We start from the raw sequence: 55,960 nt of genomic DNA, 5'->3' as shown, positions 1-55,960 counted from the left end.
GCGCTCGACCCGGAGCTGGTCAAGGGCGTCCTCGGCGTGATGGCCGACCTGTCGGCCGGCGGGATGACCATGGTGGTGGTCACCCACGAGATGGGCTTCGCCCGTTCCGTCGCCGACACCGTCGCCTTCATGGACCAGGGCATGGTCCTCGAAGCCGGCGAACGGCCGCGATCTTCGAGGCCCCCGAACATCCCCGGCTGCGCCGCTTCCTCTCCCAGGTGCTCTGACCCGGCCGTCAGGTCATGTCGTCGAAGCGGCGGTCGATCGGCGCGGGCCTGGCGACCGGCTCCGGGGCGGACACCGGCACCGGGATCTCCAACTCCGGGGTGGCCGTGACCGGCTCGTCGTCCAAGCGCAGCGGGGAGACCTCGTCGTCGGCGAGGCCGGCGTAGATCTCCTTGCCCCGCCCGCGACGCTTGTCGTTGACGAACGCGATCCCGACCGCGCCGAAGTAGAGCGCGGACAGGCAGACCGCCAGGGCGGTCATGCCGAACGGGTCCGGGGTCGGGGTGACCACCGCCGAGAAGGCGAAGAACAGGAAGACAGCCACCCGCCACCAGCCCAACAGCTTCCGCGCGCTGGCCAGCCCCACGAAGTTGAGCATCAACACGATCAACGGGAACTCGAAGGCCACCCCGAACAGGAGGATCAGGTTGGTGACGAACGAGATGTACCGAGTGATGTCCAGCGTGGTGGTGATGTCGCCGCCGCCGGAGACGTTGAGCAGGAACTCCAGCCCCTTGGCGGTGACGAAGTACGCCAGCACCGCGCCGGCGGCGAACAGCGGTGCCGCCAGGCCGGTGAAGAAGTACGCGTACCGCCGCTCGTGCCGGTGCAGACCGGGGGCGATGAACGCCCAGAGCTGGTAGAGCCAGACCGGGGCGGCGATGATCAGACCGACCCAGAGGCCGACCTTCAACTGGAGCAGGAACAGATCGGCGGGACCGAGCTGGACGAAGTTGCACTCCCCGTTGACCAGTCGCGCCTTCGGCAGGTCGCAGTACGGCTTCTGCAGCAGGTGCAGCACCGGACCGGAGAGCCAGATGCCGAAGCCGAAACCGACCACGACGGCCAGCGAGGCACGGAACAGACGGTTACGCAGCTCACGGATGTGCTCGATGAGCGTCATGGACCCGTCGGCGGCCCGGTCGAAGTTGCTCGGGCCGCGCTTGCGGAGCGCGAAGGCCACGGTGCTCCGGCCCTTCGGTCAGTTGTCGCGCACGCGCTGCACCGGGTCGACCGGCGGGGCGAGCGGCTGCTGCGGGGCCTGCGGGGCGAGCGGCTGCTGCGGGGCCTGCGGGGCGTACGGCTGCTGCGGCTGCGCGTACTGCTGCTGGACGTAGGGCTGCTGGGCGGCCTGCGGCGGCAGCGGCTGGTAGCCGGCCTGCGCGTCGGCCTTCTCGGCCAGGTCGCGGTCGTCGTCGTGCAGGCTCTTGGTCTCCGCCTTGATGATCCGCAGCGAGCGGCCCAGCGAGCGGGCCGCGTCGGGAAGCCGCTTCGCGCCGAAGAGCAGGATCAGCACGACCACGAGTACGGCGATGTGCCACGGCTTGAGGGCACCCATGGGAAGCTCCAGTCGCTCTGTGTCGAAGGGTGGGTCGGTGCCCATCGTACGTGCGTCACGGCCCGTTGCCACCCGCCGGGCCACTGGTGACGCGGCCGGCCGGTGAAGTCTCGACCACCTGGAAGTGTCCCGTCAACCATCCGCGGGCGTTCCTCGGTGCGCGAAACGGAGCACGAACGCGCAGCTCGCGCCCGATCTACCGACCGGGGGTCACTTCCCGCGCCTGGCCCTGATCAGCGCTACCCGGTCCTGGGCGATCTCGGCCCGCCGTTGCAGCGCCTCGGCCCGCTCCTGGAGCGCCTCGGCGGTCTCGCGCAGCGCCTCCGCCTCGGTCTGGCGGCGTTGCAGGGCCAGCGCCGCCCGGCGCAGCCGGGGCACCCGCGCCACGACCGGCCGCACCGCCAGGGCCAGCACGACGAGCGCGAACAGCACCACCGCGAGCACGATCCACTTCACCACGCGGGTCAGCCTACCGGGGACCGCCCTGCCCCGCCGGGTCGACCGACGGCGCCGCGCCCACCGGTGCCGCGTACGCCTCCAACGCGGCGGTGGCCTGGGCGCGGACCTGGTCGGCCAGTTCGGCCGGGGCGACCACGGTGACGTCCGGCCCCAGCCCGAGCACGAACCGGCGTGCCCAGCCCAGATCGGTCACCCGCAGCGACACCAGCCACCGGTCACCGTCGGCCTCCACCCGCTCGCAGGGGTAGTACTCGGTGATCCACCGCTCCCCCCGACCGATCCGCAGGGTGATCAGCGGCAGGTCCGGCGAGGGACGGAACACGCCGTCGGTGAGGTCGTGCGGGCGGGCCTGCGGCGGGACCGCGGCGGGCTCGTCGAGTTCGGTGACCGCGTCGATCCGGTCGGCCCGGAACAGCCGCACTCCCTCCACCCGCCGGCACCACGCCTCCACGTACGCCCGGCCGCCGACCATGAGCATCCGCAGCGGGTCGATGGTCCGCTCGGTGGTCTCGTCCCGGGCCGCCGTGTAGTAGGTGATCCGCAACGCCCTGCCCCGCTCGACGGCCGCGCTGAGCTCGCGTACCCGTTCGGTGTCGCCGGGCAGCCGCACCGCCACCGGCGCGCCGACCAGGTCACCGGCGGCGCTCTCGATCTTGGCGAGGGCCCGCTCGACGGCCTCCCGGTTGGTCACCCCCGGCGTCTCGGCGAGCATCCGCAACGCCACCACCAGGGCGAGCGCCTCGTCCGGGGTGAGCCGCAGCGGCCGGTCGATGCCGGCGTCGTAGGTGATGGTCACCCGGTCGCCGTCGAAGGCCATGTCGATCAGGTCCCCGGGGCCGTACCCGGGCAGCCCGCAGACCCAGAGCAACTCCAGGTCCTCCCGGAGCTGCCGCTCGGTGACGCCCAGGTCGCGCGCCGCCTCGGCGATCTCGATGCCGGGGCGGGCCAGCAGGTAGGGCACCAGGTTGAGCAGCCGGGCCAGCCGGTCTGCGGAGGTGCGGGGACCGCCCCGGGCGGCCGGGCGGGTCACCGGGCACCTCCGGCCACGACCAGCTCCTCGTGTCGGGCGGCGATCTCCTTGAGCCGTTGGATGACCGCGTCCCGCACCTCCGGCGGATCCAGCACCCGCACGTCCGGGCCGTACCCGACGAGTTGCCCGGCGAGGTAGTCGGCGTCGGCGTACGGCAGGGTCAACAGGTCGCCGTCGGGGCTCGGCTCGGTCCGCACCGCCCAGCGGCGCAGGCCGGCGGCGCGGCCCGGGGTGGCCAGCACGGCGGCCCGGCCGGTCCGCTCCACCGGCCCCGACCAGCGGGCGACGTGGCTGATCAGATCCAGGCCGGCGGGCGGTTCGTAGCCGCCCGGCTGCCCGGTCACCCGGACCGGACCCACGACCCGGGACAGCCGGAAGCAGCGGGCGGCATCCCGGTCCAGGTCGTGGCCGACGACGTACCAGCGGCCCCGCCAGCAGACCACACCCCAGGGTTGCAGTCGGCGCCGGCTCGGCGCGTCCCGGTCCGGCACCCGGTAGTCGAAGCCGACCTCCCGCCGGTCCCGGGCGGCGGCGGTCAGCGGCGCGAACGCCGGGTCGACGGTCACCATCGGTTCCAGACCCAGGGTGGCCTGCGGGTCGACGTCCACCCCGGCGGCACGCAGCTTCGCCAGGCCGGAGGAGGCGGCGGCGGCCAGCCCGGCGTGCCGCCAGAGCCGCGCGGCGATGCCCACCGCGGCGGCCTCGTCCGGCTCGAGCGGGATGTCCGGCAACGCGTACTCGCGGTGCGCGATCCGGTAGCCGGGCTCGGCGTCGAAGACGCTGGCCGTCCCGGTCTCCAGTGGCACGCCCAGCTCACGCAGCTCGGCCTTGTCCCGTTCGAACTTGCGCTGGAACGCCTCGTGTTCCTTCGGGTCGTCCGGATCGTGCTCGTAACCGGGCACGGTCGCGGCGATCTGGGCGGCGGTCAGGAACCGTCGCGTGGACAGCAGGCAGATCACAAGGTTGACCAGGCGTTCGGTGCGGTTCCGCGACACGGGTGAACGCTAGCAGCCCGGGCGCTGGACCCGTGCACCCACGCGGGCGCGTCGGCGCAGCGGCCCGCGCCACCGCCACCGGTCAGCCATCCGATTGCCTCGATGAGCGTTTGGTACAGTCAGCGCCCGCCAGGATGATCACGAGCGCGTTCCCGGGGGCACGATGCGCCGACACGGCTTCGGTATGCGGGCTTCTCACCCTGCTGGGCGCGGTGGCGCCGGCGCGGGCAGAGCGCGGACCCGCGGGGTGCGATTGGCTGTTCCGGCCGGTCAGACGCGGGCGACCGTCTGGGCGAACGCGCGGATGAGGGCGGTTTCTCCAGCGGTACGCCAGATCAGCGCCCACTGGCTCGGTTCCGCATCACGGATGGGGACGTAGGTGATGCCGGGCCACGCGTAGTAGCGGCTCGCCTCGGCCTGGATCGGTACGACAGTAGTTCCGGCGGCGGGGATCGTTAACAGGGAGCTTAGCGAAGCTTACGGAAGCGGCCGTTGGTCCGGCCCGTGGCGACGATCATGCTGTCGACCACGGGCATCAGTGTGGAACCGACCCGGACCGTCGCCGCTGGCCGACCGGCTCACCGCCGCAGGAGTACCAGACGAGCAGGTCGTGTCGCCGGCCACCGAGCACTCCTCCGACGGCCTCTACGGTGGGTTCGCGACACAGGTCAGCCGGTTGGCCATCACTCGGTTCCCCGACCCGGCGCCTGACGTGACCGGCGGGCCGGTCGCCCGTCGGTGGGCCCGGCCCGACGGGCAGCCGGGGAACCGGACCGTACGGGCGCGTCGGGTACGGCCACCACGTACCTCCGCCGGCCGGCCGCCGCCCCCGGACCGGCAGGCCCTCTAGGGTGAGGCGCATGACGGCATCCGAGAGTACGACCGAGAGCGTCGGCACGGTGGTGGTGGCGGGGGCGGCGAACCTGGCCATCGCGGTCGCCAAGCTGGTCGCCGGGCTGCTCTCCGGGTCCGCGGCGATGCTCTCCGAAGCCGCCCACTCGGTCGCCGACACCACCACCGAGGTGCTGCTCTACCTGGCGCTGCGCCGGGGCGCGCGCCCCGCCGACGTCCGGCACCCCTTCGGCTACGGCAAGGAGAGTTACCTCTGGGCGTTCATCGCCGCGCTGTTCACCTTCGTCGCCGGGGCGGGGTTCGCCGTCACCCACGGCGTGACGACCATCCTGGTGCACGAACACAGCGGCGAGTACGGGCTCGCCTACGTCGTCCTGGCGGTCTCCTTCGCCATCGAGGCGGTCTCCCTGGGCCGGGCCGTACGCCAGGTCCGCAACGAGTCCCGCCGCTGGCGGACCACCCCCCGTCGGTTCCTGCGGCTGACCGCCGACACCACCGTCAAGGCCGTCTTCCTGGAGGACAGCGCGGCCCTGGTCGGTCTGCTGATCGCCGGCGTCGGGCTCGGTCTGTCCCACGCCACCGGTGACGAACTCTACGACGGCGTCGCCTCCATCCTGATCGGCCTGTTGCTGCTGGTCGTCGCGGTCGTCCTGGCCAGGAACAACGTCTCGCTGCTGGTCGGGCGGGCGGTGCCGGAACGGCTGCACAACGAGATCGAGCGGGAGCTGACCGACCTGCCCACGGTGCACCGGATCGACACTCTGCTGACCATGCAGCTCGGCCCGGACGACGTCCTGGTCGCCGCCAAGGTCGACTTTAGGGACGACGCCACCGGCGCCGACATCGAGGCCGCCGCCGACGAGGCCGAGCGCCGGCTCACCGGACGCTACCCGGAGATCGGGTACGTCTTCCTCGACCCGACCCGGTCCATGCCGGGAACGGACGGGCAGCGGGCCCGGCGGATCCAGGCACGCGGCACCCCGGGCGAGCCCCACCGGAGCTGACCCATGCGAGACGCTCCCGGCGCGGACCGCTACGACATCGGCACGCATGTGCCACATCGCGCCGGGTAACGCTTCCGCATGGCGAAGTACACCAGGCCCGAACTGCGGGAACAGCTCAAGGATGAGATCAGGGCCTCCGACCGGGGCGGGCGGCCGGGACAGTGGTCGGCCCGCAAGTCGCAGCTGCTGACCAAGGAGTACCAGCGGCGCGGCGGAGGCTACCAGGGGCCGAAGGACGAGCGGCAGAAGTCCCTGCAACGGTGGGGCGCCGAGGACTGGCAGACCAGGACCGGCTCCACCCGCGCGCGCAAGAACGGCGAGACGAGGCGTTACCTGCCGAAACGGGCGTGGCAGCAGCTGTCGGAGCAACAGCGGCGCGCGACCGACACCAGGAAGCGACAGGCGTCCCGGTCCGGTCGGCAGTACGTGGCCAACACGGGACCGGCCAGCCGCGCACGCCGGGATGCCACCACGGTCGGACGGCTGTCCGCACTACCGGTCACCGAGGCGGTCGCCCTTCTCCGTGGCCTGGACGCACGCCAGCTCAGGGCCGCACTACGGCAGGAGCGGGCTGGCAAGGGCCGCAAGACGCTCATCCGGCGGTTGGAGTCCGAGCTCCGGCGCCGGTGACCGGGCAGCCGCCGGCGCGACGGTGGGGGCCGAGGGTACGACGCCCGTCGACGAGCCGATAGCGTGCCGGCATGGTGCGATGGCGGTCCGGGACGGTGGCGGCGGTACGGCGACGGTGGGCCGGCGCGGTGGAACTCGACGTCGACCTGGCCGGCGGGGTGACCATGCGTGCGCTGGCGTACCCGGCCCTGGTCGGTGACCCGCGCCCCGGTGACCGGGTGCTGCTCAACGCCGGCGCCCTGCTGATGGGGCTGGGCACCGGCGGGTACGCCCTGGTGGTGGCGCTGCCCGACCGGCTCCCGCCCGACCCGCCGCAGGCCGCCGACACCCGCGACGCCGGCCACCTGGTGAAGGCCCGGTACACCCCGCTACAGGCGATCACGATGGGGGTGGACGAGGAGGCGTCCCCGCACCACGACCTGCTGGCCGGCGTCGACAGCCTGGACGGCATGCCGGTGGTCACCGCCGACCTGCACTCCGCGCTGCCGGCGATCCTCGCCGGGGTCCACGCCGACACGCCCGACGCGCGGGTGGCGTACGTGCTGACCGACGGCGGCGCGCTGCCGGCCTGGTTCTCCCGCACCCTCGACGGACTGCGCGACCGGCTCGTCGGCACGGTCAGCGTCGGGCAGGCCTTCGGCGGTGACCTGGAGGCCACCACCGTGCACACTGGACTGCTCGCCGCCCGGCACGTGCTGCGCGCCGACGTCACGATCGTCGCCCAGGGGCCCGGCAACCTCGGTACCGGCACCCGGTGGGGTTTCTCCGGAGTCGGGGTCGGCGAGGCCGTCAACGCCGTCGCCACGCTGGCCGGTCGGCCGGTCGGCTCGCTGCGGATCTCCGACGCCGACCCCCGCCCCCGGCACCGGGGGGTGTCGCACCACAGCCTCACCGCGTACGGCCGGGTCGCCCTCGCCCCGGCGGACCTGGTCGTGCCCGACGGGTTGGCTGTGGCGCTGGCCGCCGAGGTGGACGCCGCGTTGGCACCCCTCGCGGGGCGGCACCGGGTCGTCCGGGTGCCCGTCGACGGCCTGGACGCGGCGCTACGCGCCCTGCCGGTGCCGTTGTCCACCATGGGCCGCCGGCTCGACGCCGACCCCGCCTACTTCCTGGCGGCGGCCGCGGCCGGCCGGCACGCCGCGCGGCTCGCCCGGACTCCCTACCCCGACGCGTAGCCGTCGCGGACGATGCGCGCCGCGGCCGTCTCGTACCTGACCGGGTCGTCCGGCGCCCAGGTGCCGAGGCCGTCGACGTAACGGTTGAACATGCAGAAGGCCGCGGCGATGAGCACGGCGTCGTGAACCTCGAGATCGGTGGCGCCCGCCTCCCGGGCCGCGTCGACCAACTCGGCGGTCACCTGGCGGCCGTTCTGCTGCACCGCGGCGGCGATCCGTAGCAGGGCCCGCAGCCGGTCGCCGATCGGGGCGGTGTCGGGGTCGGAGCGGACCCGCTCGACCAGTTCCCCGCCGGTGGGCAACTGGGCGGCGGCCAACGCCGAGTGGGAGGCGCAGCAGAACCGGCACTCGTTGAGCCCGGAGACGTACGCCGCGATCAGCTCCCGCTCCCCCGGTGTCAGCGTCGGGTGCGGGGCGCGTAGCAGTACCTCGGCCAGGTCGTTGAGCGGCCGGGCCGTCTCCGGCCGGAACCGCATCGGCCCGGTGATCCCCGGAAAGGTCTTCTCGTCGAGCCCCAGATCGATGTGCGCCACCGCTCACCTCCGGCCCCCGCCGGCCGGTTGCCGGCTCTTCCCCCCGGCAGCCTGACCCGCCGGCTGTCCCGGATCAACTCCTGGCGTGCGCGCCTGCGCCGTCCCGGCGGCCCGTGGGCAACTGCGCACGCAGGAAGAAGGCTCTGCGCGGCGAGCGGTTCCATGCTGATGCCGACCTCATGACGGGCCACCTCCGTACCGTCACGTCCACCGGGAGGAGAGCAGCCGCCATGACCCGATCCCCCGCCTACCCGACCCCGACCGTGAACCCGCCGGTCCGACCGCACACGCCGCCCCGCCGGGCGCGGGTCGTGGCGCTCGCCGTCCTGGCCGGGATCCTGCTGGCCCTGCTCTGGTCGTTCGAACTGGTCGACAAGGTCATCGGCGACACGGTGGCGAACACCCTGCTCGGCCACGACGCCAAGTCCACCGCCATCGCCGGCACCGCCGCCGGGCTCCTGTTCGCCTTCGTCTCCGGCTTCGCCGGCACCTTCACCGCGTGCAACATCGCCATGGCGGCGTCGATCGGGCCGATGAGTCAGGCCGGTGGCGACCACGGCAGCGCCGGTGGCCGGTCCGCGCTGCGGGCGATGCTGCGCCCGGTGGGTTGGCTGACCCTCGGCATGGTCGCCGTCTCGGCGACCTACGGCGCGGTCGGCGTGCTGCTCGGCGACCGCCTGCCGCAGTTGTCCACCGCCACCGTCGACGGCGTGCCGGTGCGTCTCATCCAGTCCTCGGTCGTGTTCGGCCTGATCGGGCTGGCCCTGACCTACCTGGGACTCGCCGCGCTCGGTGTGCTGCCCGACGTGTTCGCCCGCCGGCCGGTGGCCCGGGTGGTCGCCATGGGCGCGCTGGTCGGCGGGTTCCTCATCGGGCGGCCGTACCCGCTGTTCCACAAGCTGTTCCAGTGGGCGGCCGACACCGGCAACCCGCTGTACGGCGCGGCGGCGTTCACCCTCCAGTCGCTGGGCAACGTCGTGCTGGTGACGGTGCTCTTCGCGGCGGTGGTGCTGGCCAGCCGGGGTCGTTTCCTACGCTGGATGGCCGACCCCGCCCGGGCCGCCGTGGTGACCGGTGGGCTGCTGGTCGCCCTCGGCGTCTTCACCGTCGTCTACTGGGACCTGCGGGTGCCCGCGTACTTCGGGGTCGGCTGGTTCCCCTCGATGCCGTACAACTGACCGGGAGGCACGGCCGGCTCAGCCCAGGATGAACACCAACGCCAGCCAGCCTCCGACGATGACGAGCAACGCGACCACCAGCACCCAGGTCGGCACCGTGTGCTCGCCGCGGCGGTTGCGCTCGATCTCGGCGCGGATCTTCTCCCGGCGACGCTCGACGAAGTTCAGCTTCTCAATGCCGCCGCGCTCGCGGTCGGCCGGTTCGGAGGTGTTCATCGCCACGCCAGCGTACCGGGGCACCGGCGGCCGGCGCCCCGGGCACCGGCCGTCGGTGACGGCTCACATGCTGGCGATCAGCCGCTCCACCCGCTCGTCGTACGCCCGGAACGGATCCTTGCAGAGCACGGTGCGCTGCGCCTGGTCGTTGAGCTTCAGGTGCACCCAGTCGACGGTGAAGTCCCGGCGCTTCTCCTGGGCGTGCCGGATGAACTCGCCGCGCAGCCGGGCCCGGGTGGTCTGCGGCGGGGTCTCCTTCGCCTCGAAGATCTCCGGGTCGGTGGCGACCCGGTCGACCTGCCCGCGCCGCTCCAGCAGCCCGTACAGGCCGCGGCCCCGGCGCAGGTCGTGGTAGGCCAGGTCCATCTGCGCGACCCGGGGGTGCGACAGCGGCAGGTCGTGCTTGCGCTGGTAACGCTCGATCAGCCGCAGCTTGCTCACCCAGTCGATCTCCCTGGCCACCGGGTCCAGGTCGCCGGTCTCCACGGCCCGCAGCACCCGGCCCCACAACTCGACCACCCGCTTGGCGGTCTGGTCGCCGCCCCGGCGCTCGACGAACTCGGTCGCCTTGGCGAGGTACTCCTGCTGGATCTCCAGTGCGCTGACCTCCTTGCCGGAGGCCAGCCGGACCTTGCGCCGGCCGGTGATGTCGTGCGAGACCTCCCGGATGGCCCGGATCGGGTTCTCCAGGGTCAGGTCGCGCATCACCACGCCCGCCTCGATCATCCGCAGCACGATGTCGGCGCTGCCCACCTTCAGCAGCGTGGTGACCTCGTTCATGTTGGAGTCACCGACGATCACGTGCAGGCGGCGGTACCGCTCGGCGTCGGCGTGCGGCTCGTCCCGGGTGTTGATGATCGGGCGGCTGCGGGTGGTCGCCGAGGACACCCCCTCCCAGATGTGCTCCGCCCGCTGCGAGAGGCAGTAGACGGCCCCTCGCGGGGTTTGCAGCACCTTGCCCGCGCCGCAGATCAACTGCCGGGTGACCAGGAACGGGATGAGCACGTCGGCGAGCCTGCCGAACTCCCCGTGCCGTGAGACCAGGTAGTTCTCGTGGCAGCCGTACGAGTTGCCGGCCGAGTCGGTGTTGTTCTTGAACAGGTAGATCTCGCCTGCGATGCCCTCGTCGTGCAGCCGTTTCTCGGCGTCGACGAGCAGGCCCTCCAGGATCCGCTCGCCGGCCCGGTCGTGGGCGACCAGGTCGGTGACCGAGTCACACTCCGGAGTGGCGTACTCCGGGTGCGACCCGACGTCCAGGTAGAGCCGGGCGCCGTTGCGCAGGAACACGTTGCTCGACCGGCCCCACGACACGACGCGGCGGAAGAGGTACCGGGCGACCTCGTCAGGGGACAGCCGACGCTGCCCGCGGTAGGTACAGGTGACGCCGTACTCGGTCTCGAGGCCGAAGATTCGCCGCTCCATGATGTGACATTAGCCGCCCGGAGGCCCCGTTCGTCACTGTCACACCGCGACTGGTGCCTCTCGGTCGATCAAATCCCGTCCGGATACGGCAAACCGTCCGCCCGCAGGCTCTCGGTGAACGACCGGCAGGCGTCGTACTCCGGCAGCAGCCCCGACCCGCGGGCCTGCGCCAGGGTCGGCGCGGCGGCGTCCCGGGCCGACAGTTTCGGCTCCTCGACCGGCCACTCGACAGCCAGGTCGGGGTCGAGCGGATGCACCGCGTGCTCCCCGGTGGGGTTGTAGGTGGTGGAGCAGAGATAGCTCAGGGTCGCGTCGTCGGTCAACGCGCAGAAGCCGTGCCCCAGCCCCTCGCTGAGGTACACCGCACGCCGGTCGACGTCGTCCAGCCGGACGCCCTCCCACCGGCCGAACGTCGGCGAGCCGACCCGCAGGTCCACGACCACGTCCAGCACGGCACCACGGACGCAGGTGACGTACTTGGCCTGGCCGGGCGGCACGTCGGCGAAGTGGAAGCCGCGCACCACGCCCCGCGCCGAGACCGACAGGTTGCCCTGCGCCAGGCGCAGCGGGTGGCCGACCGCCTCGGCGAGCCGGTCGAAGCGGTACCACTCCATGAACAGCCCGCGCGGGTCGCCGTGCTGCTGCGGGATGATCTCCCAGGCGCCCTCGATGCTCAACTCGCGCATCTTCACTTCGCCACCTCCGTTCGCGGCCGCGCGGCCCGCAGAGCCGACCCGCCCCGCGTGCTCATCGTCCCGCCACCTCGTTCTTCTCCGCCAGCAGGCCGAGCAGGTAGTCACCGTAACCGCTCTTGGTCAGCGGCTCGGCCAGGGCACGCAGCCGGTCGTCGTCGATCAGGCCGGCCCGCCAGGCCACCTCCTCGACGCAGCCGATCTTCATACCCTGCCGCTCCTCGATCACCCGGACGAACTCGCCGGCCTGCATCATCGAGGCGAAGGTGCCGGTGTCCAGCCAGGCGGTGCCCCGGTCCAGCACGGTCACCGACAGCTCACCGGCCTCCCGGTACGCCTCGTTGACGGCGGTGATCTCCAGCTCGCCCCGGGAGCTGGGCTTCAGGCCCCGGGCGATCTCGACCACCCGGTTGTCGTAGAAGTAGAGCCCCGGCACCGCGTAGCGGGACTTCGGCCGCGCCGGCTTCTCCTCGATCGACAGCACCCTGCCGTCGGCGTCGAAGTCGACCACGCCGTACGCCTCCGGGTTCGCCACCGGGTACGCGAAGACCCGGCCGCCCTCCGGGTCGCCGTCGGCGGCGAGCTGCCGGCCCAGGCCGGCGCCGTGGAAGATGTTGTCACCGAGGATCAGCGCCACCGACTCGTCGCCGATGAAGTCGGCGCCCAGCACGAAGGCCTGCGCGATGCCCTCCGGGCGGGCCTGGGTCACGTACTCCAGCCGCAGACCCCACTGGCCGCCGTCGCCGAGCAGCCGCTGGAACTGGGCCTGGTCCTCCGGAGTGGTGATGACCAGGATCTCGCGCACCCCGGACATCACCAGCGTCGACAGCGGGTAGTAGACCATCGGCTTGTCGAAGATCGGCATCAGCTGCTTGGAGACCGCCCGGGTGATCGGCCAGAGCCGCGAACCGGTGCCACCAGCGAGAAGGATTCCACGCACCCGGGGAGACTACCTGCGCCGGCGTGAACCGGACACCGGGGTCGGCGTCCCCGGTGTCGCCGCGGATTCGCGTACACTTCCGGACCCGTGAGGATTCTCGTCACCGGCGGAGCCGGATTCATCGGGTCGGAGTACGTACGGATGCTGCTGGGCGTGCCCGGCGGCGACGTCACCGGCGTGCCCGCTGTCGCACCCACCGCGGTGACGGTGCTGGACAAACTCACCTACTCCGGCAATCTCGCCAACCTCGCCCCGGTACGCGACGACGCGCGGCTGCGCTTCGTGCGGGGCGACATCTGCGACCCGGCCACCGTCGACGAGGTCGTCGCCGGTCACGACGTGATCGTGCACTTCGCCGCCGAGTCGCACGTCGACCGCTCGATCGCCGGTGCCGCCCCGTTCGTCACCACCAACGTGCTGGGCACCCAGACCCTGCTCGACGCCGCCCTGCGGCACGGCACCGGCCGGTTCGTCCACGTCTCCACCGACGAGGTGTACGGCTCGATCGACGAGGGGTCGTGGACGGAGACCTGGCCGCTGTCGCCGAACTCCCCGTACTCGGCCTCCAAGGCCGGCTCGGACCTGCTCGCCCTGGCGTACCACCGCACCCACGGCATGGACGTGGTGGTCACCCGCTGCTCCAACAACTACGGGCCGTACCAGTTCCCGGAGAAGGTCATCCCGCTGTTCGTGACCAACCTGCTCGACGGCGGCACCGTCCCGCTCTACGGCGACGGCGGCAACGTCCGCGACTGGCTGCACGTGCACGACCACTGCCGTGGCATCGCCCTGGTGCAGCAGAAGGGCCGTGCCGGCGAGGTCTACAACATCGGCGGCGGCACCGAGCTGACCAACAAGGAGCTCACCGGCCGGCTGCTGGAGGCCTGCGGCGCCGGCTGGGACCGGGTGGTGCCGGTGGCCGACCGCAAGGGCCACGACCGCCGCTACTCGCTGGACATCAGCAAGATCAGCGCCGAGTTGGGGTACACCCCCAGCATCGACCTGGACCGGGGGCTGGCCGAGACGGTGCGGTGGTACCGCGACAACCGGGCCTGGTGGGAGCCGCTGAAGGCGGCCAAGGCCGGATGACACGCGCCCTCGTCACCGGCGCCGGGGGCATGCTCGGGCAGGACCTGCTGGCCGTACTGTCCACCCGACCCGACCTGACGGTGACCGCCGCCACCCGCGCCGAGCTGGACATCACCGACCCGGCGGCCGTCCGCGCCGCCGTCACCGGCCACGACGTGGTGTTCAACACCGCCGCCTGGACCGACGTCGACGGCGCGGAGCGCGCCGAGGCCGCCGCCACCGCCGTGAACGGCGACGCCGTGGCGCACCTCGCCCGGGCCTGCGCCGACAGCGGGGCCCGGCTGCTCCACGTCTCCACCGACTACGTCTTCGCCGGCGACGCGGACACCCCGTACGCCGAGGACGCCCCCACCGACCCGATCAACGCGTACGGGCGCAGCAAGCTGGCCGGGGAGCGGGCCGTGGTCCGATTTCTCCCCGAAACCGGTTACCTGGTGCGTACCGCCTGGCTCTACGGCGCGCACGGCCCGAACTTCGTGGCCACCATGCTGCGCCTGGCCGGCCAGCGGGAGCGCCTCGACGTGGTCGACGACCAGCAGGGCCAGCCCACCTGGTCGTACGCGCTGGCCGCCCGGCTGGTCGCGCTCGCCGACGCCGCGCTCGCCGGCCGTGCCCCCGCCGGGGTCTACCACGGCACCTGCTCCGGCCGTACCACCTGGTACGGACTGGCTCGCGCCGCGTTCGCCCTCGCCGGGCTGAACCCGGAGCGGATCCACCCCACGACCAGCGACCGGTTCCCGCGTCCGGCCGCCCGACCGGCGTACAGTGTGCTAGGGCACGACCGCTGGGCGGCGGCAGGTCTACCGCCGCTGCCGGACTGGCACGACACACTGTCCGACGCCTTCGCATCCCCCAATCCACCCGCCCCGTGGAAGGCCGCATGAAGCTCACCCTGGTCACCGGTTTGACCGGTCTGATCCTGCTGGTCACCATCGTCGAGCTGCTGCGCCGCCGGCAGCTCCGCGAGAAGTACGGCATGCTCTGGCTCGCCGTCCTGCTGATCGTCATCCCGCTATCGCTGTTCCCCCGCCTGCTGGACAACGTGGCCGGTTTCTTCGGCGTCGTCTCCGGCGTCAGCCTCGTACTCTTCCTCGGCATCGTCTTCCTGCTGCTGGTGTGTGTGCACCTGAGCTGGGAGGTCAGCGCCCTGGAGGAGGAGACCCGCACCCTGGCCGAAGACTTCGCCCTGCTCCGCGCCGAGGTGGAGGCGCAGCGGGCGGCCCGGACCCAACCCGCCCGAGACGAACTGGTGTCGCACGATGGTTAACGGCAAGCGCGTACTGATCATCATCCCCGCTCTCAACGAGGCCGGGTCGATCGCCGACGTGGTCGGCGAGGTACGCGGCGAACTGCCCGGTGTCGACGTGCTCGTCGTCGACGACGGCTCCACCGACCGCACCGCCGCCGTGGCCGCCGCCGCCGGCGCCCGGGTGGCGAAACTGCCGTACAACCTCGGCGTCGGCGGGGCCATGCGGCTCGGCTACCGGTACGCCCGGGACAACGGCTACGACGTCGCCATCCAGATCGACGCCGACGGCCAGCACGACCCGCGGTACGTGCCGAAGCTGGTCGACCTGCTCGACGACAACATCGATCTGGTGATCGGCGCCCGGTTCGCCGGCGAGGGCGACTACAGCGTCCGCGGCCCCCGCCGGTGGGCCATGGTCATGCTCTCCGCCGTGCTCTCCAAGGTGGCGAAGACCAAGCTCACCGACACCACCTCCGGGTTCCGGGCCGCCAACCGCCGGGTCATCGAGATGTTCGCCGGCTGGTACCCGGCCGAGTACCTCGGCGACACCGTCGAGACCCTGGTGCACACCGCCCGGCGCGGCTACAAGATCCGCCAGGTGCCGGTGGCCATGCGCAAGCGGATGGCCGGCACGCCCAGCCACTCCCCCGCCAAGGCCATGATCTACCTGGGCCGCGCCTTCGCCGTACTGACGCTCGCGCTCATCCGCCGGTGATGCGGCGCCTGCTCGGCCTCGTCCCGCCCGGCACCCTCGCGGTGGGTGCCGGGCTGGCGCTGCTCGGTCTGGCCTCCTACGTCCACCTCGCGGTGGCCGGGCACAGTCTCACCGAGGCCGACTACTCGTCGCTGTCGGTGCTCTGGTCGATCGTCTTCACCCTCGGCATCGGCGTGTTCATGCCGGTCGAGCAGGAGGTCGCCCGGGTCGTCGCCGCCCGCCGTACCCAGGGGCTGCCGCCGGGGCCGGTGCTGGCCCGCGGCGCCGCCCTCGCCACCGGTGTGCTCGCGCTCATGGTGGTGGTCGTCCTCGCCGCCCACGGCCCACTGACCGACCGGCTCTTCGAGGGCGACGGCGCGATGGTGTGGGTGCTCGTCGGGTCGCTCGCCGCCATGGCGGTCGCCTACACCACCCGCGGTGTCCTCTCCGGCCTGCAACTCTTCCCCTGGTACGGCGGCCAGCTCGGGGTGGACGGCGGACTGCGCATCGGCATGGTCGCCGTGCTGGGCCTCACCGGCGTCACCTCCCCGCTCTGGTACGGCCTGGTGCTGGTGATCGCCCCGCTGGCGGGCGTCCTGCTCACCCTCCCGCCGGTGCTGCGCGCCGTCGGAAGCGGCCCACCCGTCGCCTGGCGCGCGCTGCTGCGCGGCCTCGGTCTACTCACCGCCTCCAGCCTGCTCTCCCAGGTCGTGGTCAACGTCGGCGTGATCAACGTACGGCTGCTCGACCCGGACGACGTCACCACCGCCGGCGCCCTGCTCTCCGCCCTGGTGCTGGTCCGCATCCCGCTGTTCGTCTTCGCCTCCCTGCAGGCCTCCCTGCTGCCCGGCCTGGCCACCGCCGCGAGCACCGGCGACCTCACCGCCTTCCACAGCCTGCTGCGCCGGGCGCTGGGCATCGTCACCGCGCTCGGCGTGCTCGGCGCGGTCGGCGCGATCGCGCTCGGCCCGTGGCTGGTCGGCGTGCTCTTCGACGCCGCCGGCGTGCTCGGCCACGGCGACTTCGCCTGGTTGGCCGCGGCCACCCTCGCCTACCTGTGGGCGATGGTGCTCGGCCAGGCGCTGCTCGCCCTCGACCGGCACCGCGCCCAGGCCGTCGCCTGGCTGGTCGGCGTGGCCGCGCTGGTCGCGGTGACCCTCGCCCCGGTGGCCGTGGCGCTGCGCGTCGAACTCGCCTACACCGTCGGTTCCGTGGTGACCGCCGCCACCATGGCGGTGCTGCTGCGCGCCCGGCCCCGTCCCCTTCCCGCCCCGACCCGGCCCCTCGACGCCGTGGCCACTGGAGTATCCGGAGGCATCCGATGACCCGCCCGCAGGTGTCCGCGGTGATGCTGGCCTACGGCGCCGAACCGTACCTGGTCGACGCCGCCCGCGCCGTGCTGGACAGCACCGACGTCGACATCGAGCTGATCGTCGTCGACAACGGCTGCACCGGCGACGGCATCGACATCGTCAAGGGTTTCCCCGGCGTCCGGGTGATCCGCCCCGAGGAGAACACCGGCTACTCGGGCGGCTGCCGGGTAGGGGCCGCCGAGGCGACCGGCGACTGGCTCGCCTTCGTCAACTCCGACGCGATCGTCGCCCCCGACGCGCTGGCCAGGGTGGTCGCGGTGGCCGGCGAACCGGAGGTCGGCGCGGCCATGGCCTCCATCCGCCTCGCCGACAACCCGGAGCTGATCAACACCTCCGGCAACCCGCTGCACTTCACCGGCCTGTCCTGGGCCGGCGGCAACGGGGAGCCGGCCAGCGCCCACGCCGTACGCACCACGGTGCCCTCGCTCAGCGGCTGCTGCTTCGTCATCAACCGGGCGCTGTGGCGCGAGCTGGACGGCTTCGCCGCCGAGTACTTCGCCTACCACGAGGACACCGAGCTCAGCCTGCGCCTCTGGCAGCGCGGCCTGCGGCTGGAGTACGTCCCGGACGCGGTGGTGAAGCACCACTACGAGTTCTCCCGCAACGCCCTCAAGCTCTACCTGGTCGAGCGCAACCGGCTGGTCACGCTGCTCACCGCGTACGAGACGCGTACCCTGCTGGTGCTCGCGCCCGTCCTGTTGCTCACCGAGGCGGCCATGCTCGCCGCCGCGCTCGCCGGCGGCTGGGTGAAGCAGAAGTTCCGCGGCTGGGGTTGGCTCTGGACCAACCGGGCCTGGCTGAAGTCCCGCCGCCGGCAGTTGCAGGACGAGCGGACCGTGCCCGACGGGGTCGTCGCCGAGCTGATGACCGCGCGGGTCGCCCCGTCCAACGTCGACTCGCCCCCCGGCATGGGCGTCTTCAACGCCATCGCCGCCGGTTACTGGGCCCTGGCGAAGCCGCTGCTGCGCAAGCGCTGACACCACCGCGGTCACACGGCCGTCCGGCAGTGCCGGGCGGCCGTCGCCGTATCCGGGCCTGGCTGCCGTCCCGAGCCCTGCTGCCTGGCACCGACCGCGCGCAGCATCGCGAGCACGAGCACGCGGGTCACTGCGACGATCTCGCTCGTCCGAACCTGCTCGCTCGTCCGGCCCAGAGACGTCGAGGGGGCCGGGAGAGACCCGGCCCCCTCGACACCGCGAACCGCTACGCCTCCGGCGTCTGCTCCGGGTGGCCCTCCAGGTCCGCCGAGCCGGCCGAGGTGGTCGGCTTGTTCGCCTCCTCCGTCGGCACCGTCGGCGTCTTCGCCCGGCCACCGGCCGGCGCGGCGTCGCCCGCCGCGTCCCCGTCGAGCAGCGCGGTCAGCGCCGCCCCGGTGACCCGCCGGAAGGTACGCCCCATCCGGCGCCGGTCCAGGACCGCCACCTCCAACTGGTTGGCGGCGATCGTCCGGGACGTTCCGCCCTCACCGCCGACGCTGCCGAGCGCCTGCACGGCCACCCGCACCGCCTCGCTCAGCGACATGTCCGGCCGGTGCTGCGCCTTGAGCACCCCGGTGATCGCCTCGGCCTGACCGCCCATGGCCATCCGGCCCGGCTCGTCGTTGACCGAACCGTCGTAGGTGATCCGGTACAGCTCGTCGTCCTCGGCGGTGCCGCCGACCTGCGCGACGCAGATCTCCACCTCGAACGGCTTGGACTGCTCGGTGAAGATGGCACCCAGGGTCTGCGCGAACGCGTTCGCCAGGCCCCGTCCGGTGACGTCACGCCGGTCGTAGCTGAGGCCGTTCAGGTCGGCCATCCGCACCCCGGCCCGGCGCAGGTTCTCGAACTCGTTGTAACGGCCGACCGCGGCGAAGCCGATCCGGTCGTAGATCTCGCTGACCTTGTGCAGGGCGCTGGAGAGGTTCTCCGCGACGAAGAGCACCCCGCCCTCATAGCTCAGGACCACCGCGCTGCGGCCCCGAGCGACGCCCTTGCGGGCCAGCTCGGAGCGGTCGCGCATGATCTGCTCGGGCGAGGCGTAGAACTGCATGGCCACGGCGGCGGTTCTCCTTCGGGCGCTGTGCTGACGACTGCTGACTGTGGGGTGGGAGCGGGGCCTCAGCCGCCCGGGTTCTCCATCCGCGCGGCCACGACCGCCTCGGCGACCGCCGTCGTCTCGGCGGCGGTGAGCCGGTGGGTGCCCTCGGCCGTCGCCGTCATCACCACCGGGTAGATCCGGCGGGTCAGGTCCGGGCCGCCGGTGGCGGTGTCGTCGTCCGCGGCGTCGTAGAGCGCCTCGACGGCGAGCCGGACGGCGTCGTCGAGGGAGAGCCCGGCGCGGAAGCGCTTCTTCAGGGCGGACTTGGCGAAGAGCGAGCCCGAGCCGATCGCGTCGTAGCCGGTCTCCTCGTAGGGGCCGCCGGTGACGTCGAAGCTGAAGATCCGCCCTGCCGTCGCCGGGTCCTTCGCGGCCAGGTCGAAGCCCGCGAAGAGCGGAACGACCGCGAGCCCCTGCATGGCCGCGCCCAGGTTGCCGCGGATCATCGAGGCGAGCCGGTTGGCCTTGCCGTCGAGCGAGAGCATCGCGCCCTCGATCTTCTCGTAGTGCTCCAGCTCCACCTGGAACAGTCGCATCAGCTCGATGCCGATGCCGGCGGTGCCCGCGATGCCGACCAACGAGTACGCGTCGGCCGGGTGCACCTTCTCGATGTCCCGCTGGGCGATCAGGTTGCCCATGGTGGCCCGCCGGTCGCCGGCCATCACCACACCGCCGGCGGCCGAGATGGCCACGATGGTCGTCGCGTGTGGCGCCAGGTCGGCGGCCATGCCGGGCGGCAGCGGCCGGCGGCCCGGCAGCATCTCGGGGGCCACCCGGCTCAGGAACGTGGTGAAGGAGGACGTCCCCGCGTTGGTGAACACATCTGGTAGACGCCCGGATGGATCAAAACCCGCTGCCACGTGGTTCCTCTCAGGTACGTGATCGCCCTGGCCAGCCTCGTGGGACTGTCACGGAGCTGGCCAAGACCACCGTTGCAGTTGAAGCAGAGTATCCCGCGCACCCAGCCGGTGCGATGATCGTGGTCCAGATGTTGAGGATCCAGGCCGCGCAGATGGCGCGCAGGCCGCTCGGCCAGGAGCGACCGCAACTTCTTCTCGCCCACGCCGTACCGGCGACGTAGGTCGTGCTCGCGCGCGTCGGTGACCTCCGTCGCGGTGCGGTGGCGGGCCTGCGCCCACCCGCCTCGGCGCGCGGGGCCGCACACGTCCGGGAGGAAGGCGAGCCCGTCGGCCGTCCGACGGTTACGGCGCAGGTCGGCGGGCGGGAGGATCCGCCGGCCCCGAGGGCATGGGCCGTCCGACGCCGGGGGCGCATCGGACAGGTGCCTCATTCACCGCCCTTCTGAACATATCCTCTCACGAACTCTTCGGCGTTCTCCTCCAGGACCGAGTCGATCTCGTCGAGCAGGTCGTCGACATCCTCGGTGATCTCGGCGTGCCGCTCGGCGACCTCCGGGTTCGCCTCGGTGGTGACGTCCTCGATCTCCTCGCCCTGGCGCGACTTGCCGGTCTGCGACTGCCCGCCGCTGTCACGAGTGGCCATCTCGGTGCCTCCTCCACGATCGCTTGCGAGAAACTTACCTCGCGCGGGCGACGAACGGCCCGCCCCGCGCCGATCTTCCCGACGCGTGACGGGCGGCGTCCGGCGGCACTCAGCCGGCGGTGAGCGTCTCCAGCAGGTCCTTGGCGCTCTCGCAGCGGTCGAACAGGGCGCCGACATGCTTGCGGGTGCCCCGCTCCGGCTCCATCATCGGCACCCGTACCAGCGACTCCCGGCCGATGTCGAAGATGACCGAGTCCCAACTGGCCGCCACCACCTCCGAGGCGTACTGGGCCAGGCAGCGCCCCCGGAAGTACGCCCGGGTGTCCTCCGGCGGCTCCACCATCGCGCGACGGGTCTGCTCCTCGTCGAGCAGCGTCTTCATCGAGCCACGGGAGACCAGCCGATGGTAGAGACCCTTCTCCGGGCGGACGTCGGAGTACTGCAGATCGACCAACTGGAGCTTGTGCGAACCCCATCCCAGCTTCTCCCGCTCCCGGTAGCCCTCCAGCAGCCGCAGCTTCGCCACCCAGTCGAGCTCGTCGGCACAGAGGAAGACGTCGCGGCCGAGCCGGTCGAGCACGCTCTCCCAACGGTCGAGCACATCGCTGGTCTGCGCGTCGACGTCATCGCCGTACCGGTCGTCCACGAAGGAGCGGACCCGCTCCAGGTAGGCCCACTGGACGTCCAGGGCGGTCAGGCGACGGCCGTCGCGCAGTCGCATGAGGTGCTTCAGCGACGGGTCGTGGCTGACCGCGCGCAGCTCGCTGACCGGATCGGCGATGCCGAGATCGGCGCCGATCGCCTTCTCCTCGATCATGGTGAGGATCAACGCGGTGGTGCCGACCTTGAGATAGGTGGAGATCTCCGACAGGTTGGCGTCGCCGATGATCACGTGCAGGCGGCGGTACTTGTCGGCGTCGGCGTGCGGCTCGTCCCGGGTGTTGATGATGGGACGCTTGAGGGTGGTCTCCAGCCCCACCTCCACCTCGAAGAAGTCGGCCCGCTGGGAGACCTGGAAGCCGCTCTGGCCGCCGTCCTGGCCGATGCCGACCCGGCCGGCGCCGCAGACGATCTGCCGGGTGACGAAGAACGGCGTCAGGTACGCCACGATGTCGGCGAACGGCGTCTGCCGACGCATGAGGTAGTTCTCGTGGGCACCGTAGCTGGCGCCCTTGTTGTCGGTGTTGTTCTTGTAGAGGTGGATCGGCTGGGTGCCCGGGATGGTGGCGGCGCGGCGGGCCGCCTCCGCCATCACCCGCTCCCCCGCCTTGTCCCAGCGGACCAGGTCCAGCGGGTTGGTCACCTCGGGAGTGGAGTACTCCGGGTGGGCATGGTCGACATACAGACGCGCGCCGTTGGTGAGTATCACGTTGGCCAGACCGAGATCCTCGTCGGCGAGCGCCTCGGCCGGGTCGTACGCGGCGCCGGAGTAGGTGAAGCCGCGAGCGTCGCGCAGCGGCGACTCCTCCTCGTAGTCCCAGCGGGCACGAGGACCCCGGTTGAGTTCCGGACGCGCCCCGTAGGCGTTGACCACCTGGGAGGAGGTCACCATGGGGTTGGCCCCGGCCTGGCCGGGCACGGAGATGCCGTACTCGACCTCGGTGCCCATGATTCGTCTGACGCTCATCGACCTACCTGCTCCGCTCGGCCCAACCCGGTCCCCCGTTCCTGTCGAGCGTAGTCGCCCTCAGGGCGCAGGGGGGCACGCCGGCACAGCCGGTGTGGCCTCCGCGGAGCGGTCGGACTCGCTCGGCAGGTCGGGGAGCACGTCGCACGCCGGCACGCTGAGGGGTACCCAGGTGACCCGCTCACGCAGCGCCGGATGGTCGACGAGGATCCAGTGGACCCGCCGCCCCGCGTTGGGGTCGGCGCTGATGAACCGGATCGGCCCGCGGACCCGCTCGGTCATCTGGTGGGTACGCCACGGCTCCTGGAAGACCATGTCGTAGACGCCGGGCGCGGTGCGGGCCGTGGTGCCCTGCAGGGTCGAGAGGCAGAGCGTCTCCACGTAGGGGCGGTAGGAGCCGCGGTCGAGCACGAGCGTGGTGACGCCGGGCTGGTCGGGATAGCGCCGCAGGGCCTCGGCGCAGACCCAGGCCTCTCTGGACGGCAGGTGCAGCTCCTGGTGGACCCAACGCCCGGTCCAGGTCTGCTCGTTGACGACCAGCAGGCTGTGGTGCCATCCGGTGACCCCACACAGGACCACGGTGACGGCCGTGAGGCACGCCGCGCCGAGGAGACCGACGGCGCTCGCGGTCACCGCCCGCCAGGACCGGCCACGGCGTGGTGCGGGCAGCAGCCGGACCACGGCGGCGGCGCCGACGATGAGCAGCGCGGTCGCCAGGTGCGTGGACTTGATGAAGTAGTAGCCCGGTTCCACGCCCGAGGTGTCGTTGTACCGGGCGATGCCGAGTGACAGGGCGACACCGACCGCGCTGACGAGCAGCCAACGCCGCCAGGCGGGGTCGGCACGGCGGACCTGGACGAGCAGCGCGACGCCCACGATCCCGCCGAGCCAGATCAGGGCCCGCCACGCCTCTGTGCGGGCCTCGACGCCGCCACCGATGGCCAGCGCCTCGGTCTGCTTGGCGCGCAGCACGCCGAGCAGCGGGGCGACCAGGGCGAGGGCGCTGCCGGCGACCCCGACGAGCAGGACGGTGACCCGGCGGCGCAGCGCCTCCCGCCAGTGGCCGAGGAGCCAGCAGAGCACGAGCACCGCGGCCGGCGGGAGGAACAGGTAGTAGGTGAAACCGATCGCGACCACCAGGCTGACGAGCAGCACGAACTGCTCGCGGGTGCCCGCCACGGGACGGCCCACGAGGGCGGCGAGGAGCACCGTGAGGGCGAGCCCGAGGACCTCCGTCGGGTAACCGGACAGCAGCAGGCGCGGCAGTTGGGTGCCCAGGACCAGGGCGCAGACCACCGCCGTGAGCGCGCAACGGTGCAGCAGGTGGATCGGCCCGGAGATGCGCTGGGCAGCCCAGAGCAGGGTGAGCACGAGGAAACCGAAGCCGGCCATGATCCAGAAGGCGTAGTGGCCGACGCTCTCGGAGCCCCGGGGGGCGGTGCCGGTGGGCACGAGGAACCCGTCGAGCAGGGCGGCGACGAGGTGCCAACCCTGCGGGTAGTAGAGCATCTGGGGCAGGAGCACGTCCTTGGCGGCGGCGGCGTCGACGAAGGCGTACCCGCCGAGACGGCCGATGACGTCGAAGAGGGCCAGGTGCCGCCAGTTGTCCTCACCCCGGCCGAGGATGGTCAACTGGCCGGCGAGGTCGTGCACGCGCTGCCAGGGCGCGCTGAGGTAGATCATCATCCCGGTGGTCCCGGCCACGGGGAACAGGTCGACCCAGCCGGGGCGGGGCAGCCGGGGTCGGCGGCGCAGCACGGCGGCGGCGAGGACGACCAGGGTGAGAGCGGTCCCGGTCAGCGGCACGGGTCGCATGCCCCAGGGCCAGACGGCGAAGAGGAGACCGCCGGCGGTGGCGGCGCCGAGCAGCATGGCGACTGCCAGCACGAGCCGGTCGAGGAGGGTGCGTCCGCCGCGCAGCACGCTGGCGGTGGCCAGCAGCACCAGCGGGGGCAGCAGCCAGTCGCGGTGCAGGGCGTGGGCGGCGAGGGGCACGAGCCAGGCGGCGACCAGCGCCACCACCACCGGTACCGGGCGGCGCCAACGGCGGCGCGCGGCCGGCAGGGCTGGACGGATGTCTCCGGCCACCGGGGTGGTCGGCGGCTCGGCGACGGTGAGCTCGGGCGGCACGAGGCTCCTCGACGGGGTCGGCGGCGGTGGAAAAAGTCTACCGACGAGCCCGGCATACCACCCGCCCGGGACGGGTCGGACAGGTTAAGGTCCGGTGACGTGCGGGAAGGGCCCGCGGCGGGTGCCGCGGGCCCTTCCGCCGTCGCTGGTCAGAGGTACTGGCCGGTGTTGCTGGCGGTCTCGATGGAGCGGCCGGCCTCGGCGCCCTTGCCGCCGGAGACGAGCGTGCGGATGTAGACGATCCGTTCGCCCTTCTTGCCGGAGATGCGGGCCCAGTCGTCGGGATTGGTAGTGTTGGGGAGATCCTCGTTCTCGCGGAACTCGTCGACGCAGGCGTCGAGGAGGTGCTGCAGGCGCAGCCCCTTCCGACCGGAGGTGAGGAACTCCTTGATGGCCATCTTCTTGCCCCGGTCGACGATGTTCTGGATCATCGCTCCGGAGTTGAAGTCCTTGAAGTAGAGGACTTCCTTGTCGCCGTTGGCGTAGGTGACCTCGAGGAAGCGGTTCTCCTCGGTCTCGGAGTACATCCGCAGCACGACCGCGTCGATCATCGCCGCCACGGTGGCCTGGGGGTCGCCGCCGTGCTCGGCCAGGTCGTCGGGGTGCAGCGGCAGGCCGGAGAGGATGTACTTCGAGAAGATGTCCTTGGCCGCCTCGGCGTCCGGACGTTCGATCTTGATCTTCACGTCGAGCCGGCCGGGACGCAGGATGGCCGGGTCGATCATGTCCTCCCGGTTGGAGGCGCCGATCACGATGACGTTCTCCAGCCCCTCCACACCGTCGATCTCGCTGAGCAGCTGCGGGACGATGGTGTTCTCCACGTCCGAGGAGACGCCGGAGCCACGGGTCCGGAAGATCGAGTCCATCTCGTCGAAGAACACGATGACCGGCGTACCCTCGCTGGCCTTCTCCCGGGCCCGCTGGAAGATCAGCCGGATGTGCCGCTCGGTCTCGCCGACGTACTTGTTGAGCAGCTCCGGGCCCTTGATGTTGAGGAAGAAGCTGGTGTGCTTCTCCTTGCCCTCCCGCTCGGCGATCTTCTTCGCCAGGGAGTTCGCCACCGCCTTGGCGATGAGCGTCTTGCCACAACCCGGCGGCCCGTAGAGCAGGATGCCCTTCGGCGGCCGGAGCTGGTGCTCGCGGAACAGGTCGGCGTGCAGGAACGGCAGCTCCACCGCGTCGCGGATCTGCTCGATCTGCGCCTGGAGGCCACCGATGTCCTCGTAGTTGACATCGGGCACCTCCTCCAGGACCAGTTCCTCGACCTCGCTCTTCGGGATCCGCTCGTACGCGTACGCCGAGCGGGGCTCGATCATGAGCGAGTCGCCGGCCCGGATCGGCGAGCCGATCAGGGTCTCGGCGAGGTGCACGATGCGCTCCTCGTCGGAGTGCGAGACCACCAGCGCCCGGTCACCCGGTGCGCCGTCCGGCCCCGCGAGAATCTCCTTGAGCATCACCACCTCGCCGACCCGCTCGTAACCGAACGCGTCGACGACGTTGAGCGCGTCGTTGAGCAGGACCTCCTGCCCGCGCTGCAACTCCGTCGCGTCGAGCGAGGGCGAGACGGCCACCCGGAGCTTGCGTCCGCCGGTGAAGATGTCCACCGTGCCGTCGTCGTGCCGCGAGAGGAAGACACCGTACCCGCTCGGCGGCTGCGCCAAGCGGTCGATCTCCTCCTTGAGCGTCACGATCTGCGCGCGAGCCTCCTTGAGGGTGCTCACGAGCCGGTCGTTGTTCTCGGTGAGCCGCGCCAACTGTGCCTGGGTGGCCGCCAGCCGCTCTTCGAGCTGCCGGACGTGTCGGGGGCTTTCGGTCAACTTGCGCCGCACCAGAGCGAGTTCCTCTTGAAGGAACGCGACCTGCGTGGAGAGATCGTGGGCTTCCTTCTCCCACCGTGCGGCGCGCGAGTCCGCGTCGTCGCTGCGTGCCACGTCCCACCTCCCCGGGGGGCTTGAACGTTCTGCCCTAACACTAGCCGCTATGAGGCCCATTCGGTCCTACGCAACGCCCTCGTCACCGAACCTTGATCGCGAAGGGACGCCTGAGGGGGCAGGTCCGGGCGTTCGGGTACCGTCGAGCCGTGGGACGGGAGAACATGGGGGGTGCAGCGTGACCGAGGTCGCGACCGACCAGCTTCAGGTCTGGGTGGACCAGGATCTCTGCACCGGCGACGGGCTCTGCGTGCAGTACGCGCCGGAGGTCTTCGAGTTCGACGTCGACGGCCTGGCGTACGTCAAGGGCGCCGACGGCGAGCTGCGACTGGCCCCGGGCAGCCGGGTGGACGTGCCGGAACACCTCCGCCTCGAGGTGATCGACTCGGCGAAGGAGTGCCCCGGCGAGTGCATCCACGTGGTGCGCGGCAGCGACGGTGTCGAGGTGGCCGGCCCGGAGGCCGAGGACGACTGAGCCGCCTGGGTGGTGCTGTGACGGGGGCCGGGGACGACGTCGTCCCCGGCCCCCGTCACAGCACCGGGCGGCCGACCACCGAGGCGACCAGCCGGGCGAACTCCTCCAGCCGGGCGATCTGGCCGGCCCCGCCGTCGTCGAGCGTCTTGCCGAAGCGCAGCGCGTCGTGCCGGGGCACACCGGCGACCTCGTCACCGGGCGGCGCCTCGTCCAGCGAGGTGAGCAGCAGGTAGACGTCGATGCTGTCGACCCGCACCTCGCCGTTGTCGGCCCGGGTCAGCCGGCGCCGGCAGCCGACCTCGGTGACCGTGGAGACCGGCACCACCCGCAGCGACGAGGTCATCGCGCCGGGCGGCCCCTCCCCCGGCGGCACGTCCTCGCCGTGCCACAGCACCAGCCGGCTGCCGTCACAGACGACGACCTCCTGCCAGACCCCGTTGACCTCGTTGACGAAACGTTCCAGCGTGAAGCCGAGCACGGACGCCCCGCGCAGCACCCCACCCAGCGCCTCGAGCGCGATGTCCGGATCGCGCAGGTAGGCCCGCGCCGCCGACTCCAGGTCGGTGTAGGGCGACCAGTCCGGGAACACGGCCGGCAACTCCCCACCGCCGAAACCCGGCCGACTCATGACATCTCCCCCAGGTCGTGCCGCCGACCCGCACCGGCCGGCGGAATCAGCCCGATCACTGCCAGCCGCCCCGCCGCGCCGTCACGGCAGCCGGGGCCCGTCGGCCACGTCCGGCGTCGTGCCGTCCGCCGCCTGGCGGGCCGCCTCGGCCGCGCGCAACGCCTGCCGGCGCTCCGCGTACGCCTCCGCGCCCTTGCTGGGCTTGCGGCGCCGCGGCGGGGCGGTGACGCCCGGAGCGAGCTTACGCGCGGAGACCAGGAAGGCGGTGTGCGCGATCATCCGGTGGTCCGGGCGGACGGCCAGCCCCTCGGCGTGCCAGTCCCGCACCAGCGACTCCCAGGCCCGCGGCTCGGTCCAGCCGCCGCGTTCGCGCAGCGCCTCCACCAGTTCGGACAGCTGCGGAGTGGTCGCCACGTAGCCGATGAACACGCCGCCCGGCAACAGCGCCCGCTCGACCATGTCGAGCGTCTCCCACGGGGTGAGCATGTCCAGGATGATCCGGTCGAACCCGGTCTCGGCGCAGTCGGCGACGTCACCGACGTGCAGCCGCCACGCCGGGTGCGGGGCGCCGAAGAACGCCTCGACGTTGCGCCGGGCGATCTGTGCGAAGTCCTCGCGCACCTCGTACGAGTGCAGCTCGCCGCCGGTGCCGACGGCCCGCAGCAACGAGCAGCTCAACGCGCCCGAGCCGGCGCCGGCCTCCAGGACCTTGGCGCCCGGGAAGACGTCGCCCATGGCGACGATCTGCGCCGAGTCCTTCGGGTAGATCACCTGGGCGCCGCGAGGCATGGACAGCACGTAGTCCGACAGCAGCGGACGCAGCGCCAGGAAGGCCGTCCCACCGCCGGCGGTGGTCACCACGCTGCCGTCGGGCTGACCGATCAGCGCGTCGTGGCGCAGGATGCCGCGGTGGGTGTGGAACTCCTTGCCGGGCTCCAGGACGACCGTGTGCATCCGGCCCTTCGGGTCGGTCAGCTGGACCCGGTCACCGGGGCGGAACGGCCCCCGGTGCACCGGGGGCAGCTCCGGAGCGGCGACGGGTGTGCCCGGGGCGGCCGGGAGGGCGGAGGAGTGTACGGTCACCTGTTCATCTTCCGTGTGGGTTCGAGGACCTGCGCCAGATCCGCGACGTGCAGAACGCCGACCACATCTTCGCCTGCGGTCACCACGTACCGTGCGGCCGGGTGGGCCTGCACGGCCGCCATCACCCGCTCGGCGTCGAGCCCGGCCGGCAGCGCGGGCAGCTGGTCCAGCGAGCGGGCCACCGCGTCCACCGCCAGCCAGGGCCGGCGTGGTGGGGGTACCGCCTCGGCCGCGGCCGGATCGACCAGGGCGACCGGCCGGCCGGCGCCGTCGAGCACGGCCACCGCCGCGCCCGGCGGAGCCTGGGCGGAGTGCCGGCGCTGCGCCTCGGCCAGCGGGGTGCCGGTGGGCACCCCGAAGACGGGGCGGGCGAGCCGGGCCAGGTCGATCAGGGGCACCCTTCGGCTGATCCGGGCGTACCGGATGGACTGTCCGGCCCCGCGCCAGAGGGTGACGGCGACCAGCAGCATCAGCGGCAGCGCCAGCGGCACCAGGACCCGCTCGACGGTGAGCCACACGACCAGCACGGCGGTGCCGACGGCGACGGCCCGGCCGACCCAGCCGGCGACCTCGGTGGCCCGGTGCCGGTCCCGGGTGGCCGCCCAGACCGCGGCGCGCAGCGCGCGGCCACCGTCCAGCGGCAGCCCGGGCAGGATGTTGAAGATCGCCACCACGGCATTGCTCAGCGCCACTTGCAGGGCGAGCTGGTGGGCGAGGGTGCGGTCGGGCAGGGCCAGGGTGAGCCCGACGCCGAGGGCGCCGAGCACGGCCGAGACCGCCGGCCCGGCCAGGGACACCAGCAGGTCGATCCGGGGGCTGGGGGCGTCGGATTCCATCTCGGTGTAACCGCCGAGCAGTTCGAGGGTGATCCCGCGTACGCCGATGCCGTACCGGCGCGCGGTCAGCGCGTGACCCAGCTCGTGCAGCAGGACGGAGCCGAGCAGCGAGCCGACGAAGCCGAGGCCGATCAGGTAGCCGCCCAGCGGGGACAGGTCGAGCCGCTCGCGGGCGAACTGCGCGTACGTCACCGTGATGAGCAGGGCCAGCAGCAGCATCGACACGTTGACGCGCAGCGGGACCCCGAAGACCCGGCCCACGCTCAGGCCCCCGCGCCGGCCGGCGGGGCGTGGGGATCGGGTCGGGGAGTTCACCGGCCCGATGCTACGCGGTGCGGATCATGCCCCGGTGCGGCGACGATCGGCCTGTCACACCGGTGCCCTACCCTTCGGGGCATGACGGCGGAACCGGTGACCGACCAGCAGGGCACTCCCGCACCGGCCGCGCTGCCGGCCACCGTCCGGGCGTCGCTGTCGCCGTCCCGGGCGGCGGACTTCAAGACCTGTCCCCTGCTCTACCGGTTCCGCAGCATCGACCGGCTGCCTGAGCGTCCCAACGTGGAGCAGGCGAGGGGCACCCTGGTGCACGCCGTGCTGGAGCGGCTGTTCGACCTGCCGGCGCCCGGTCGCACCCCGTCCGCCGCCGGTGACCTGGTCGCCCCGCAGTGGGACCGGCTGGTCGCCGAGCAGCCGGAGCTCGCCGCCCTGTTCGACCCCGCCGACGAGGCCGGCACCGCCGAGTTCCTGCGTTCGGCGACGGCGCTGCTGCGGGGCTACTTCGCCGTGGAGGATCCACGCCGGCTGGAGCCGGCCGAGCGGGAGAGCCTGATCTCCGCGGTGGTCGACGACGAGTTGCTCATCCGGGGTTACCTCGACCGGCTCGACGTCGCGCCGGACGGCGCGCTGCGGGTGGTCGACTACAAGACCGGCGGGGCGCCCAGGGAGGCGTTCGAGGCCCGGGCGTTGTTCCAGCTCAAGTTCTACGCGCTGGTGCTGTGGCGCACCCGGGGCGTGGTGCCGCGGGTGCTGCGGCTGCTCTACCTCAAGGACGCCGAGGTCTGCGACTACTCCCCCGACGCCGACGAGCTGCTGCGCTTCGAGCGCACGGTGGTGGCGCTCTGGCAGGCGATCGAGCAGGCCACCGAGCGGCAGGACTTCCGCCCCCGACCGAGCCGGCTCTGCGACTGGTGCAACCACCAGGCGCTCTGCCCGAGCTTCGGCGGCACCCCGCCGCCCTTCCCGGAGCGGGCCGCGGTGCCCGACCCGCTGCGCGACGCCCGCTCCGGCCCCGCCGCCCCCGGCGCCGACGAGTGACCACCCGGCCCCACCAGCCGGCGGGCGGCACGGCCTGACCGATCCGCTCGCGCGCCGCCCCGATGTGCACGGCTGTCTGGGCGGCGCGTTGACCAAGCCGGGGCTGCGTGACCGGGTGCGGGCGGTGGTGCTGGCGTACGGGACCGGGCTCGTCCGCCCCGGGCCCGAGCCGCGCCGGAGGAGTGTCGAGACGGCTGTGGGCGCTTGTCGCCGCCACCTACCGTGACGGACGACGGCATCGCGGGGTTGACCCTGACGTGCGCCAGATCCTCCGGTGGACCACGCCGGAGGAACGCGGGACTCAGGGGCAACCCTGAGCCGAACCCGGGTCGACCCGCAGCGGAAATCCGGCCGCGGATCAACCCACGGGCGGACGGATCCGTGACGGGGCCCGGTAAGGATGGGACCGGCCCCACCGGCCAGCGGGGGCGGTGGGGATGACCGCAACAGACGGAAGAGGTAGATGACGTGACGGCGACGGTAGGCCGCGAGGCGCAGGCCGCGGCCCGGGCCAACGACGTGTGGAAGGTGTACGGCAGCGGCGAGGCGCAGGTGATGGCGCTGCGCGGGGTGAGCGCCGAGTTCGAACGCGGCCGGTTCACCGCGATCATGGGCCCGTCTGGCTCGGGCAAGTCGACGCTGATGCACTGCCTGGCGGGGCTGGACGCGGTCACCCGGGGCACCGTGATGATCGGCGACACCACGGTCACCGGGCTGGGTGACGCCGGCCTGACCCGGCTGCGCCGCGACAAGGTCGGTTTCATCTTCCAGCAGTTCAACCTGCTGCCGACGCTGACCGCCCAGGAGAACATCCTGCTGCCGATGTCGATCGCCGGCCGCAAACCCGACCCGGCCTGGTACGACACCGTGATCGACACGGTCGGCCTGCGGGACCGGTTGGGGCACCGTCCGGCGCAGCTCTCCGGCGGCCAGCAGCAGCGGGTGGCGTGCGCGCGGGCGCTGGTCGCCCGCCCCGAGGTGATCTTCGCCGACGAACCGACCGGCAACCTCGACTCGCGTTCCGGCGCGGAGGTGCTGAACTTCCTGCGCGACTCGGTGCGCGAGCACGGCCAGACCATCGTCATGGTCACCCACGACCCGACCGCCGCCGCGTACGCCGACCGGGTGGTCTTCCTCGCCGACGGGCAGATCGTCTCGGAGCTGATCGAGCCGACCGCCGACACGGTGCTGGACACCATGAAGAAGCTCGACACGCCCGCCGAGGTGGCGCGCTGATGTTCCGCGCGACGTGGAAGAGCCTGCTGGCGCGCAAGGTGCGCCTCATCCTCTCCGGCCTGGCGGTGGTGCTGGGCGTCATGTTCGTCTCCGGTGCGTTCGTGCTCACCGACACCCTGGGCCGCTCCTTCGACCAGGTCTTCGCCGACGCGTACGAGGGCGTCGACGTCAACGTCTCCGCCAAGCCGAAGGTCGCCCTCGGCGAGATGGAGGGCGAGCCGGTGAGCGCCCCCGTCCCGGCCGCCACGCTGGAGCGGGTCCGCGCGGTCGGCGGGGTGGCCGAGGCCACCGGCGTCGTCGCCGCCGACGGTGCCCGCTTGATCGGCGGCAACGGCAAGGTGGTCACCTCGTTCGGGCCGCCGCAACTCGGCGAGAACTGGGTGGGCGAGAGCGACCTGGTGACGTTGCGCGAGGGCCGGGAGCCGCGCGCGGACGACGAGATCGTGGTCAACGCGGCGCTCGCCCAGGCGGCGGGGGTGAAGGTCGGTGACCGGGTCGGCGTGCTGACGCGGGAGCCGAAGAAGGAGTTCACCCTCGTCGGCATCTTCGGCTACAGCGGTGGCCGGGACTCCATCGGCGGAGCCAACGAGGTCGCCTTCACCACACCGGTGGCGCAGCGGCTGATGCTGGGCGAGCCGGACGTGTTCACCAACATCAGCGTCAAGGCCGCCGACGGCGTCGGCGACGAGCGGCTCCGCGACGACATCGCGGCTGCCCTCGGCGACGGCTACGAGGTCAAGACCGGCCAGCAGATGTCCGCCGACGCCGCGGCCGGCCTGAAGGAGGGGCTGTCCTTCTTCAACAAGGTCCTGCTCGGTTTCGCCGCCGTGGCGCTGCTGGTGGGCACATTCCTCATCCTGAACACCTTCTCCATCATCGTCGCCCAGCGCACCCGGGAGCTGGCCCTGATGCGGGCCATCGGAGCCAGCGGCCGGCAGATCATCGGTTCGGTGGTGCTGGAGGCCGTCGCGGTGGGGCTGATCGCCTCGGTGCTGGGGCTGGCCGCCGGTATCGGGGTGGGCGCGCTACTGGCGTACCTGTTCGGCAAGCTGGCCGGCGGACTCAGCCTGGCCGGGCTCGGCGTCCCGGCGGCGGCGGTCATCGGGGCGTTCGGGGTGGGTCTGGTGATCACGGTGATCGCGGCGCTGCTGCCGGCGCTGCGGGCGTCCCGGATCCCGCCGATCGCCGCCATGCAGGACGTGGCCACCCCGGATCGCCCGTTGACGAAGGTGACCGTGGGCGGGACGATCGTCACCGCGATCGGAGCCGGGCTGCTCTTCCTCGGGCTCAGCGGCAACGCCGACGACAACACCCTGTCGACCATCCTCGGTGGCGTGCTGTTCGCCTTCATCGGGGTGGCGCTGCTGACCCCGCTGATCAGCCGGCCGGTCGTCTCCCTGCTCGGGGCGGTCTTCGCCTGGTCGGTGCCGGGCAAGCTGGGCCGGCTCAACTCCGGCCGCAACCCGCGCCGCACGGCGATCACCGCCGCGGCGCTGATGGTCGGCATCGCCCTGGTCACCGGCGTGACGGTGATCCTCGACTCGGCCAAGGGCAGCATCAGCGCCCTGGCCGAGGACCGGATCAAGGCCGAACTGGTGATCTCCGGGGCGCAGAGTGGCCCGCGTCCGCCGAGCTTCGACCCGGCGGTGCTGGAGAAGGCCGCCGCCATCCCGGGCGTCCAGCTGGTCGACGGCGAGTACGGCGACATGGCGGAGGTCAACGGCCAGCGCACCTGGGTGGCGGTGTCGAGCAACGTCGCGGCCCTGGAGCGGATCTTCAGCGCGAAGGCCACCGCCGGTGACATCAGCCGGCTGGGACCGGATCAGATGCTGTTCAGCTCCGACGCCGCGAAGTCCCGCGACGTCTCGGTCGGTTCGCGGGTCACCGTCCAGCTGTCCCGGGGTGAGGCCCGCACCTACACGGTCAGCGGGATCTACGAGAGCTCCGAGCTGACCAACCCGGTGGTGCTGCCGCCGCAGGCGGCGCGCGACTTCGCCATCCCGCAGCCGATCCAGGGCTTCCTGCAACTCGCCCCCGGCGCCAACGTCGACGACGTGCGGCCCCAGGTCGAGACGTTGCTCGCCGACAGCCCCGAGGTGTCGGTGGCCGACCGGGCCGCCTTCATCAAGCAGCAGACCAGCCAACTGGACGGTCTGCTCCAGATGATCCAGATCCTGCTGGCCCTGGCCATCGTCATCGCGGTGCTGGGCATCATCAACACCCTCGCCCTGTCGGTGCTGGAGCGGACCAGGGAGCTGGGCCTGCTGCGGGCGATCGGGCTGCGCCGGGCGCAGACCATGCGGATGATCACCGTTGAGGCGGTGGTGATCTCGGTCTTCGGCGCCCTGCTCGGCGTGGCGGTCGGTACCGGTCTCGGCGCGGCGGTGGTCGAGGCGCTCAAGGACGAGGGGATCACCGACCTGGTCCTGCCCTGGGGTCAGATGGGTCTCTTCCTCGGCCTGGCCGCGATCATCGGGGTCGTCGCTGCGGTGCTGCCGGCGATCCGGGCCGCGCGGATCAACGTGCTCGGCGCGATCGCGCACGACTGACCGGGTGCCCGAGGCCAGGTGGACTGGCCCGCGGCATCGCGGGGTGTTCGGGCGACCGACCACCCCGCGATGCCGCAGACGGCGCGGTCAGGACGGCGGGTCGCCGAGCAGCGCCACGAGCAGGTCCAGGTTCGCGCCGGTCAGGCTCCGCACCTGGTGTACGCCGTCCGTCGGCGGCAGCGGCGCCTCCGCCGGCACCGCCAGCACCGCTGCCCCGGCGGCGAGCGCGCTGGCCACCCCGGTCGGCGAGTCCTCGATCGCCACGCAGCGGGCGATCGGCACGCCCAGCAGCCGCGCGGCGGTGAGGTACGGCTCGGGATGCGGCTTGGCGGCGTCCACCTCGTCGCCGCACACCACCGCGTCGAAACTGTCCCGCCCGAGGGTGTCCAGGGCGATCTCGACCAGGGCGCGACCGCTGGAGGTGACCAGGGCGGTGGGGATGCCGGCGGCGCGTACCGCCCGGAGCAGGGCCAGCGCACCGGGCCGCCAACGCAGCCCGGTGCGGAACAGCTCCAGGATGCGGGCGTCGATCCAGGCGGCGCTGACCTGCGGGTCCCGCTCGGGCTGGCCGAGGTCGTCGTGCAGGATCCGCATCGACTCGGCCATGCTGGTGCCGATGATGGCGCGGCGGGCGTCGGCGGACAGCTCCCCGCCGTACGCGGCGGCCAGCTCACGCAGCGCGACGTCCCACAGCTTCTCGCTGTCGACCAGGGTGCCGTCCATGTCGAAGAGCACGGCGGCGGGGTGTGGGCTGCTCAGCGGATCCTCCTGTGGGGTGCGGCGACCCCACCGATCCTGCCAATCCCCCTGCCGCCGCGCCCGCCCGGACCCGGCACCAGTGACACACCTCAACCCGATCGGCCGGCGTCAGCCGAGGTCGCAGGCGTCCAGGGAGTCCTCGTAGCCACGGAAGAACGAGTCGGTGCGCTGTTCGGCGGTGCCGTGCGCACCCTCCGCGAACCAGGGCTGGTCGGGATCGTCGCCGACGGCGAGCAGCCCGTCGCGGAACTCGTCCAGGTCGCCTTCCTGGAGTTCGAGCTGCCCGTTGCGCACCGAGTCGCCGAGGTACGCGCCGGCCATGCAGTCGGCCTGGAGTTCCTGTTGGATGGTGAAGCTGTAGCGGGTACCCATGCGCACCTGGATGCCGTGGGCGTACTCGTGGCCCAGCAGGTAGAACACGAACGCGTCGCCGACCTGCCGGAACGCGGCCACCGACCAGTTGACGTCGTAGGCGATGTAGTCGCCGGCCGAACAGTAGACCGCGTTGTTGCGCGGCACCGGCTGCCCGGCGCAGGTGACCTCGCCCTCCCGCTGGTAGGGGATGATCCGACGAACCGGGGTGAACCGCTGCCCGGAGGCCCGGAACTGGGCCGCCCAGTAACGCTCGGCGATGCGGACCGCGCCGTCGATGTCCTCTGTGAACTCGGCCACACTGGTGGTGCCGTCGGCCCGAGTGGTCTGCGCGCCGGGTGAGGCGGCGGTGCGGGTCTGCTGCGGGCGGGGCTCGGTCGGCTGCTGGGGGCCGCTCTGCCCCACCCCGCCGGCCGCGCAGCCGACGGCGACCAGGGCCGCCACCAGGCCGGCGAGCGAACCCCGCGACCGCTGTCGCGCGCATGCCGTCACCATCGCCTCCCGAGGATCGTCACACGATACGGCCCGGTACCCGTATCGAATGACGATCATGCCGGGCTTGGGCCCCCCTGACCACAGGCGGACGGCACGCCGTCCCCTGAGCACCGTCGTCGTGCTCGACGTCGCCGGCCTCCGACCGTCGACGTCACGGAGAACGGTCGCTGCGGGTGACCGTGTGGTGCTGGGCCGCGTGCCGCTGCCGCTCGTACCGCTGTTGGTCGGCCATCACTTCTTCCACACGATGCATACGGCGTCGCGGGAGACCCGACAGGCTTGGCTCGAGGGAATCACCTCTGGTGTAGCCCACCGGGATTGGGACATCGAGGGTAAAGGGCTGATCGAAGAACCCGAAGGCATGGAGTAATCCGACTGGCCGGACCTTCTGCACGGACTCGAGATGGCCTATGCGGAGGTGGTCGTAGTGGAGCGAAGGCTGGCGGCATACCTCGTGAAGATCAAGGAAAATCTCCCGGAGCTTGCGGCACCTGAACCATACTCGATGACTCAGATCAGGGCGAAGCAGCGCCCCTGGGGCGAAACGAATGATGCGGGGTCATGGGATTGCTCGCCGATCTCGTGGGCCATCCTCGTCCCCCGGAGCAACCGGAAAGCCGCCACCCACCAAGGGTGAGGCCCCGGTCAGCACACTGCCGTTTCACTTGGCGTTGAAGTAGTTCGCCTCCGGGTGGTGCACCACGATCGCGTCGGTGGCCTGTTCCGGCACCAGCTGGAACTCCTCCGACAGTTGCACGCCGATCCGCTCCGCGCCCAGCAGCTCCACGATCTTCGCCCGGTCCTCCAGCTCCGGGCAGGCCGGGTAGCCGAACGCGTACCGGCAACCCCGGTAGTCGGTACGCAGCAGGCCGGCCAGGTCCGCCGGGTCGTCGTCGGCGACGGTACGCCCGCCGGGCAGGGTCAGCTCGCTGCGGATGCGTCGGTGCCAGTACTCGGCGAGCGCCTCGGTGAGCTGCACGGACAGGCCGTGCACCTCCAGGTAGTCGCGGTACTCGTTGGCGGCGAACAGCTTCGCGGTGTACTCGCTGACCGGCTGCCCGACCGTGACCAGCTGCAACGCCACCACGTCCAGCTGGTCGCCCTTCGGCCGGAAGAAGTCGGCCAGGCACAGCCGCCGCTCCAGCCGCTGCCGGGGGAACGAGAACCGGGCCCGCTCGGTGTGGCCGTTCTCGTCGAGCACCACCAGGTCGTTGCCCTCTGAGTACGCCGGGAAGTAGCCGTAGACGACCGCCGCCTCCAGCACCTTGTCGGCGATCAGCCGGTCCAGCCAGTAGCGCAGCCGGGGCCGCCCCTCGGTCTCCACCAGTTCCTCGTACGACGGGCCCTGACCGCCCCGGGCACCCCGCAGGCCCCACTGGCCGAGGAAGGTGGCCCGCTCGTCGAGCAGCGCCGCGTAGTCGGCCAGCGGCACCCCCTTGACCACCCGGGTGCCGAAGAACGGCGCGGTGGGCACCTCCACGTCGGTGGCCACGTCGGAGCGGACCGAGGCGTCGTCCAGCTCGGGCAGCGCCTCACGCACCGTCGCCCGCTGCTTCTCCCGGCGGGCCCGGCGCGCGGCCAGCGCCGCCTCCCGCTCCGGGTCGACCACGGGCGTCCCGCCCCGCTTGGCGGCCATCACCCGGTCCATCAGGGACAGCCCCTCGAACGCGTCCCGGGCGTAGTGCACCTGGCCGGGGAACATCGCCCGCAGGTCGTCCTCGACGTACGCACGGGTCAGCGCCGCTCCGCCCAGCAGCACCGGCCAACGTTCGGCGACCCCGCGCGAGGCCATCTCGGCGAGGTTCTCCTTCATGATGACGGTGCTCTTGACCAGCAGCCCGGACATGCCGATCGCGTCGGCCCGGTGCTCCTCGGCGGCGTCGAGGATCGAACCGATTGGCTGCTTGATGCCGATGTTGACGACCTCGTAGCCGTTGTTCGACAGGATGATGTCGACCAGGTTCTTGCCGATGTCGTGCACGTCGCCCTTGACGGTGGCCAGCACGATCCTGCCCTTGCCGCCGTCGTCGGCCTTGTCCATGTGCGGTTCCAGGTACGCCACCGCGGTCTTCATCACCTCGGCGGACTGGAGCACGAACGGCAACTGCATCTGCCCGGAGCCGAACAGCTCACCAACGACCTTCATCCCGTCGAGCAGGATGTCGTTGATGATCGACAGCGGGGTCCTGCCGGTGGCCATCGCCTCGTCGAGGTCGGCCTCCAGGCCGTTGCGCTCACCGTCGATGATGCGCCGCTTGAGCCGCTCGTCCAGCGGCAACGCCGCCAGCTCCTCGGCCCGGCTCGCCCGTGCCGAGGCGGCATCGACCCCCTCGAAGATCTCGATGAACCGCTGCACCGGGTCGTACCCCTCGCGGCGGCGGTCGTAGACCAGGTCGAGGGCGATCTCGCGCTGCGCCTCGGGGATCTTCGACATCGGCAGGATCTTGCTGGCGTGCACGATCGCACTGGTCAGCCCTGCCTGCACGCACTCGTGCAGGAACACCGAGTTGAGCACCTGCCGGGCGGCCGGGTTGAGGCCGAAGGAGACGTTCGAGATGCCCAGGGTGAAGTTCACTCCCGGGTACCGGGCGGCGATCTCCCGGATCGCCTCGATGGTCTCGATGCCGTCGCGGCGGGTCTCCTCCTGGCCGGTGGCGATCGGGAAGGTCAGCGCGTCGATGAGGATGTCCGAGCGGTGCATCCCCCACCGGCCGGTCAGGTCGTCGATCAGCCGCGACGCGACGCGGACCTTCCAGTCCTTCGTCCGGGCCTGGCCCTCCTCGTCGATCAGCAGCGCCACCACGGCCGCGCCGTGCTCCCTGACCACCGGCATGATCCGGGCGTAACGGGAGTCGGGGCCGTCGCCGTCCTCGAAGTTGACCGAGTTGACCACGCACCGCCCGCCGAGCATCTCCAGCCCGGCCTCGATCACCGCCGGCTCGGTGGAGTCCAGCATGATCGGCAGCGTGGAGGCGGTGGCGAACCGCCCGGCCAGCTCCCGCATGTCGGTGGTGCCGTCCCGGCCGACGTAGTCGACGCAGAGGTCCAGCAGGTGCGAGCCGTCCCGGGCCTGGCTGCGGGCGATCTCCACGCAGGCCTGCCAGTCGGTGGCGAGCATCGCCTCGCGGAACGCCTTGGAGCCGTTGGCGTTGGTCCGCTCCCCCACCATCAACACGCTGGCGTCCTGGGCGAACGGCACGTGGTGGTAGATCGACGAGACACCGGCCTCGGGGCGTGGCTCGCGGGCCACCGGGGCGGTGCCGCGCAGGCGCTCCACCAGCACCCGGATGTGCTCCGGGGTGCTGCCGCAGCAGCCGCCGACCAGCGAGACGCCGTACTCGGCGACGAACCGCTCCAGGGCGTCGGCCATCTCGACCGGGGTCAGCGGGAAGTACGCCCCGTCGGCGGTCAGCACCGGCAGGCCGGCGTTGGGCATCACCGACAGCGGGATCCGCGAGTGCCGGGACAGGTAGCGCAGGTGCTCGCCCATCTCGGCCGGCCCGGTGGAGCAGTTGAGCCCGATCAGGTCCACGCCCAGCGGCTCGATCGCGGTCAGCGCCGCGCCGATCTCGCTGCCCAGCAACATGGTGCCGGTGGTCTCCATGGCCACGTGGCAGATGATCGGCACCTGCTGGCCCAGCTCGGCCATGGCCCGCTTCGACCCCACCACCGCGGCCTTGACCTGGAGCAGGTCCTGGCAGGTCTCCACGATCACCGCGTCCACGCCGCCGGCGATCAGCCCGGCGGCGTTCTGCGCGTACGCGTCGCGCAACGTGGCGTACGCGGCGTGGCCCAGGGTGGGCAGCTTGGTGCCGGGGCCGATCGAACCGAGGACGAAGCGGGGTTGCTCGGCGGTGGCGTACGCGTCGGCGGCCTCCCGGGCCAGCCGGGCCCCGGCCTCGGACAGCTCCCGGATCCGCCCCTCGATGCCGTACTCGCCGAGGTTGGGCAGGTTCGCGCCGAAGGTGTTCGTCTCGACGCAGTCCGCGCCGGCCGCCAGGTACGCCTCGTGCACCCCGCGCACCACGTCGGGCCGGGTGACGTTGAGGATCTCGCTGCAACCCTCGAGCCCGTCGTAGTCGTCCAGGGAGAGGTCGGCGGCGTGGAGCATCGTGCCCATCGCCCCGTCGGCGATGAGGATCCGGTCGGCCAGCACATCCAGCAACGAAGTCCGCACGGCATCAGGTTAATCCGACCTTCCGGTCTTCTGTCGGGACCCATGGGCGGTCCCACATTGTGTCAGCGGAGCATGGCATCCGTTTCGTACCGTTTGCTCTGCCGGCGGGATGGCGGACCGGCGCGGCCGACGGGCCGCGCCCCGCCCTGCCACGTAGGCTGGCGGACGTGAAGGACATCAGGGACGCCACCGTGCACGGCGGGCGGACGAGCGGGCGTCGGCCCGCCGCCGGCCCCGACGAGCAGGGCGAGGTGACGGCGTGACCGAGTTCGACGGGCTGCCGGTGCTGCGGTCCCCGGTGGCGATCGCCGCCTTCGAGGGATGGAACGACGCCGCGGACGCCTCCACCGCCGCCGTGGAACACCTGGAGCAGGTCTGGCAGGCCCGCCCGGTCACCGAGCTGGACCCGGAGGACTTCTACGACTTCCAGGTCAGCCGACCGACCATCAGCATGGCCGACGGCGAGACCCGCCGGATCGAGTGGCCCACCACCCGGTTCATGGTGGCCAGCCCCGAGGGTACCGAGCGGGACGTGGTGCTGATCCGCGGCATCGAGCCGAGCATGCGCTGGCGCACCTTCTGCGAACAGGTGCTGGAGATCTGCCACAGCCTGGAGGTGGAGCGGGTGGTGCTGCTCGGCGCGCTGCTGGCCGACGTGCCGTACACCCGTCCGCTGCCGATCAGCGGCAGCGCCTCCGACGCCGAGGCCGCGCAGCGCTACCAGCTCACCCCCACCCGCTACGACGGGCCGACCGGCATCGTCGGGGTGCTGCACGACGCGTGCACCCGAGCCGAGGTGGACGCGGTCTCCTTCTGGGTGCACGTGCCGCACTACGCCAACAACCCGCCCTGCCCGAAGGCCACTCTCGCCCTGCTGCACCGGGTCGAGGAGGTGCTCGACCTGCCGGTGCCGATGACGGACCTGGCGGAGGAGGCCGCCGAGTGGGAGCAGCGGGTACGCGGGGCCGCCGAGCAGGACGCCGAGCTCGGTGAGTACGTCCGCGAGCTGGAGGAACGCGTCGGCGACGCCGGCATCACCCCGCTGACCGGCGACGAGATCGCCCAGGAGTTCGAGAAGTACCTGCGTCGCCGGGGTGGTTCGGCCGGCCCGACCGCCGGCTCCTGGTAACCCCTCCCCTCGTCACCGGGCCTCCGACGGATCGCCGTCCGAGGCCCGGTCTTTGCGTGTCCGGGGTGGCGGCGTCACCACCCCTAGGGCATCCTAGGAACCTAGCTGTTGTGAGGAGGCGGGTGTGCAGATCAACCCGGGGGCCGCCGAGTTCCCGCACCGGCAGATCGCCGCGCAGCTCAAGGCCCAGGTACGCCGCGGCGACTGGGGGCCGGGCGAGCGGCTGCCGTCGATCCCGGCCATCGCCGAGATGTTCGGCGTGGCGAAGCAGACCGTCCAACGCGCCGTCGACCAGCTGCGCGTGGAGGGCATCCTGATCACCAAACCCGGCTCGGGCACGTACGTCCGGGGCACCCGGCGCCGGCTGAACCGGCTGTCCCGGGGCCGGTACGGCGGCTTCCGCGGTTACCACACCGACCTGGCCGCCCGGTACCGGCAGCAGCTCGTGTCGGTCGGACACGCGCCGGCCCCGCCGGAGGTGGCCGACGCGTTCGGCGTGCCCGACGGGACCGACCTGCTCTGCCGCCGGCACCTGGTCCGCACCGACGACTCGCCGGTGGAGGTCGGCGCCTCCTGGTTCCTGCCGAAGGACACCGCCGGCACCTCGCTGGAACGGGCCGAGGCGTTCGGTCGCCCGCTCTACCAGGAGGCCGAGGAGGCCACCGGCCGCCGGTACGTCTCGGCCACCGACACCATCAGCGCGCGGCAGCCGAGCCGGGAGGAGGCCGAGACCCTCCAGATCCGTCCCGACACCCCGGTGCTGCACCTGCTGCACGTCGCCTACGACGGCAACCGCAGGCCGATCGAGGTCGCCCAGGCCACCTGGCCCGGCCCGATGACCACCCTCACCGAGGAGTACCGCGTCCCCGCGCCGGCACCGGACCCCGACCCCGACCCCGGCCTCGTCCTCGGCTGACCTACGGCCCGCCGCGAGCCCGGCTCCGGCTCCTAGCCTGGTCGACTTCGTCCGCGGCGATCGGGGGTGTCCCCGGACCAGGACACCCACGCTCGGGCACAGCGGAGCCGGTCAGGGCGGGTCAGAGGCGTGTCAGGGCGGGTCAGAGGCGGATGCCGAGCAGGGCGTCCACCGTCGCACGGAAGAGGGCGGGCGCCGCCGCGTCGTCGCTTACGCCGGCGAGGGCCCCGTCGGCCCACCCGTCGGCCAGGGCCAGGGCGCCCGGGGTGTCGAGGTCGTCGGCGAGCCGGGCGCGCACCCCGGCCAGGAACGCCTCCCCGGACGGCCCGGCGGGCGCGGCGGCGGCCTGCCGCCAGCGGGCCAGGCGCTGCGCCGCGACGGCGAGCAGGTCGTCGGTCCAGGCGCGGTCGGCGCGGTAGTGGCCGGCCATCAGCCCGAGCCGGACGGCCATCGGGTCCACCCGGTCGGCCCGCAACCGGGAGACGAAGACCAGGTTGCCCTTGGACTTCGACATCTTCTCGCCGTCCAGGCCGATCATGCCGGCGTGCACGTAGTGGCGGGCGAACGGCGCCTCACCGGTGAGCCGCTCGGCGTGCGCGGCCGAACACTCGTGGTGCGGGAAGAGCAGGTCGTTGCCGCCGCCCTGGACGTCGATCCGGTCCCCGAGCAGGTTCAACGCGATCACCGTGCACTCGATGTGCCAGCCGGGCCGGCCGACGCCCAACTCGCCGCCCGGCCAGGACGGCTCGCCGGCGCGGGCCCCGCGCCACAGCAGCGGATCCAGCGGGTCACGCTTGCCGGCGCGGTCCGGATCGCCGCCACGCTCCGGGAAGATCTCCCGCATCTGCTCACGGGTCAGGTTCGACTCGTACCCGAACGCGGGCGCCGCGCTGATGTCGAAGTAGACGTCGCCGGTGCCGTCGTCGAGCCGGTACGCCGCGCCGTCCTTGAGCAGCTCCTGGACCCGGTCGACGATGTCCGGGATCGACTCCACCGCGCCGACGTAGTACTCCGGCGGAATGATCCGCAGCGCCTCCATGTCCTCCCGGAACAGCGCCGTCTCCCGCATCGCCAGGACCTTCCAGTCCTCGCCGTCGCGCTCGGCCCGCTCCAGCAGCGGGTCGTCGATGTCGGTGACGTTCTGCACGTACCGCACGGTCAGGCCGGCATCACGCCACATGCGCTGCACCAGATCGAAGGTGATCATGGTGGCGGCGTGGCCGAGATGGGTGGCGTCGTACGGGGTGATGCCGCAGACGTACATCGTCGCGGTGCCGTCCGGTTGGCTGGGGTGGACACCGCGCCGGGCCGAGTCGTACAAGCTCAGTGGACCGCCCTCACCCGGCAGCCGTGGCACCTCGTGTCCCGCCCAAGACTCCATGACCGTCAGCCTAACCAGCCGTCGACGCGCCGCACGGCACCCCACGGGTGATCAACATGACACGCTCAGATGGGCGGCCACGGCACCGCCGGCCAGTCCCGCGACGGCTGCGGGTAACGGCCGCTCTCCCGCAACCGGTCGATCCGCGCGGCCAGCTCGGCGACCTCGCCGACGGTCAGGTGCTCGGCCAACTCCTCGCCCAGGTCACCGGCGACCCGCCCGGCGAGCGCGTCGAGCATCCGCGCCGCGTCCGGCGGCAACCGCCGGCCCGCCCATCCCCACAGGACGGTGCGCAGCTTCTCCTCCACGTGGAAGCAGACGCCGTGGTCGACGCCGTAGAGCCGGTCGTCCGGCCCGACCAGCACGTGCCCGCCCTTGCGGTCGGCGTTGTTGAGCACCGCGTCCAGCACCGCCAGCCGGGCCAGTCGCGGATCGTCGGCGTGGGCCAGGGCGTACGCGGCGCCGTCGTCGTCACGGGCGGCGGCGATCGGAAACCAGCGCGGCGGCACCGCCCCGGCGGGTACGAACCCGACCAGCGGCGCCACGTCCTCCGGCTCGTCGATCCACAGCTGGCAGGAGCCGGGGCCGAACGGACCGTCCCGCAGCACCGTCGGCGGCACCAGATCCCAGCCGGTGGCGCGGGAGACCAGGTACGCGGAGACCTCCCGGCCGGCCAGGGTGCCGTCGGGGAAGTCCCACAGCGGGCGTTCCCCACGCACCGGCTTGTAGACGCAGCGGGCGGTCTGCCCGTCGAGGGTGAGGACGCCGCGCAGGGTGGCGTTGGACGCGTCGACCAGCCGCCCCTGGATGTCGAGGTCGCCGTCGCGCAGCAACCGGAGCGCGGCGCTGCCGTCCTGGCGGGGCTGCAACTCCGAGGAGGTCACCGGTGGTAGCCGTTGTGCCGCGGACAGAGGTGACCGGCCGGGTCGAGCGGCTGGCCGCAGAGCGGGCAGGGCGGACGGCCGGCGTTGACCACCCGGCGGGCCCGCTCGATGAACTCACGGGTCGCCTGGGGCGTCAGCCGCACCCGGAGTCGGTCGAGGTCGTCGTCCGGCTCCACGTCCTCCTCGACCTCGACCTCGTCGTCGGCGTCGTCGCCGAGCTCAACCTCGACCTCCGTCTCGCCGGCGGCGATCGCCTCGATCACCACCGTGGCGGTGTCGACGTCGAAGGCCAGGCCGAGGGTGCCCACGCGGAACTCCTCGTCGACCGGGGTGTCCAGCGGGTCGTTGTCGTCGAGCACGGCCGGCGCCTCGGGCAGCTCGACGCCGAAGCGGCGCTGCGCCTCGGCGAGCAGCTCCTCCAGCTTCTCGGCCAGCAACGACACCTGCACCTTCTCCAGCGCGACGCTGACCAGCCGGCCTCCGCCGCGCGCCTGGAGGAAGAACGTGCGCTCCCCCGGCGGCCCGACGGTCCCGGCGACGAACCGCTCCGGCGGCTCGAAGGCGTGCACCTGGTGGGTCATACCCACGACCCTATCCGGAGCGCGGAAGGGGCGCGCACCGCACCGACGCGGAATCCGCCGAGGGCGAACAGCGGGAGACGTACCTGCCGTCGGGACGCCTCAGCCGGCCCCTCCCGGGCCGCCGCCCACCGCCGCGTCGGAGTCGACCGGCCGCCTCGCCCGCCGGCGCCGCCTACCCGGCGGCGGCACCAGCGGGGCCAGGTCGCCGCCGGTGTCGTTGAGCCGGACCAGGAAGGGGCGCAGCGGGGTGTAACGGATCGCGGTGACCGACGCCGGGTCCGCGACGATGCGCTGGAAGAGATCCAGGTGTACGCCGAGGGCGTCCGCCACGATGGCCTTGATCACATCGCCGTGGCTGCACGCCAGCCACACCGCCTCGGGACCGTGCTCGGCGGTGACCCGGGCATCCCAGCCGCGTACCGCGGTCACCGCCCGGGCGGCCATCGCCGCCATCGACTCCCCCTGCGGGAAGACCGCGGCGCTGGGATGCTGCTGGACCACCGGCCAGAGCGGATCCTTGGCGAGCCGCTTCAGCGGCTGCCCCTCCCAGGTGCCGTAGCCGCACTCGGTCAGCTCCTCCTCCACCACCGGCGTGACCTGCGGCAGCGCCAGCTCCAGGGTCTGCCGGCAACGGATCAGCGGGCTGGTCACCACCGCCGCCAGCGGCAGGCCACGCAGCCGCTCGCCGACGGCGCTGGCCTGGGCGCGGCCGGTGTCGTCCAGCTCGACCGGCTGGCGGCCGGCCAGCCCGCCGTCGGCGTTCGCCGTCGTCCGGCCGTGTCGCAGAAGCAGAAGGGTCGCCACGGCTCCACCCTAGGGGCTGCCGCACCGGGCGGCGGCCCCCGGCACCGGGTGGCGCCGAAGGCCGCGCCGATCGCGGCCCCGCCGTGGCCGGGAAGCCCGGCGGCGGCTCAGGTGGCGCTGATCGTGCCGGTGAGCAGCAGCGCCAGCACCAGCGTGCCGAGTGCCACCCGGTAGAGGACGAACACGTACAGGGTGTGGTGGGCGACGTAACGCAGCAGCCAGGCGATGGCCGCGTACCCGATGGCGAAGGCGATCACCGTGGCCACGACCATCTGCGCCACGGTCGGCACCGAGGTGCCCGGCGCGGCGGGCTGGAACACGTCCCCGACGCTGAAGATCCCCGACATCACGACCGCCGGAATGGCCAGCAGGAACGAGTACCGCGCCGCCGCCTCCCGGGTGAGGTTCAGCAGCAGCCCCGCGGTGAGCGTGCCGCCGGACCGGGACACCCCGGGCACCAGCGCCATCGCCTGCGCGAAACCCATCACGACGCCGTCGCGCAGCCGGAAGTTCTCCAGGGTCCGGGTCTGCCGGCCCCAGTACTCGGCGAAGGCCAGCACGAAGGCGAACACGATGAGGGTGGTCGAGACCACCCACAGGTTGCGGGCGGTCTCCCGGATCTGGTCCTTGAACAGGAACCCGAACAGCCCGATCGGGATCGAGCCGACGATGACGTACCAGCCCATCCGGTAGTCGAGGCTGGAGCGCACCGAGCGGTCCCACAGCCCGAGCAGCCAGGTCCGGGTGATCCGCCAGATGTCCTTGGCGAAGTAGATCAGCACCGCCGCCTCGGTGCCGAGCTGGGTCACCGCGGTGAACGAGGCACCGGCGTCCTGGTCGAAGAAGATCGCGGAGGTGATCCGTAGGTGTCCCGACGAGCTGACCGGCAGGAACTCCGTGAGCCCCTGGACGATGCCCAGGACGATGGCCTCGACCCAGGTCACTCGCCGACCCCCGACAGGTCGAGGGCCTCCGCGACGGTCCGCAGGGTCTGCACCCCACTGTCCCGGTCGGCCACGAAGAGGGTCACCGACAGGGTGGTCACGCCGGCCTCGGCGTACTCCCGCATCCGTTCGGCGATGCGCTCCTTGGGGCCGAGCAGCGAGGTGCGGTCGATGAACTCCATCGGCACCGCGGCGGCGGCGTCACGCTGCCGCTTGGCCAGGTAGAGGTCCTGCACCTCGCGGGCGGCGTCGCCGTAACCCATCCGGGTGGCGAGCTGGTTGTAGAAGTTCTGCTGCCGGCTGCCCATGCCGCCGACGTAGAGGGCCGCGTACCAGCGGACCAGCTCGGCGCAGGTGGCGATGTCGTCGCCGACGACCACCGGCACGGACGGCACGACGTCGAAACCGGCCAGTCCCCGGCCGGCCCTCGCCCGGCCGGCGCGCACCGAGGCGAGCTGCTCATCGGCGAACTCCGGGGCGTAGAAGACGGCCAGCCAGCCGTCGGCGATCTCGCCGGCCAGTTCGAGGTTCTTCGGCCCCACGGCGGCCAGGTAGACCGGGATGTGTTCGCGCGGCGGGTGGAAACCCAGCCGCAGCGCCTTGCCGGGCCCGTCGGGCAGGGGGAGGGTGTAGTGCTCGCCGTCGTAGGCGACCTCCTTGCGGGCCACCGCCAGCCTGACGATGTCGACGTACTCCCGGGTCCGGGCGAGCGGCTTGGCGAACCGTACGCCGTGCCAGCCCTCGGAGACCTGCGGGCCGGACACGCCGAGGCCGAGCCGGAACCGGCCGCCGGAGAGCGCGTCGATGGTGGCGGCGGTCATCGCGGTCATCGCCGGGGTGCGTGCCGGGATCTGCATCACCGCGCTGCCCACGTCGATCCGCTCGGTCTGGCCGGCCATCCACGCCAACATGCTCGGGGAGTCGGAGCCGTACGCCTCCGCCGCCCACACCACCGAGTAGCCGAGCCGGTCCGCTTCCTGGGCGAGCGCCAGGTGGTCGGCGGGTGTGCTCCACGCCGTCTGGTATCCGAGGCTGAGCCCGAGTCGCACTGGTCCTCCCCCATCCGCGCCACAAGGTCGCATCAGGGTACGCAATGCCGGCAGCGGCCCCGACGACCGGCTCACCCACCCGCCCACCTGGCGCGGACCGCCCCGGAGACCGGCGACGGTCGGATCACCGACGCGGTGGCCAGACATGACGGGAGCGAGGATATCCGTGACGGCGGGTTCGAAATAAGGTTCACCCATGCAACAGCGACCGCTCGGCCGAAGCGGGCTGGCGGTTTCCCGGCTCGCGCTCGGCACCATGACCTGGGGTCGGGACACCGACGCCGACGACGCGGCCGCCCAGCTGAAGAGCTACCTCGACGCGGGCGGCAACCTGGTCGACACCGCCGACGTGTTCGCCGACGGGGACGCCGAGTCGGTGCTCGGCTCCCTGCTGGGCGCCCTGGTCCCCCGCGACGAGGTGCTCATCGCCACCAAGGCCGGGCTACGCCCGGGCAGTGGCCGACGCCGCGACGGCTCCCGCGGGCACCTGTTGCGCACCCTGGACGCCTCGCTGCGCCGCCTGGGCACCGACCACGTCGACCTGTGGCAGGTGCACGGGTACGACCCGGACACCCCGCTGGAGGAGACCCTGGCGGCGCTGGACCACGCGGTGGCCAGCGGCCGGGTCCGCTACGTCGGGGTGTCGAACTTCTCCGGCTGGCAGACCGCCCGGGCCGCGGCCTGGCAGGCCGCCTGGCCCGGACGGGCCCCCGTGGTCGTCGCGCAGGTGGAGTACTCGCTGCTCGAGCGGGGCGTGGAGCGGGAGGTGCTGCCGGCCTGCGCGGCGCTCGGGCTGGGCGTGCTGCCCTGGTCACCGCTGGGCCGGGGGGTGCTGACCGGCAAGTACCGCAACGGGCGGCCGGCGGACTCCCGGGCCGCCTCGGCGCACTTCGAGCGGTTCGTCACCACCTACCTGGAGCCGCGCTGCTCCAGCATCGTCGAGGCGGTCGCCATCGCGGCGGGCGGGCTGGGCGTGTCGCCGCTGGAGGTGGCGCTGGCCTGGATCCGGGACCGGCCCGGGGTGACCGCGCCGATCCTCGGCGCGCGGACGGTGGGGCAGCTGCTCGGCGCGCTGCAGGTGGAGCGGATGACCCTGCCGGAGGAGATCACCACCGCGCTGGACGACGTCTCCGCCGTGCCGGTCGGCTACCCGGAACGGGACGGCTGAGCCGGCCGCCCGTCAGCCGACCGGCGGTCGCCGCCCCGGGATCTCGCCGACGGCGGCGAGAAAACGCTGCTGGTCGTCGCGGAGGGTGGGGTTGACGACCCGGATCCACGAGCCGTCGTCGAAGTGGATCGTCATCGGGAACTGCGCCACCCGCATCGTCCCGTGGTCGCAGTCGATCCGGGCGACCCGCTGCCGCTCGACGCTCCACAGCAGCCTCGGCTGGCGCCGGTCGGGGCGGCCCTCGTCGGGTCGGCGCCCCATCCGCAGCAGGTGCAGGTGGGTGTCGGTCACCGCGAGCGGCGTGCCGGTGTAGCGCTCCAGGAACAGCAGCAGGCTGCCGGCGAGGGTGGCGAGGTCGCCGCTGAAGACGTACCGCCGGCGGTAGGCGATCTCGGCGAGCTGGTCGGCGAGCGGCCGGTGCCGGCTGAGCCGGAACAGCGCCCGGAACGCCTCCTGCTCGTCGGTGAGCGGCAGCACCGGCCGGGACGGCTGCGCCGACGCGGCGGACGACGCCGCGGCGTCGACCTCACGCGCCGCCGCCTCGGGGGCACCCGCCGCCAGCGCGGCCGCCTGGCCGGGCAGCAGCAGCACCCCGGCGGCGAGCCGCACCGGCGTCATGACGGCCTCCACCCAGGCCACCGGGTTGACGACGTGCAGCAGCCCGAACAGCACCCGGGGATCCAGGGCGTCGGTCATCTCGGCTCCGACGTGGTCGACGAACTGGCTGCCGGCCCGGTGCGTCTCGTCGGCCCGCACCGGCGCCAAACCGACGTAGCGCAGCTCCTGGCCGGTCACCAGGGGCGCGACCAGGGCCCGCTCCGGCTCGTCGGAGGTGCGGAACTCGTCGCGCAGGGCACGGGCCCGGTCCCGGGCGGCCCGGGCACCGTCGCGCACCGCGTCGCCGAACCGCCCCAACCGTCCCCAGGCACCGCCCACGCCGCTCCCCCTCGCTTCCGTATCAGCGGCCTGCCGGCTCCCGCGCGGCAGGCGGCTGACCGAAGACATTCTGGTCGATCCAGTCCGCGCCGTCGCGCACCGCGTCGCCGACCCGGTCGCCCACCTGGTCCGCGCCCGGCACGGACAGGCCGGTGACCACGGCGGTGGTGCCCCAGGTCACGCCGTGCACCACCGAGTTGGGCACGTTCCACGGCAGGTTGGTGGCCCAGTCCCGGGCGATCATCCGGCCGCCGTCGGCCAGGCCGTGCGCCCGCAGCGCGCCGGCCCGCTCCAGCGCGCCCATGTCGAACGGCGACCCGCTCTTGCCGAGCTTGAAGTGCCCCTTCGCCGGGTCGGTCAGCTTGTGGTGCCACTTGTCGGCCTTGCCGGCGGCGCGGCGCTTGTCGATGGACTTCTGCCCCCTCCGCAGGGCCCGCTGCTTGTCGACCAGCTTGTCCAGGTGGTTGCGGAGCTTGCGCAGGTAGAGCATGACCCGCTGGAGCAGCCGGATGACCTTCTGCAGGTGGGCGGCGAGCGGACGGATCACCTTCAGCGCCCGGGTGACCACGATCAGGCCCCGGGTCACGGTCACCGCCAGCCCGGCGGCCCAGGAGGCGCCCGCCGTGAACGGCGCCATCACCAGCGCGGTCACCAGGGTCACCAGCATCCAGTTGACGAACTCGACGCAGAGGTCGACCAGCACGTCGTGCACGGTCTTGAGGCCGTCGGCGACACTGCGCAGGTACTCGGCGGTGGCGGTGAACTGCCCCGCCACGTCCAGCAGTTGCTGCTCGACCTCTGCCAGCCGCCGGCCGTACGCGTCACCGGCGGCGGACTGCCAGCCGGGCTGCTCGGCCTCGCGGACCGCGCGGTGCCCCAACGCCAGCTCGCGAACCTGCCCGGCGAGTACGTCCCAGTCGGCGGCCCGGGCCCGCAGTGCCTCCGGCTCGCCGTCGACCATGTCGACGAGCTGGATCAGCGGCCAGGCCAGGGTGCGGCAGACGCTGTCGACGACGTCCTCCACCCCGGACAACGCGTTGTCGATGCCGTTCCACAGCTCGACGGCGCTGCCGGCCGGCCCGCTCACCGGCCCATCCGCTCGTGCACGGCCCGGAAGCCGGACTCGATGCCCTGCTCGTTGCGCTCGTAGTTGTCCACCGTGGACGAGAGCGCGTCACCGACCCGGGCGAGGGCGTCCTGGCCGGCCCGGAACAGCGCCGTGCCGTCGGAGACCTGCTCGGCGTACGCGGCGCGCAGCATGTCGCTGACGAAGGGCAGGTGCCCGAACGTGCTGTCGGGCAGGTCGCCGGCCGCGACCACCCGGGCCTCCAACGCCCCCATCGCCGTCGCCACCCCGGAGGCGGCCGCCTGCAACCGCTTCACCGCCGCCACGTCCACCTCGATGTCCGGTGCCACCGTCGTTCCTCCCCCGCATCCGACGCGGGACGACGATACGATTCCCCGGCCCCGGCCGCCACCCCGGCCGAGGCGGCACAGGGGGAGGACGAACGCATGACGGATCCGCTGTCCGGGCTGGACGCGCTGGCCGGCCGGCTCGCCGACATCGAACGCCGGTTCACCGGGGTGCAGGCCGATCTGGACGAGCTGGCCGGCACGGGTGCCGACGAGACCGGGCTGGTGTCGGCCACGGTCGACGCCGCGGGGGAACTGATTGAGCTGACCTTCCAGCCGACGGCGCTGCGGTACGGCACCGCCGAGCTGGCGGCGATGGTGCTGCAGGCGTACCGGCGGGCCCGCTCGGCGGCCGGCGAGCGGCTCGCCGAACGCACCGACGGCCTGACGGCGGACCTGAGCAGTGGCCTGACCGAGCTGTTCGGCCGCCCGGGGGACTTTGCCGCCCTGGGCCGCCTCGACGAGGCCGCCGCCCGGCTGGAGAGCCTGGAGGCGCGGCTGCCGCGACCGCCGGCATGACCGGCGCGGCTTGGCCGCAGGTCGCCGCCCGGCTGCACCACACCCTGGCGGCCTGCCGGCAGGACACCGACGTGGAGCTGACCGCCGGGCCGCGCCGGCTGCGGCTGGCGGTCCGGCGGGACACCGTCTCCGGCCGCTGCCCGGCCTATGACGCGCCCCGACTGGCCGAGCTGGGTTGGCGACCCGCCGCCGACGGCGACGGTTGGTGGTACGAGACACCCCGCACCGCCGAGGCGCTGCGCTGGTGGGGCGACTTCGCGTCGGACACCGCCAGGGCGGTGCTGACCGCCGACCCCGCCGGGCTCGCCTGCCAGGTACTGACCCCGACCAGCGGGCTCTCCCCGGCTCCCCGCACTCCCCCGGGCGGCGGCGTACCCACCGACGGCGCCGCGCCGCCGCGCACCGGCCCGCCGGACGCCACGCCGGGCGCCGGGAGTCCACCGGTGCCGGCGGGCACCGACCCGCCGGACGCCGGCCCGGGCCGGCACCGTGGGGCCGAACCGTCGGTTTCCGCCGCGGCTGCCGGGCCCCGCGTCGGTGACCTGCTCGCCCGAGCCGCGGCCGACCACGACCTCCCGGGCTACCTCGGGGCGTTCGCCGCCGGCGCGGTGTGCGTGCCGCTGGCCGGCGAGCCGTCGCCGGACCGGGAGCTCCCCTGGGTGGTCGTCCGCGACGCCGACCGGGCCCCGCTGCTGCCGGTCTTCACCACGGCCGAGGCGCTCACCGCCTTCGCCGGCGTCGGGGTGCCGTTCCTCGCGGTGCCGGCGGCCGAACTGCTGGCCGCCTGGCCGGACCCGGCGTGGGGGCTCGCCGTCGACCCGGGTGCCCCGCACGGGCTGACGCTGACCGCGCCGGCCCTGGCCGCGCTGCTGGCGGCCAACGACCTCGACGCCGGCGAGGAGGCCACGCCGGAGGTCGGGGAGGACTGATCAGCAACGGGCGGCCCCGCTCGGGCCGGACATGGGCCCGGCGGCGCGGGAAGGGTGGCGGACGGGCCCTGGGCTGGGCAGCATAGGGCACATGGACTACGAATACGCACCGCTGAGGTTGCCGCCGAACGTCGACCGGGTGACCGCCACGGTGCAGCTGGCGATCCAGGCGGAGTTCTCCGGGTGGGAGTTGGCCCGGGTGCGGCTGTTCCGGGACGGGACACGGCAGGTCGTGCTGCGCCGTCGCCGGGTCAACCAGCCACAACCGGGCCTGTCGTACTGAACGGGGCACGCCGGGGGACGTATCGCGCCCGCCCGGGGGCCCGAACCGGACGGGCCCCCGGGCGGACTCTAGTGCGCGTGCCCGGCGTGCTCGTGCTCGTCCTCGTCCAGATACGGATGCTCGTCGAGCCGCCCCACCAGGCGGTCGTCGGCGGCCGGCTGGAACGGGCCCACCGGGTCGTCGTCGTCGAACGACTCCAGGTCGACCGGGGTGCCGACCTCGCTGACCATCACCACCCCGTCGAGCGGCTCCAGCTCCGGCACGTCCAGGGCGCTCAGCGAGCCGTCACCGCTCTGCAGCAGCTCCAGCACGGCCTCGCCGACCCCCTCGACCGGCGCCGGCTCGTCGGGCTCCGGGGTGCCCTCGCGGCGGGCCGCCTCGGCCACCCGGATCAGCGCCGAGACGCTGGGCACCCGGTAGTCGCGGCGCTGCCGCACCGAGATCACCTGCGGGTGCGGGTCGGTGGCCTCGACGCCTTCGCCGCCGAGCCGTTCGTCCGCCTCGTCCGGGTCGATCGCCTCCACGTCCCAGGGCGTGACCTCGCCGAACGCGTCGAGTAGTTGCTCGTCGTAGGCGTACGAGGCGTTGTTCAACGCCACGTACGCCTGCCAGACGTCGTCGTCGTCGATGCGGCCCTGAGCCGCGCGCACGGCCGCCAGGTGGGCCCGGGCGGCGTCGATCACGCGCTCGAGAGCGGCGTCCAGCTCACCGTGCTGGTCGGTCATGAGGTGATCCCTTCGCCAATGGGGCAGGCTGCGACACCGGACGGGGTCAGCAGGCGCGCAGGAACCGGTCCAGAACCCGCACGCCGAACTGTAGTCCGTCCACCGGAACCCGCTCGTCGATGCCGTGGAACAGGGCGGAGAAGTTGAGGTCGGCCGGCAGGCGCAACGGGGCGAACCCGAAGCAGCGGATGCCGAGCTGGGAGAACGCCTTCGCGTCGGTGCCGCCGGAGAGCATGTAGGGCACCGGGCGGGCGCCCGGGTCCTCGGCGCGCAGCGCCGCCGACATCGCCGCCACGAGGTCGCCGTCGAAGGTGGTCTCCAGGGCCGGCTGGCGTTGGATGTACTCGATGTCGATGTCCGGGCCGACCAGCTCGCGCAGCTGCCGCTCCAGCAGCTCCGACTGACCGGGCAGGCTGCGGCAGTCGATGGTGGCGGTGGCCCGGCCGGGGATGACGTTGTCCTTGTAGCCGGCGGCCAGCCGGGTCGGGTTCGCGGTGCTGCGGATCGTCGCCCCGATGATGTTGGCGATCGGCCCCAGCTTCGCGATCGCGGTCTCCGGGTCGTCCGGGTCCAGTTCTACGCCGAGAACCTCGGAGACCTCCTGGAGGAAGGCGCGGACGGTGGCGGTGACGGTCACCGGGAAGCGGTGCCGCCCGATCCGGGCCACCGCCTCGGCCAGGGCGGTGACGGCGTTGTCGTCGTGGACGAACGAGCCGTGGCCGGGGCGGCCCCTGGCGTGCAGCCGCAGCCAGTCGATGCCCTTCTCGGCGGTCTCGATGAGGTAGAGCCGGGTGGCCTCGTTGACCGAGTAGGAGAAGCCGCCCACCTCGCCGACGGCCTCCGTGCAGCCGTCGAACAGGCCCCGGTGCCGCTGCACCAGGAAGTGCGCGCCGTAGTCGCTGCCCGCCTCCTCGTCGGCGGTGTAGGCCAGCACGATGTCGCGTGCCGGGCGGACCCCGGTGCGCTGCCAGTGCCGCACCACGGCCAGCACCATCGCGTCGAAGTCCTTCATGTCGATCGCGCCCCGGCCCCACAGGTAGCCGTCGCGGAGTTCCCCCGAGAACGGGTGCACCGACCACTCGTCGGCGTCGGCGGGGACCACGTCGAGGTGCCCGTGCACCAGCAGGGCGTCGCGGCCCGGGTCGGTGCCGGCGATCCGGGCCACCACGTTCGCGCGCCCCGGCGCCGACTCGTGGATCTCGGCGTCGACGCCGACCTCGGCGAGCCGCTGCGCGACGTACTCGGCCGCGCGGCGCTCACCCACGCTGGTGGCGTTGTCCCCCGTGTTGGTGGTGTCGATGCGCAGCAGGTCACGGCAGAGTTCCACGACCTCGTCGGTGGGCTCGGGGAGGGCGGGGGCGGCGTCGCTCGTCATCGCCTCTTTCTACCAGCCGGCCGGCCCCGGGCCCGGCCGGGCCGCCGGTACCGGGGTTTCCCGATCCCCGGGTACGGGTACCGCGCTGGCGTCCCCGCACCGCCCGTCGCGCCGGCCGTCCCCCACGCCCCGTGCGCCCGTCGAGGAGGACATGATGTCCATCCCCCTGCCGCCGCTGCCACCCGCCGCCGACGACGCCTACCGGCCCGGCGGTCGCGGCGTCGTCGACCTCGCCGACGCCGAGCACCGGCAGTTGCTCGGCCTGGCCGGCCAGGTCGACGACCCGCAGCTGAGCGCCGAGCGGCGGCGGGAGGTGATCGACGTGCTCACCGCCGCGGTGTCGCGGCACCTGTCCGCCGAGGAGCAGTACCTTCTCCCCGCCACCCGGGCCGCGCTGCCCGACGCCGCCGACTCGATCGACCGGTCACTGTCAGCCGACGCCGCGCTGCTCACCGCGCTGAAGGCGGTGGACGGGCCGGACGATCCCGCACTGGCGGAGGTGGCCGAGCGACTCCACCGGCACGTCGAGGCGGTGTCGGCGCTGACCGCCCGGCTGCGCGCGGCGAGTTCGGAGGCCGAGCTGATCCGGCTGGGCAACCGGTGGGAGATCGCCGCGGAGGCGGCCCCGACCCGCC

56 protein-coding genes and 1 pseudogene (1 of these 57 cut by a window edge) are annotated in these 55,960 nt (G+C 72.7%); 23 read left to right on the top strand and 34 right to left on the bottom strand.

From position 1 onward, the window contains the following. Positions 1-227: pseudogene (locus E1165_RS04605) on the top strand (amino acid ABC transporter ATP-binding protein) (it extends 504 nt beyond the left edge of the window). Positions 228-235: 8 nt separating this feature from the next. Here E1165_RS04605 and tatC read toward each other — a convergent pair. From tatC to E1165_RS04580, 5 genes are all read right to left on the bottom strand, one after another. Beyond that, complete coding sequence (tatC, locus tag E1165_RS04600) at positions 236-1,189, bottom strand: twin-arginine translocase subunit TatC (protein ID WP_132388028.1); 954 nt, start codon at positions 1,187-1,189, stop codon at positions 236-238. 18 nt (positions 1,190-1,207) lie between these two features. Then, positions 1,208-1,564, bottom strand: coding sequence for a Sec-independent protein translocase subunit TatA (tatA, locus tag E1165_RS04595; RefSeq protein WP_132388026.1), 357 nt, complete (start codon positions 1,562-1,564; stop codon positions 1,208-1,210). Positions 1,565-1,774: 210 nt separating this feature from the next. Next, on the bottom strand, positions 1,775-2,023 hold the full coding sequence (locus E1165_RS04590; RefSeq protein WP_132388024.1) for a hypothetical protein: 249 nt from the start codon (positions 2,021-2,023) through the stop codon (positions 1,775-1,777). A gap of 10 nt (positions 2,024-2,033) precedes the next feature. Continuing rightward, positions 2,034-3,053, bottom strand: coding sequence for a YafY family protein (locus E1165_RS04585; protein WP_132388022.1), 1,020 nt, complete (start codon positions 3,051-3,053; stop codon positions 2,034-2,036). Further along, positions 3,050-4,048: a YafY family protein gene (locus tag E1165_RS04580; protein ID WP_132388020.1), complete on the bottom strand. Its 999-nt coding sequence runs from the start codon at positions 4,046-4,048 to the stop codon at positions 3,050-3,052. The genes E1165_RS04585 and E1165_RS04580 overlap by 4 nt, the downstream gene beginning before the upstream one ends. A gap of 860 nt (positions 4,049-4,908) precedes the next feature. Here E1165_RS04580 and E1165_RS04575 point away from each other — a divergent pair. From E1165_RS04575 to E1165_RS04565, 3 genes are all read left to right on the top strand, one after another. Then, a complete protein-coding gene (locus E1165_RS04575) occupies positions 4,909-5,904 on the top strand; it encodes a cation diffusion facilitator family transporter (protein WP_132388018.1) in 996 nt (331 codons plus the stop codon). A gap of 78 nt (positions 5,905-5,982) precedes the next feature. Then, positions 5,983-6,534: a DUF5872 domain-containing protein gene (locus E1165_RS04570; protein WP_132388016.1), complete on the top strand. Its 552-nt coding sequence runs from the start codon at positions 5,983-5,985 to the stop codon at positions 6,532-6,534. Positions 6,535-6,605: 71 nt separating this feature from the next. Then, on the top strand, positions 6,606-7,709 hold the full coding sequence (locus E1165_RS04565; RefSeq protein ID WP_132388014.1) for a DUF3866 family protein: 1,104 nt from the start codon (positions 6,606-6,608) through the stop codon (positions 7,707-7,709). On the opposite strand, the gene E1165_RS04560 is transcribed toward E1165_RS04565, so the two are convergent. Next, positions 7,694-8,242, bottom strand: coding sequence for a carboxymuconolactone decarboxylase family protein (locus tag E1165_RS04560; RefSeq protein WP_132388012.1), 549 nt, complete (start codon positions 8,240-8,242; stop codon positions 7,694-7,696). The two genes, E1165_RS04565 and E1165_RS04560, sit on opposite strands and share 16 nt — an antisense overlap. Positions 8,243-8,472: 230 nt before the next feature. Between E1165_RS04560 and E1165_RS04555 the strand changes: the two genes are divergently transcribed. Beyond that, positions 8,473-9,420: a hypothetical protein gene (locus E1165_RS04555; protein ID WP_132388010.1), complete on the top strand. Its 948-nt coding sequence runs from the start codon at positions 8,473-8,475 to the stop codon at positions 9,418-9,420. 18 nt (positions 9,421-9,438) lie between these two features. On the opposite strand, the gene E1165_RS04550 is transcribed toward E1165_RS04555, so the two are convergent. The 4 genes from E1165_RS04550 to rfbA all read right to left on the bottom strand — a co-directional run bounded on the left by E1165_RS04550 (position 9,439) and on the right by rfbA (position 12,690). Then, positions 9,439-9,636, bottom strand: coding sequence for a hypothetical protein (locus E1165_RS04550; protein ID WP_132388064.1), 198 nt, complete (start codon positions 9,634-9,636; stop codon positions 9,439-9,441). A 63-nt stretch (positions 9,637-9,699) separates the two neighbouring features. After that, positions 9,700-11,058 (bottom strand): Pup--protein ligase, encoded by a 1,359-nt coding sequence (gene pafA / locus E1165_RS04545; protein ID WP_132388008.1) that lies wholly within the window; start codon positions 11,056-11,058, stop codon positions 9,700-9,702. Positions 11,059-11,126: 68 nt separating this feature from the next. Further along, on the bottom strand, positions 11,127-11,750 hold the full coding sequence (locus E1165_RS04540) for a dTDP-4-dehydrorhamnose 3,5-epimerase family protein (RefSeq protein ID WP_132388006.1): 624 nt from the start codon (positions 11,748-11,750) through the stop codon (positions 11,127-11,129). A 55-nt stretch (positions 11,751-11,805) separates the two neighbouring features. After that, positions 11,806-12,690: a glucose-1-phosphate thymidylyltransferase RfbA gene (gene rfbA, locus E1165_RS04535; protein WP_132388004.1), complete on the bottom strand. Its 885-nt coding sequence runs from the start codon at positions 12,688-12,690 to the stop codon at positions 11,806-11,808. An 87-nt stretch (positions 12,691-12,777) separates the two neighbouring features. On the opposite strand from rfbA, the gene rfbB reads away from it, so the two are divergent. Genes rfbB through E1165_RS04505 form a run of 6 tightly spaced genes read left to right on the top strand, consistent with a single transcriptional unit; the run spans position 12,778 to position 18,072 of the window. Then, complete coding sequence (gene rfbB, locus E1165_RS04530; RefSeq protein WP_132388002.1) at positions 12,778-13,779, top strand: dTDP-glucose 4,6-dehydratase; 1,002 nt, start codon at positions 12,778-12,780, stop codon at positions 13,777-13,779. Beyond that, a complete protein-coding gene (rfbD, locus tag E1165_RS04525) occupies positions 13,776-14,663 on the top strand; it encodes a dTDP-4-dehydrorhamnose reductase (protein ID WP_132388000.1) in 888 nt (295 codons plus the stop codon). Before rfbB ends, rfbD begins: the two co-directional genes overlap by 4 nt. Further along, positions 14,660-15,046, top strand: a complete 387-nt coding sequence (locus tag E1165_RS04520) for a DUF2304 domain-containing protein (protein WP_132387998.1) — start codon at positions 14,660-14,662, stop codon at positions 15,044-15,046. Before rfbD ends, E1165_RS04520 begins: the two co-directional genes overlap by 4 nt. Continuing rightward, positions 15,039-15,743, top strand: a complete 705-nt coding sequence (locus tag E1165_RS04515) for a glycosyltransferase family 2 protein (protein ID WP_132267525.1) — start codon at positions 15,039-15,041, stop codon at positions 15,741-15,743. The genes E1165_RS04520 and E1165_RS04515 overlap by 8 nt, the downstream gene beginning before the upstream one ends. Beyond that, complete coding sequence (locus E1165_RS04510; RefSeq protein WP_243704585.1) at positions 15,743-17,047, top strand: lipopolysaccharide biosynthesis protein; 1,305 nt, start codon at positions 15,743-15,745, stop codon at positions 17,045-17,047. Before E1165_RS04515 ends, E1165_RS04510 begins: the two co-directional genes overlap by 1 nt. After that, complete coding sequence (locus E1165_RS04505) at positions 17,044-18,072, top strand: glycosyltransferase family 2 protein (protein WP_132387996.1); 1,029 nt, start codon at positions 17,044-17,046, stop codon at positions 18,070-18,072. The genes E1165_RS04510 and E1165_RS04505 overlap by 4 nt, the downstream gene beginning before the upstream one ends. A gap of 226 nt (positions 18,073-18,298) precedes the next feature. Here the strand turns inward: E1165_RS04505 and prcA are convergent, their stop codons facing one another. The 7 genes from prcA to arc all read right to left on the bottom strand — a co-directional run bounded on the left by prcA (position 18,299) and on the right by arc (position 26,365). Beyond that, positions 18,299-19,132 carry a proteasome subunit alpha gene (gene prcA / locus E1165_RS04500; RefSeq protein WP_132387994.1) on the bottom strand — a complete coding sequence of 278 codons (834 nt, stop codon included), beginning with the start codon at positions 19,130-19,132 and terminating at the stop codon, positions 18,299-18,301. A 62-nt stretch (positions 19,133-19,194) separates the two neighbouring features. Further along, on the bottom strand, positions 19,195-20,034 hold the full coding sequence (gene prcB, locus E1165_RS04495; protein WP_207916557.1) for a proteasome subunit beta: 840 nt from the start codon (positions 20,032-20,034) through the stop codon (positions 19,195-19,197). Continuing rightward, positions 19,953-20,465, bottom strand: a complete 513-nt coding sequence (locus tag E1165_RS04490) for an endonuclease VII domain-containing protein (RefSeq protein ID WP_132387990.1) — start codon at positions 20,463-20,465, stop codon at positions 19,953-19,955. The genes prcB and E1165_RS04490 overlap by 82 nt, the downstream gene beginning before the upstream one ends. Next, positions 20,462-20,677 carry a ubiquitin-like protein Pup gene (locus E1165_RS04485; RefSeq protein ID WP_111133268.1) on the bottom strand — a complete coding sequence of 72 codons (216 nt, stop codon included), beginning with the start codon at positions 20,675-20,677 and terminating at the stop codon, positions 20,462-20,464. The genes E1165_RS04490 and E1165_RS04485 overlap by 4 nt, the downstream gene beginning before the upstream one ends. 109 nt (positions 20,678-20,786) lie before the next feature. After that, positions 20,787-22,304, bottom strand: a complete 1,518-nt coding sequence (gene dop, locus E1165_RS04480) for a depupylase/deamidase Dop (protein ID WP_132387988.1) — start codon at positions 22,302-22,304, stop codon at positions 20,787-20,789. A gap of 60 nt (positions 22,305-22,364) precedes the next feature. Further along, on the bottom strand, positions 22,365-24,434 hold the full coding sequence (locus tag E1165_RS04475; protein ID WP_132387986.1) for a hypothetical protein: 2,070 nt from the start codon (positions 24,432-24,434) through the stop codon (positions 22,365-22,367). Positions 24,435-24,583: 149 nt separating this feature from the next. Continuing rightward, a complete protein-coding gene (arc, locus tag E1165_RS04470; protein ID WP_132387984.1) occupies positions 24,584-26,365 on the bottom strand; it encodes a proteasome ATPase in 1,782 nt (593 codons plus the stop codon). Between the two features lie 178 nt (positions 26,366-26,543). Here arc and E1165_RS04465 point away from each other — a divergent pair, with 178 nt between their 5' ends. Beyond that, positions 26,544-26,840 (top strand): ferredoxin, encoded by a 297-nt coding sequence (locus E1165_RS04465; RefSeq protein ID WP_132387982.1) that lies wholly within the window; start codon positions 26,544-26,546, stop codon positions 26,838-26,840. Positions 26,841-26,895: 55 nt separating this feature from the next. On the opposite strand, the gene E1165_RS04460 is transcribed toward E1165_RS04465, so the two are convergent. The 3 genes from E1165_RS04460 to E1165_RS04450 all read right to left on the bottom strand — a co-directional run bounded on the left by E1165_RS04460 (position 26,896) and on the right by E1165_RS04450 (position 29,702). Further along, a complete protein-coding gene (locus E1165_RS04460; RefSeq protein ID WP_132387980.1) occupies positions 26,896-27,468 on the bottom strand; it encodes a hypothetical protein in 573 nt (190 codons plus the stop codon). An 81-nt stretch (positions 27,469-27,549) separates the two neighbouring features. Continuing rightward, positions 27,550-28,551 (bottom strand): tRNA (adenine-N1)-methyltransferase, encoded by a 1,002-nt coding sequence (locus E1165_RS04455; RefSeq protein ID WP_371687301.1) that lies wholly within the window; start codon positions 28,549-28,551, stop codon positions 27,550-27,552. After that, on the bottom strand, positions 28,548-29,702 hold the full coding sequence (locus E1165_RS04450) for a site-2 protease family protein (protein WP_207916553.1): 1,155 nt from the start codon (positions 29,700-29,702) through the stop codon (positions 28,548-28,550). The genes E1165_RS04455 and E1165_RS04450 overlap by 4 nt, the downstream gene beginning before the upstream one ends. Before the next feature lie 81 nt (positions 29,703-29,783). Here E1165_RS04450 and E1165_RS04445 point away from each other — a divergent pair, with 81 nt between their 5' ends. The 3 genes from E1165_RS04445 (at position 29,784) to E1165_RS04435 (ending at position 34,486) form a co-directional block, all read left to right on the top strand. Continuing rightward, on the top strand, positions 29,784-30,701 hold the full coding sequence (locus E1165_RS04445; RefSeq protein ID WP_132387978.1) for a PD-(D/E)XK nuclease family protein: 918 nt from the start codon (positions 29,784-29,786) through the stop codon (positions 30,699-30,701). A 468-nt stretch (positions 30,702-31,169) separates the two neighbouring features. Then, entirely contained in the window at positions 31,170-31,937 is a 768-nt protein-coding gene (locus E1165_RS04440) for an ABC transporter ATP-binding protein (RefSeq protein WP_132387976.1), read from the top strand. Next, on the top strand, positions 31,937-34,486 hold the full coding sequence (locus tag E1165_RS04435; protein ID WP_132387974.1) for an ABC transporter permease: 2,550 nt from the start codon (positions 31,937-31,939) through the stop codon (positions 34,484-34,486). Before E1165_RS04440 ends, E1165_RS04435 begins: the two co-directional genes overlap by 1 nt. Positions 34,487-34,573: 87 nt before the next feature. Here the strand turns inward: E1165_RS04435 and E1165_RS04430 are convergent, their stop codons facing one another. After that, positions 34,574-35,221, bottom strand: coding sequence for an HAD family phosphatase (locus tag E1165_RS04430; RefSeq protein WP_132387972.1), 648 nt, complete (start codon positions 35,219-35,221; stop codon positions 34,574-34,576). 132 nt (positions 35,222-35,353) lie between these two features. Beyond that, the gene (locus E1165_RS04425; protein WP_132387970.1) at positions 35,354-36,112 is read right to left on the bottom strand and encodes a neutral zinc metallopeptidase; all 759 of its coding nucleotides are present in this window, start codon (positions 36,110-36,112) and stop codon (positions 35,354-35,356) included. Between the two features lie 118 nt (positions 36,113-36,230). On the opposite strand from E1165_RS04425, the gene E1165_RS04420 reads away from it, so the two are divergent. Further along, entirely contained in the window at positions 36,231-36,482 is a 252-nt protein-coding gene (locus E1165_RS04420; RefSeq protein ID WP_132387968.1) for a hypothetical protein, read from the top strand. A 291-nt stretch (positions 36,483-36,773) separates the two neighbouring features. Here the strand turns inward: E1165_RS04420 and metH are convergent, their stop codons facing one another. Then, positions 36,774-40,289, bottom strand: a complete 3,516-nt coding sequence (gene metH, locus E1165_RS04415; protein WP_207916551.1) for a methionine synthase — start codon at positions 40,287-40,289, stop codon at positions 36,774-36,776. Positions 40,290-40,548: 259 nt separating this feature from the next. Between metH and E1165_RS04410 the strand changes: the two genes are divergently transcribed. Together E1165_RS04410 and E1165_RS04405 are read left to right on the top strand one after the other, a co-directional pair. Then, complete coding sequence (locus E1165_RS04410) at positions 40,549-41,418, top strand: PAC2 family protein (RefSeq protein WP_132387966.1); 870 nt, start codon at positions 40,549-40,551, stop codon at positions 41,416-41,418. A 124-nt stretch (positions 41,419-41,542) separates the two neighbouring features. Then, positions 41,543-42,334, top strand: coding sequence for a GntR family transcriptional regulator (locus tag E1165_RS04405; protein ID WP_132387964.1), 792 nt, complete (start codon positions 41,543-41,545; stop codon positions 42,332-42,334). Between the two features lie 142 nt (positions 42,335-42,476). On the opposite strand, the gene mshC is transcribed toward E1165_RS04405, so the two are convergent. From mshC to E1165_RS04375, 6 genes are all read right to left on the bottom strand, one after another. Next, positions 42,477-43,715, bottom strand: coding sequence for a cysteine--1-D-myo-inosityl 2-amino-2-deoxy-alpha-D-glucopyranoside ligase (gene mshC / locus E1165_RS04400; RefSeq protein ID WP_132387962.1), 1,239 nt, complete (start codon positions 43,713-43,715; stop codon positions 42,477-42,479). Between the two features lie 65 nt (positions 43,716-43,780). After that, positions 43,781-44,599: an SCO1664 family protein gene (locus E1165_RS04395; RefSeq protein ID WP_132387960.1), complete on the bottom strand. Its 819-nt coding sequence runs from the start codon at positions 44,597-44,599 to the stop codon at positions 43,781-43,783. Continuing rightward, the gene (locus E1165_RS04390; RefSeq protein WP_132387958.1) at positions 44,596-45,180 is read right to left on the bottom strand and encodes a DUF3090 domain-containing protein; all 585 of its coding nucleotides are present in this window, start codon (positions 45,178-45,180) and stop codon (positions 44,596-44,598) included. The genes E1165_RS04395 and E1165_RS04390 overlap by 4 nt, the downstream gene beginning before the upstream one ends. 99 nt (positions 45,181-45,279) lie before the next feature. Continuing rightward, complete coding sequence (locus tag E1165_RS04385) at positions 45,280-45,984, bottom strand: histidine phosphatase family protein (protein WP_132387956.1); 705 nt, start codon at positions 45,982-45,984, stop codon at positions 45,280-45,282. 107 nt (positions 45,985-46,091) lie between these two features. Then, on the bottom strand, positions 46,092-46,928 hold the full coding sequence (locus E1165_RS04380; RefSeq protein ID WP_132387954.1) for an undecaprenyl-diphosphate phosphatase: 837 nt from the start codon (positions 46,926-46,928) through the stop codon (positions 46,092-46,094). Further along, positions 46,925-47,977, bottom strand: coding sequence for an LLM class F420-dependent oxidoreductase (locus tag E1165_RS04375; protein ID WP_132387952.1), 1,053 nt, complete (start codon positions 47,975-47,977; stop codon positions 46,925-46,927). The genes E1165_RS04380 and E1165_RS04375 overlap by 4 nt, the downstream gene beginning before the upstream one ends. A 196-nt stretch (positions 47,978-48,173) precedes the next feature. Here E1165_RS04375 and E1165_RS04370 point away from each other — a divergent pair, with 196 nt between their 5' ends. Next, on the top strand, positions 48,174-49,145 hold the full coding sequence (locus E1165_RS04370) for an aldo/keto reductase (protein ID WP_132387950.1): 972 nt from the start codon (positions 48,174-48,176) through the stop codon (positions 49,143-49,145). Between the two features lie 12 nt (positions 49,146-49,157). Here the strand turns inward: E1165_RS04370 and E1165_RS04365 are convergent, their stop codons facing one another. From E1165_RS04365 to E1165_RS04355, 3 genes are read right to left on the bottom strand one after another with little or no spacing between them, the layout of a single operon-like run. Next, the gene (locus tag E1165_RS04365; RefSeq protein ID WP_132387948.1) at positions 49,158-50,081 is read right to left on the bottom strand and encodes a hypothetical protein; all 924 of its coding nucleotides are present in this window, start codon (positions 50,079-50,081) and stop codon (positions 49,158-49,160) included. A gap of 22 nt (positions 50,082-50,103) precedes the next feature. After that, positions 50,104-51,168 (bottom strand): WXG100 family type VII secretion target, encoded by a 1,065-nt coding sequence (locus tag E1165_RS04360; RefSeq protein ID WP_132387946.1) that lies wholly within the window; start codon positions 51,166-51,168, stop codon positions 50,104-50,106. Continuing rightward, entirely contained in the window at positions 51,165-51,497 is a 333-nt protein-coding gene (locus E1165_RS04355; protein ID WP_132387944.1) for a hypothetical protein, read from the bottom strand. The genes E1165_RS04360 and E1165_RS04355 overlap by 4 nt, the downstream gene beginning before the upstream one ends. Before the next feature lie 96 nt (positions 51,498-51,593). On the opposite strand from E1165_RS04355, the gene E1165_RS04350 reads away from it, so the two are divergent. From E1165_RS04350 to E1165_RS04340, 3 genes are all read left to right on the top strand, one after another. Further along, positions 51,594-52,013, top strand: coding sequence for a YbaB/EbfC family nucleoid-associated protein (locus tag E1165_RS04350; RefSeq protein ID WP_132387942.1), 420 nt, complete (start codon positions 51,594-51,596; stop codon positions 52,011-52,013). After that, the gene (locus tag E1165_RS04345; protein WP_132387940.1) at positions 52,010-52,942 is read left to right on the top strand and encodes an SseB family protein; all 933 of its coding nucleotides are present in this window, start codon (positions 52,010-52,012) and stop codon (positions 52,940-52,942) included. Before E1165_RS04350 ends, E1165_RS04345 begins: the two co-directional genes overlap by 4 nt. A gap of 91 nt (positions 52,943-53,033) precedes the next feature. Further along, a complete protein-coding gene (locus E1165_RS04340; RefSeq protein WP_132387938.1) occupies positions 53,034-53,225 on the top strand; it encodes a DUF5703 family protein in 192 nt (63 codons plus the stop codon). Positions 53,226-53,293: 68 nt separating this feature from the next. Here the strand turns inward: E1165_RS04340 and E1165_RS04335 are convergent, their stop codons facing one another. Together E1165_RS04335 and E1165_RS04330 are read right to left on the bottom strand one after the other, a co-directional pair. Then, positions 53,294-53,950 (bottom strand): hypothetical protein, encoded by a 657-nt coding sequence (locus E1165_RS04335; protein ID WP_132387936.1) that lies wholly within the window; start codon positions 53,948-53,950, stop codon positions 53,294-53,296. Positions 53,951-53,996: 46 nt separating this feature from the next. Further along, entirely contained in the window at positions 53,997-55,325 is a 1,329-nt protein-coding gene (locus E1165_RS04330; protein ID WP_132387934.1) for a M20/M25/M40 family metallo-hydrolase, read from the bottom strand. A gap of 154 nt (positions 55,326-55,479) precedes the next feature. Here E1165_RS04330 and E1165_RS04325 point away from each other — a divergent pair. Further along, a partial coding sequence (locus E1165_RS04325) for a hemerythrin domain-containing protein (RefSeq protein ID WP_132387932.1) occupies positions 55,480-55,960 on the top strand: 481 nt, incomplete at its 3' end.

This window comes from Micromonospora sp. KC723 (assembly GCF_004348595.1).
Taxonomy (GTDB): domain Bacteria; phylum Actinomycetota; class Actinomycetes; order Mycobacteriales; family Micromonosporaceae; genus Micromonospora.
This window is presented reverse-complemented; position numbering and strand designations above follow the sequence as displayed.

Excerpts from the sequence above, each read along its gene's own strand:
- tatA (WP_132388026.1), bottom strand. The coding sequence starts at position 1,564 with ATGGGTGCCCTCAAGCCGTGGCACATCGCCGTACTCGTGGTCGTGCTG.
- E1165_RS04575 (WP_132388018.1), top strand. The coding sequence starts at position 4,909 with ATGACGGCATCCGAGAGTACGACCGAGAGCGTCGGCACGGTGGTGGTG.
- E1165_RS04570 (WP_132388016.1), top strand. The coding sequence starts at position 5,983 with ATGGCGAAGTACACCAGGCCCGAACTGCGGGAACAGCTCAAGGATGAG.
- E1165_RS04565 (WP_132388014.1), top strand. The coding sequence starts at position 6,606 with ATGGTGCGATGGCGGTCCGGGACGGTGGCGGCGGTACGGCGACGGTGG.
- E1165_RS04555 (WP_132388010.1), top strand. The coding sequence starts at position 8,473 with ATGACCCGATCCCCCGCCTACCCGACCCCGACCGTGAACCCGCCGGTC.
- E1165_RS04550 (WP_132388064.1), bottom strand. The coding sequence starts at position 9,636 with ATGAACACCTCCGAACCGGCCGACCGCGAGCGCGGCGGCATTGAGAAG.
- pafA (WP_132388008.1), bottom strand. The coding sequence starts at position 11,058 with ATGGAGCGGCGAATCTTCGGCCTCGAGACCGAGTACGGCGTCACCTGT.
- rfbD (WP_132388000.1), top strand. The coding sequence starts at position 13,776 with ATGACACGCGCCCTCGTCACCGGCGCCGGGGGCATGCTCGGGCAGGAC.
- E1165_RS04520 (WP_132387998.1), top strand. The coding sequence starts at position 14,660 with ATGAAGCTCACCCTGGTCACCGGTTTGACCGGTCTGATCCTGCTGGTC.
- E1165_RS04515 (WP_132267525.1), top strand. The coding sequence starts at position 15,039 with ATGGTTAACGGCAAGCGCGTACTGATCATCATCCCCGCTCTCAACGAG.
- E1165_RS04510 (WP_243704585.1), top strand. The coding sequence starts at position 15,743 with ATGCGGCGCCTGCTCGGCCTCGTCCCGCCCGGCACCCTCGCGGTGGGT.
- E1165_RS04505 (WP_132387996.1), top strand. The coding sequence starts at position 17,044 with ATGACCCGCCCGCAGGTGTCCGCGGTGATGCTGGCCTACGGCGCCGAA.
- E1165_RS04490 (WP_132387990.1), bottom strand. The coding sequence starts at position 20,465 with ATGAGGCACCTGTCCGATGCGCCCCCGGCGTCGGACGGCCCATGCCCT.
- E1165_RS04485 (WP_111133268.1), bottom strand. The coding sequence starts at position 20,677 with ATGGCCACTCGTGACAGCGGCGGGCAGTCGCAGACCGGCAAGTCGCGC.
- dop (WP_132387988.1), bottom strand. The coding sequence starts at position 22,304 with ATGAGCGTCAGACGAATCATGGGCACCGAGGTCGAGTACGGCATCTCC.
- E1165_RS04460 (WP_132387980.1), bottom strand. The coding sequence starts at position 27,468 with ATGAGTCGGCCGGGTTTCGGCGGTGGGGAGTTGCCGGCCGTGTTCCCG.
- E1165_RS04445 (WP_132387978.1), top strand. The coding sequence starts at position 29,784 with ATGACGGCGGAACCGGTGACCGACCAGCAGGGCACTCCCGCACCGGCC.
- E1165_RS04435 (WP_132387974.1), top strand. The coding sequence starts at position 31,937 with ATGTTCCGCGCGACGTGGAAGAGCCTGCTGGCGCGCAAGGTGCGCCTC.
- E1165_RS04425 (WP_132387970.1), bottom strand. The coding sequence starts at position 36,112 with ATGGTGACGGCATGCGCGCGACAGCGGTCGCGGGGTTCGCTCGCCGGC.
- mshC (WP_132387962.1), bottom strand. The coding sequence starts at position 43,715 with ATGGAGTCTTGGGCGGGACACGAGGTGCCACGGCTGCCGGGTGAGGGC.
- E1165_RS04390 (WP_132387958.1), bottom strand. The coding sequence starts at position 45,180 with ATGACCCACCAGGTGCACGCCTTCGAGCCGCCGGAGCGGTTCGTCGCC.
- E1165_RS04370 (WP_132387950.1), top strand. The coding sequence starts at position 48,174 with ATGCAACAGCGACCGCTCGGCCGAAGCGGGCTGGCGGTTTCCCGGCTC.
- E1165_RS04350 (WP_132387942.1), top strand. The coding sequence starts at position 51,594 with ATGACGGATCCGCTGTCCGGGCTGGACGCGCTGGCCGGCCGGCTCGCC.
- E1165_RS04345 (WP_132387940.1), top strand. The coding sequence starts at position 52,010 with ATGACCGGCGCGGCTTGGCCGCAGGTCGCCGCCCGGCTGCACCACACC.
- E1165_RS04340 (WP_132387938.1), top strand. The coding sequence starts at position 53,034 with ATGGACTACGAATACGCACCGCTGAGGTTGCCGCCGAACGTCGACCGG.
- E1165_RS04335 (WP_132387936.1), bottom strand. The coding sequence starts at position 53,950 with ATGACCGACCAGCACGGTGAGCTGGACGCCGCTCTCGAGCGCGTGATC.
- E1165_RS04330 (WP_132387934.1), bottom strand. The coding sequence starts at position 55,325 with ATGACGAGCGACGCCGCCCCCGCCCTCCCCGAGCCCACCGACGAGGTC.